At 45.8% G+C, this 57,671-nt stretch carries 53 protein-coding genes and 2 pseudogenes (1 of these 55 cut by a window edge); 19 read left to right on the top strand and 36 right to left on the bottom strand.

Going from position 1 to position 57,671, the window contains the following annotated elements:
* The 5 genes from ABH897_RS16055 to ABH897_RS16075 form a co-directional block, all read right to left on the bottom strand.
* On the bottom strand, positions 1 to 163 hold the 5' end (the start) of the coding sequence (locus tag ABH897_RS16055) for a beta-glucoside-specific PTS transporter subunit IIABC (protein WP_283654545.1). 1,694 nt of this gene lie to the left of the window's left edge; 163 of the gene's 1,857 nt are visible here — the first part of the coding sequence; it begins with the start codon at positions 161 to 163; its stop codon lies off the left edge, out of view.
* A 140-nt stretch (positions 164 to 303) separates the two neighbouring features.
* Entirely contained in the window at positions 304 to 1,263 is a 960-nt protein-coding gene (locus ABH897_RS16060) for a DUF7916 family protein (protein WP_283654544.1), read from the bottom strand.
* Between the two features lie 44 nt (positions 1,264 to 1,307).
* The gene (rpiB, locus tag ABH897_RS16065; protein ID WP_283654543.1) at positions 1,308 to 1,757 is read right to left on the bottom strand and encodes a ribose 5-phosphate isomerase B; all 450 of its coding nucleotides are present in this window, start codon (positions 1,755 to 1,757) and stop codon (positions 1,308 to 1,310) included.
* Between the two features lie 19 nt (positions 1,758 to 1,776).
* Positions 1,777 to 2,433, bottom strand: a complete 657-nt coding sequence (gene rpe / locus ABH897_RS16070; protein WP_404592383.1) for a ribulose-phosphate 3-epimerase — start codon at positions 2,431 to 2,433, stop codon at positions 1,777 to 1,779.
* A gap of 404 nt (positions 2,434 to 2,837) precedes the next feature.
* Positions 2,838 to 3,848, bottom strand: coding sequence for a LacI family DNA-binding transcriptional regulator (locus ABH897_RS16075; protein ID WP_283654541.1), 1,011 nt, complete (start codon positions 3,846 to 3,848; stop codon positions 2,838 to 2,840).
* 238 nt (positions 3,849 to 4,086) lie between these two features.
* Between ABH897_RS16075 and ABH897_RS16080 the strand changes: the two genes are divergently transcribed.
* The 4 genes and pseudogenes from ABH897_RS16080 to ABH897_RS16095 form a co-directional block, all read left to right on the top strand.
* Positions 4,087 to 5,748 carry a spore germination protein gene (locus tag ABH897_RS16080; RefSeq protein WP_404592384.1) on the top strand — a complete coding sequence of 554 codons (1,662 nt, stop codon included), beginning with the start codon at positions 4,087 to 4,089 and terminating at the stop codon, positions 5,746 to 5,748.
* 24 nt (positions 5,749 to 5,772) lie between these two features.
* Positions 5,773 to 6,876, top strand: a complete 1,104-nt coding sequence (locus ABH897_RS16085) for a GerAB/ArcD/ProY family transporter (RefSeq protein WP_283654539.1) — start codon at positions 5,773 to 5,775, stop codon at positions 6,874 to 6,876.
* Positions 6,869 to 8,062, top strand: coding sequence for a Ger(x)C family spore germination protein (locus ABH897_RS16090; RefSeq protein ID WP_283654538.1), 1,194 nt, complete (start codon positions 6,869 to 6,871; stop codon positions 8,060 to 8,062). The genes ABH897_RS16085 and ABH897_RS16090 overlap by 8 nt, the downstream gene beginning before the upstream one ends.
* 243 nt (positions 8,063 to 8,305) lie before the next feature.
* Positions 8,306 to 8,776 (top strand): annotated as a pseudogene (locus ABH897_RS16095) (cellulase family glycosylhydrolase); the annotation flags it as partial.
* A 55-nt stretch (positions 8,777 to 8,831) separates the two neighbouring features.
* Here the strand turns inward: ABH897_RS16095 and ABH897_RS16100 are convergent.
* From ABH897_RS16100 to ABH897_RS16125, 6 genes are all read right to left on the bottom strand, one after another.
* On the bottom strand, positions 8,832 to 9,602 hold the full coding sequence (locus ABH897_RS16100; RefSeq protein ID WP_404592385.1) for an alpha/beta fold hydrolase: 771 nt from the start codon (positions 9,600 to 9,602) through the stop codon (positions 8,832 to 8,834).
* 379 nt (positions 9,603 to 9,981) lie between these two features.
* The gene (locus tag ABH897_RS16105) at positions 9,982 to 12,336 is read right to left on the bottom strand and encodes a glycoside hydrolase family 2 TIM barrel-domain containing protein (protein WP_404519738.1); all 2,355 of its coding nucleotides are present in this window, start codon (positions 12,334 to 12,336) and stop codon (positions 9,982 to 9,984) included.
* An 82-nt stretch (positions 12,337 to 12,418) separates the two neighbouring features.
* Entirely contained in the window at positions 12,419 to 13,213 is a 795-nt protein-coding gene (locus ABH897_RS16110; protein ID WP_404592386.1) for a Nif3-like dinuclear metal center hexameric protein, read from the bottom strand.
* Positions 13,214 to 13,560: 347 nt separating this feature from the next.
* Positions 13,561 to 15,918, bottom strand: a complete 2,358-nt coding sequence (locus ABH897_RS16115) for a beta-galactosidase (RefSeq protein ID WP_404592387.1) — start codon at positions 15,916 to 15,918, stop codon at positions 13,561 to 13,563.
* 22 nt (positions 15,919 to 15,940) lie between these two features.
* Positions 15,941 to 17,227 carry a cellulase-like family protein gene (locus ABH897_RS16120; RefSeq protein WP_404592388.1) on the bottom strand — a complete coding sequence of 429 codons (1,287 nt, stop codon included), beginning with the start codon at positions 17,225 to 17,227 and terminating at the stop codon, positions 15,941 to 15,943.
* Positions 17,220 to 20,570 (bottom strand): DUF5107 domain-containing protein, encoded by a 3,351-nt coding sequence (locus tag ABH897_RS16125; protein WP_404592389.1) that lies wholly within the window; start codon positions 20,568 to 20,570, stop codon positions 17,220 to 17,222. Before ABH897_RS16125 ends, ABH897_RS16120 begins: the two co-directional genes overlap by 8 nt.
* A gap of 136 nt (positions 20,571 to 20,706) precedes the next feature.
* Here ABH897_RS16125 and ABH897_RS16130 point away from each other — a divergent pair, with 136 nt between their 5' ends.
* Both ABH897_RS16130 and ABH897_RS16135 read left to right on the top strand, forming a co-directional pair.
* The gene (locus ABH897_RS16130) at positions 20,707 to 21,588 is read left to right on the top strand and encodes an AraC family transcriptional regulator (RefSeq protein WP_283654528.1); all 882 of its coding nucleotides are present in this window, start codon (positions 20,707 to 20,709) and stop codon (positions 21,586 to 21,588) included.
* Positions 21,589 to 21,703: 115 nt separating this feature from the next.
* On the top strand, positions 21,704 to 22,678 hold the full coding sequence (locus tag ABH897_RS16135) for a bile acid:sodium symporter family protein (RefSeq protein WP_283654527.1): 975 nt from the start codon (positions 21,704 to 21,706) through the stop codon (positions 22,676 to 22,678).
* 190 nt (positions 22,679 to 22,868) lie between these two features.
* Here the strand turns inward: ABH897_RS16135 and ABH897_RS16140 are convergent, their stop codons facing one another.
* The 3 genes from ABH897_RS16140 to ABH897_RS16150 form a co-directional block, all read right to left on the bottom strand.
* Entirely contained in the window at positions 22,869 to 24,137 is a 1,269-nt protein-coding gene (locus ABH897_RS16140) for an acyl-CoA dehydrogenase family protein (protein ID WP_404592390.1), read from the bottom strand.
* A gap of 108 nt (positions 24,138 to 24,245) precedes the next feature.
* A complete protein-coding gene (locus tag ABH897_RS16145) occupies positions 24,246 to 24,683 on the bottom strand; it encodes a DUF1064 domain-containing protein (RefSeq protein ID WP_404592391.1) in 438 nt (145 codons plus the stop codon).
* An 18-nt stretch (positions 24,684 to 24,701) separates the two neighbouring features.
* Positions 24,702 to 26,099, bottom strand: coding sequence for a DHA2 family efflux MFS transporter permease subunit (locus ABH897_RS16150; protein ID WP_404592490.1), 1,398 nt, complete (start codon positions 26,097 to 26,099; stop codon positions 24,702 to 24,704).
* Between the two features lie 453 nt (positions 26,100 to 26,552).
* Between ABH897_RS16150 and ABH897_RS16155 the strand changes: the two genes are divergently transcribed.
* The 3 genes from ABH897_RS16155 (at position 26,553) to ABH897_RS16165 (ending at position 27,724) form a co-directional block, all read left to right on the top strand.
* Positions 26,553 to 26,690 carry a hypothetical protein gene (locus tag ABH897_RS16155; RefSeq protein ID WP_404592497.1) on the top strand — a complete coding sequence of 46 codons (138 nt, stop codon included), beginning with the start codon at positions 26,553 to 26,555 and terminating at the stop codon, positions 26,688 to 26,690.
* Positions 26,691 to 26,969: 279 nt separating this feature from the next.
* Complete coding sequence (locus ABH897_RS16160) at positions 26,970 to 27,431, top strand: SDR family NAD(P)-dependent oxidoreductase (RefSeq protein WP_404592392.1); 462 nt, start codon at positions 26,970 to 26,972, stop codon at positions 27,429 to 27,431.
* Positions 27,432 to 27,454: 23 nt separating this feature from the next.
* The gene (locus ABH897_RS16165; RefSeq protein ID WP_349361948.1) at positions 27,455 to 27,724 is read left to right on the top strand and encodes an SDR family oxidoreductase; all 270 of its coding nucleotides are present in this window, start codon (positions 27,455 to 27,457) and stop codon (positions 27,722 to 27,724) included.
* Positions 27,725 to 28,049: 325 nt separating this feature from the next.
* Here ABH897_RS16165 and ABH897_RS16170 read toward each other — a convergent pair.
* A pseudogene (locus ABH897_RS16170) lies at positions 28,050 to 28,238 on the bottom strand (TetR/AcrR family transcriptional regulator); the annotation flags it as partial.
* A 338-nt stretch (positions 28,239 to 28,576) separates the two neighbouring features.
* Between ABH897_RS16170 and ABH897_RS16175 the strand changes: the two are divergent.
* Positions 28,577 to 29,611: an IS630 family transposase gene (locus ABH897_RS16175; protein WP_404592393.1), complete on the top strand. Its 1,035-nt coding sequence runs from the start codon at positions 28,577 to 28,579 to the stop codon at positions 29,609 to 29,611.
* A gap of 135 nt (positions 29,612 to 29,746) precedes the next feature.
* Here ABH897_RS16175 and ABH897_RS16180 read toward each other — a convergent pair whose 3' ends face one another.
* A complete protein-coding gene (locus tag ABH897_RS16180) occupies positions 29,747 to 31,180 on the bottom strand; it encodes a glycoside hydrolase family 1 protein (protein WP_404592394.1) in 1,434 nt (477 codons plus the stop codon).
* Between the two features lie 89 nt (positions 31,181 to 31,269).
* Here ABH897_RS16180 and ABH897_RS16185 point away from each other — a divergent pair, with 89 nt between their 5' ends.
* Positions 31,270 to 32,193: a helix-turn-helix transcriptional regulator gene (locus tag ABH897_RS16185; RefSeq protein ID WP_404592395.1), complete on the top strand. Its 924-nt coding sequence runs from the start codon at positions 31,270 to 31,272 to the stop codon at positions 32,191 to 32,193.
* Positions 32,194 to 32,471: 278 nt separating this feature from the next.
* Here ABH897_RS16185 and ABH897_RS16190 read toward each other — a convergent pair whose 3' ends face one another.
* The 11 genes from ABH897_RS16190 to ABH897_RS16240 all read right to left on the bottom strand — a co-directional run bounded on the left by ABH897_RS16190 (position 32,472) and on the right by ABH897_RS16240 (position 41,661).
* Positions 32,472 to 33,512 (bottom strand): NADH:flavin oxidoreductase, encoded by a 1,041-nt coding sequence (locus tag ABH897_RS16190; RefSeq protein ID WP_283654520.1) that lies wholly within the window; start codon positions 33,510 to 33,512, stop codon positions 32,472 to 32,474.
* 210 nt (positions 33,513 to 33,722) lie between these two features.
* Complete coding sequence (locus ABH897_RS16195) at positions 33,723 to 34,298, bottom strand: TetR/AcrR family transcriptional regulator (RefSeq protein WP_283654519.1); 576 nt, start codon at positions 34,296 to 34,298, stop codon at positions 33,723 to 33,725.
* A gap of 892 nt (positions 34,299 to 35,190) precedes the next feature.
* A complete protein-coding gene (locus tag ABH897_RS16200) occupies positions 35,191 to 35,388 on the bottom strand; it encodes a preprotein translocase subunit TatA (RefSeq protein ID WP_404519757.1) in 198 nt (65 codons plus the stop codon).
* A 480-nt stretch (positions 35,389 to 35,868) separates the two neighbouring features.
* Positions 35,869 to 36,201 carry an Imm8 family immunity protein gene (locus tag ABH897_RS16205; RefSeq protein ID WP_283654517.1) on the bottom strand — a complete coding sequence of 111 codons (333 nt, stop codon included), beginning with the start codon at positions 36,199 to 36,201 and terminating at the stop codon, positions 35,869 to 35,871.
* Between the two features lie 58 nt (positions 36,202 to 36,259).
* A complete protein-coding gene (locus tag ABH897_RS16210) occupies positions 36,260 to 36,466 on the bottom strand; it encodes a hypothetical protein (protein ID WP_283654516.1) in 207 nt (68 codons plus the stop codon).
* Between the two features lie 23 nt (positions 36,467 to 36,489).
* Positions 36,490 to 36,849 (bottom strand): hypothetical protein, encoded by a 360-nt coding sequence (locus ABH897_RS16215; protein WP_283654515.1) that lies wholly within the window; start codon positions 36,847 to 36,849, stop codon positions 36,490 to 36,492.
* Positions 36,850 to 37,345: 496 nt separating this feature from the next.
* Positions 37,346 to 38,674, bottom strand: coding sequence for an ABC transporter permease (locus ABH897_RS16220; protein WP_283654514.1), 1,329 nt, complete (start codon positions 38,672 to 38,674; stop codon positions 37,346 to 37,348).
* Positions 38,667 to 39,569: an ABC transporter ATP-binding protein gene (locus ABH897_RS16225; RefSeq protein WP_283654513.1), complete on the bottom strand. Its 903-nt coding sequence runs from the start codon at positions 39,567 to 39,569 to the stop codon at positions 38,667 to 38,669. The genes ABH897_RS16220 and ABH897_RS16225 overlap by 8 nt, the downstream gene beginning before the upstream one ends.
* Positions 39,566 to 40,474: an ATP-binding cassette domain-containing protein gene (locus tag ABH897_RS16230; protein ID WP_283656182.1), complete on the bottom strand. Its 909-nt coding sequence runs from the start codon at positions 40,472 to 40,474 to the stop codon at positions 39,566 to 39,568. Before ABH897_RS16230 ends, ABH897_RS16225 begins: the two co-directional genes overlap by 4 nt.
* A 26-nt stretch (positions 40,475 to 40,500) precedes the next feature.
* Entirely contained in the window at positions 40,501 to 40,902 is a 402-nt protein-coding gene (locus tag ABH897_RS16235; protein ID WP_404581161.1) for a GntR family transcriptional regulator, read from the bottom strand.
* 39 nt (positions 40,903 to 40,941) lie between these two features.
* On the bottom strand, positions 40,942 to 41,661 hold the full coding sequence (locus ABH897_RS16240; protein ID WP_404592396.1) for a hypothetical protein: 720 nt from the start codon (positions 41,659 to 41,661) through the stop codon (positions 40,942 to 40,944).
* A gap of 324 nt (positions 41,662 to 41,985) precedes the next feature.
* On the opposite strand from ABH897_RS16240, the gene ABH897_RS16245 reads away from it, so the two are divergent.
* On the top strand, positions 41,986 to 43,245 hold the full coding sequence (locus tag ABH897_RS16245; RefSeq protein ID WP_044649382.1) for a DUF438 domain-containing protein: 1,260 nt from the start codon (positions 41,986 to 41,988) through the stop codon (positions 43,243 to 43,245).
* A gap of 116 nt (positions 43,246 to 43,361) precedes the next feature.
* On the opposite strand, the gene ABH897_RS16250 is transcribed toward ABH897_RS16245, so the two are convergent.
* Complete coding sequence (locus ABH897_RS16250; protein ID WP_404592491.1) at positions 43,362 to 43,871, bottom strand: GNAT family N-acetyltransferase; 510 nt, start codon at positions 43,869 to 43,871, stop codon at positions 43,362 to 43,364.
* Positions 43,872 to 44,016: 145 nt separating this feature from the next.
* Here ABH897_RS16250 and ABH897_RS16255 point away from each other — a divergent pair, with 145 nt between their 5' ends.
* On the top strand, positions 44,017 to 45,303 hold the full coding sequence (locus ABH897_RS16255; protein ID WP_404592397.1) for a hypothetical protein: 1,287 nt from the start codon (positions 44,017 to 44,019) through the stop codon (positions 45,301 to 45,303).
* 71 nt (positions 45,304 to 45,374) lie between these two features.
* Here the strand turns inward: ABH897_RS16255 and map are convergent, their stop codons facing one another.
* Together map and ABH897_RS16265 are read right to left on the bottom strand one after the other, a co-directional pair.
* Positions 45,375 to 46,127, bottom strand: coding sequence for a type I methionyl aminopeptidase (gene map / locus ABH897_RS16260; protein ID WP_283654507.1), 753 nt, complete (start codon positions 46,125 to 46,127; stop codon positions 45,375 to 45,377).
* A gap of 139 nt (positions 46,128 to 46,266) precedes the next feature.
* Positions 46,267 to 46,455 (bottom strand): hypothetical protein, encoded by a 189-nt coding sequence (locus ABH897_RS16265; RefSeq protein ID WP_007428354.1) that lies wholly within the window; start codon positions 46,453 to 46,455, stop codon positions 46,267 to 46,269.
* Between the two features lie 423 nt (positions 46,456 to 46,878).
* Here ABH897_RS16265 and ABH897_RS16270 point away from each other — a divergent pair, with 423 nt between their 5' ends.
* The 3 genes from ABH897_RS16270 (at position 46,879) to ABH897_RS16280 (ending at position 49,076) form a co-directional block, all read left to right on the top strand.
* The gene (locus ABH897_RS16270) at positions 46,879 to 48,048 is read left to right on the top strand and encodes an MGDG synthase family glycosyltransferase (protein WP_404592492.1); all 1,170 of its coding nucleotides are present in this window, start codon (positions 46,879 to 46,881) and stop codon (positions 48,046 to 48,048) included.
* 29 nt (positions 48,049 to 48,077) lie between these two features.
* Positions 48,078 to 48,359: a hypothetical protein gene (locus ABH897_RS16275; RefSeq protein ID WP_044649310.1), complete on the top strand. Its 282-nt coding sequence runs from the start codon at positions 48,078 to 48,080 to the stop codon at positions 48,357 to 48,359.
* 378 nt (positions 48,360 to 48,737) lie between these two features.
* Positions 48,738 to 49,076 carry a DUF4870 domain-containing protein gene (locus ABH897_RS16280; protein ID WP_283654505.1) on the top strand — a complete coding sequence of 113 codons (339 nt, stop codon included), beginning with the start codon at positions 48,738 to 48,740 and terminating at the stop codon, positions 49,074 to 49,076.
* A 92-nt stretch (positions 49,077 to 49,168) separates the two neighbouring features.
* On the opposite strand, the gene ABH897_RS16285 is transcribed toward ABH897_RS16280, so the two are convergent.
* Entirely contained in the window at positions 49,169 to 50,098 is a 930-nt protein-coding gene (locus tag ABH897_RS16285; RefSeq protein WP_404592398.1) for a sigma-70 family RNA polymerase sigma factor, read from the bottom strand.
* A 19-nt stretch (positions 50,099 to 50,117) separates the two neighbouring features.
* Positions 50,118 to 50,561, bottom strand: a complete 444-nt coding sequence (locus tag ABH897_RS16290; protein ID WP_283654503.1) for a carboxymuconolactone decarboxylase family protein — start codon at positions 50,559 to 50,561, stop codon at positions 50,118 to 50,120.
* Positions 50,562 to 50,712: 151 nt separating this feature from the next.
* On the opposite strand from ABH897_RS16290, the gene mscL reads away from it, so the two are divergent.
* Positions 50,713 to 51,207, top strand: a complete 495-nt coding sequence (mscL, locus tag ABH897_RS16295) for a large conductance mechanosensitive channel protein MscL (protein WP_404519765.1) — start codon at positions 50,713 to 50,715, stop codon at positions 51,205 to 51,207.
* 107 nt (positions 51,208 to 51,314) lie between these two features.
* Here the strand turns inward: mscL and ABH897_RS16300 are convergent, their stop codons facing one another.
* The gene (locus ABH897_RS16300) at positions 51,315 to 52,016 is read right to left on the bottom strand and encodes a histidine phosphatase family protein (protein WP_283654501.1); all 702 of its coding nucleotides are present in this window, start codon (positions 52,014 to 52,016) and stop codon (positions 51,315 to 51,317) included.
* Positions 52,017 to 52,064: 48 nt separating this feature from the next.
* Entirely contained in the window at positions 52,065 to 52,358 is a 294-nt protein-coding gene (locus ABH897_RS16305; RefSeq protein ID WP_014279590.1) for a hypothetical protein, read from the bottom strand.
* A gap of 174 nt (positions 52,359 to 52,532) precedes the next feature.
* On the opposite strand from ABH897_RS16305, the gene ABH897_RS16310 reads away from it, so the two are divergent.
* A complete protein-coding gene (locus ABH897_RS16310) occupies positions 52,533 to 53,165 on the top strand; it encodes an NUDIX hydrolase (RefSeq protein WP_404581159.1) in 633 nt (210 codons plus the stop codon).
* 8 nt (positions 53,166 to 53,173) lie between these two features.
* On the opposite strand, the gene ABH897_RS16315 is transcribed toward ABH897_RS16310, so the two are convergent.
* Both ABH897_RS16315 and ABH897_RS16320 read right to left on the bottom strand, forming a co-directional pair.
* Positions 53,174 to 53,962, bottom strand: coding sequence for a TrmB family transcriptional regulator (locus ABH897_RS16315; RefSeq protein WP_283656180.1), 789 nt, complete (start codon positions 53,960 to 53,962; stop codon positions 53,174 to 53,176).
* Between the two features lie 65 nt (positions 53,963 to 54,027).
* The gene (locus ABH897_RS16320; RefSeq protein WP_283654499.1) at positions 54,028 to 54,882 is read right to left on the bottom strand and encodes a zinc ribbon domain-containing protein; all 855 of its coding nucleotides are present in this window, start codon (positions 54,880 to 54,882) and stop codon (positions 54,028 to 54,030) included.
* A gap of 261 nt (positions 54,883 to 55,143) precedes the next feature.
* Between ABH897_RS16320 and ABH897_RS16325 the strand changes: the two genes are divergently transcribed.
* The gene (locus ABH897_RS16325) at positions 55,144 to 57,573 is read left to right on the top strand and encodes a UvrD-helicase domain-containing protein (RefSeq protein WP_404592493.1); all 2,430 of its coding nucleotides are present in this window, start codon (positions 55,144 to 55,146) and stop codon (positions 57,571 to 57,573) included.
* The last annotated feature ends 98 nt before the right edge of the window (positions 57,574 to 57,671 follow it).

Genomic DNA, 57,671 nt, shown 5'->3' on the forward strand with positions numbered 1-57,671 from the left:
CAACTGTAATAACTCCGGGAATATTTTGTGTCTGGTTCTTGTCGGCCTGATCCTTGTTTTTTAATTTAAATCTCAACCGAGTGGCACAATGCACCAAGCTAGAGACATTTCCTTCTCCGCCAACGGACGCTAAAATGTCTTTTGCCAGTTTTTCATTGGACATGCTGCTCGCTCCTTTAATCCTCATTTGGCATATTTCTATGAAAGTAAACGTTTACATAAATGGTAGTAATCCAAAGACTCTACGCGCACTCCAAGGAGTACAAAAAGAATATAGAGTCTTTAAATTACACGGGTCAATCGTTACCGGCTTCTCCCTACCATTCTCTTGATTGTATGTCTGCGTCCTTTAATGGATAGTGCAAGCTGGTATACGTTCTCAGGAAGAGGTGTTCCGGCATAACCACCATCTCCAATAGCATGGATATCCGCCCCCGTCTGCTTCATCATGAGTGCGATTAAGGCAATCGTTTGAACATCTGCCCCTTCAACCGAACTGTTCAGGAAAGAAAGAGCAAGAGTTCCGGGTTTATACGAATGGACAAACTCTACACACTGTCTGACATGCTCTACTGTAATGCCATGTCTGGAGCCAGGTGCAGGCAACGTAATAACATCAGCACCAGAATCGATCAAATCCTTGATAATATCATTGGAAGGTCGCTTGCTCAGCGGATCGCCCAGCACCTTCTCGATGGTGCCGTCTTCCCATTTTCCGGCGCAGATTAAGATTCTATCCCCTAGCGTTTCTTTTGCCAGCTTGGTAGCCTCAATGATTCGTTCAAAGGTTGTACCTGCAGAAGGGTTTCCTCCAAGTACGATAAAATCGGCTCCGATCTCCAAGGCACGCAGGAAGTTCTCTCTGGAAGCGACTCTGCCTTCTTTTGCCTCTACATATTGCTCTCCCGCAACCTGTGCATCAGGGCTTGGACACTCAAAATAAATACCAAGCGGAACTCCAGCCCATTCCTTGATTTGCTTCAGGCTGTACGGCTTCTCAGCCAGCTTACCATGCTTCATTTCACGCAATCCGATATTGGATTCTTCCTTGATCATATCAAAGCCGTTCAGCATAACCATATCTGCGCCGTAGGCAGCCTGGATTTCTGCATTAGTGACACCATCAACCAAACCGGTGTTTATCATTACAAGATGTTGTCCCATAATGACGCGTCCTTCTGAAGCCAGGATGGACTCTTTCAAATCTGCTGCATTAAATTTCATAATGTCACTCTTTGTGCTCGCGATTAATCTTTTAGCCATTGTAATCTCCTCCATATCATTTATGTTTTATAAGCAGTTGTTGATCAGCACAAATGCTGTTCCTCGATGTCGGATATCATCTTGATGCGGTCGCCATGGCGCCCTCCTTCAAACTCAGCCTCCAGCCATGATTTCACAATCATTTTCGCCAATTCGCTTCCGACGACACGCGCACCAAATGCAAGAACATTCGTATTGTTGTGCTGCTTGGACAACTGTGCCGAATAAGGCTCACTGCATACCACAGCCCGAATTCCCTTCACTTTGTTGGCCGAGATGGATATCCCCACACCTGTGCCACAAATCAGGATACCTGCGTCAGCCTGCTTTCCGACTACAGCCTCGGCAACAAGCTTCCCATACTTCGGATAGTCGGTTCTTTCCGAATTTTCCGGCCCGTAGTCAATGACCTCATGACCCAGTTCATTAACATAAGCCGAAATAATCGCTTTAAGCTCTACAGCCACATGGTCGCTCCCAATGGCAATTTTCATGGCTCTATTCCTCCCCAAATTAGATATTTTTTAATCTGTTAATGATGGTTTTGTAGGGTTCATCTTTGCCGAACAGAGTGGATGTCCCCAAAACAAATCCTTCAACGCCGTAGCTTGCCAGTTCGTTGATCTTCTCTTCGGAGATCGCACCGTCTACCACGATTGTATAATTCAGTCCTTTTTCAAGCTTGTATGCGTGTAGTGCTATGATCTTGTCGTTCACGAAGGATAAATATTTTTGACCCGCAAAGCCGGGATTTACGGTCATGACCAACACATAATCGATCATGCCAAGCAAAGGTTCAACCGCAGCAAGGGCGGTTCCCGGATTAAGAGCGATCCCTGCCTTTTTTCCCTTGCCAACTATTCGGTCAATTGTGCGTGTCGGGTGCATATCAGCCTCCGGATGAAAATAAATGATGTCCGCACCCTTATCAGCAAACAAATCAATATAGGCGGAAGGGTTGTCGATCATCAAATGTACATCTACTGTTTTTTGGGTTTGCTTACAGATATACTCCAAATCCTGAAGCCCCATTCCGAAATTAGGAACAAATCTACCATCCATAATATCAATGTGATAAATATCCACATTCGCTTCTTCCAGTGCGTTTACTTCATGCTCCAATGACCTGAAATTAGCGCACATCATGGAAGGACATAATAGCATACTCATTAATACTCACCCTTTTCAAGAAATTTGAGTAAACGATTACTCAAATCTCATAATATATTTTACAATTTCCACAAAACTCATTAGAATGTTTTTTTTGCCCTTTGGTAATGAGAAAAATAGTTGAGATAACGTTTACTCATTGAAAATAATAGCAACAGTTATGGATTGAAATCCATCACGCGTTGCTTTCTTTCACGTATTATTGATTTCTGTACTCGTTTGAGTAAACGATTACATTCGACGTAATTAAAGTATCATTTAATGATACTGTTGTCAAACATTTTTTTGTCGGATCTTGCACGGGAAAAGAATAACGTGGTAGAACCATCTTACACTATGTGAGATAGAACATACCTTACGTTACCTCTCCCGTGGCTAATCCAAGATGTTATCTGAACACGAAATCAGGTGGTACTGCGTTGTATCAAGCGTACCGGGACGGAATAATGCTGCTCCTGTTCCAGCCTTTCTCCACTCAGCATACGAAGCAGCGTATTGCAGGCTTGATCTGCAAGTGTTTCTTTATCCTGTTCAATTGTAGTCAACGGTGGATTGCAGTATTGGGAAATTGTATCATTATCAAAACCTACTATTTTGACTTCACCGGGAACCTGTACTCCGTGTTTCTGTAACGCCAGCAATCCGCCCAGAGCTAGCCAGTCATTGGTAGCAAAAATGCCGTCAAACCGGAGTTTTTTTTCCAAGACGCGCTCAATAGCAGCCTGTGCGGCTTCCAAAGTAGGCCCATCATTACGAACTGCAACCAAGCGGTCCTCAGATGGAGATAGTCCATGCTTTTGCAGAGCATCTTTGTAGCCGTGTAGACGCTCATTAACAGAGGAAAGATTGTTTTGCTTGGTCAGCAGTAAAATATCCTTGCAGCCTTTGTCAATCAGCTCCTCTGTCGCCAGAAATCCACCCTCATAATGATTGGACTCGATAAAAGCTACATTCGTATTAATCTTCGGTCGACGGTCAATGCATACAATGGGAATGGGCCGTTTAAGCAATTCTGCGGAAAGCTCCTCCTGTCCCGAAATACAGATCAGGCCATCTACCATTTTCCCATCCAAAGTTTTCAGATATTCTCGTTCCTTCTCCGCATCCTTGGCAGTATTACATATAATGGTAGAGTACCCTTGTTTGAAAAAGAAGCTCTCCGTTTTTTGTACAATGACCGAAAAAAATTCATTATTAATATCCGGCACTAAAACGCCAATCGTCTGCGATTTACTCATCCGCAGGCTTTTGGCGACACTATTGGTCTCATATTGATACTTTTGGATTACTTCATTAACCTTCTGTCGTGTTTCCTCAGAGAAGCGACCATTCTCGTTAATAACACGGGAAACCGTTGCTACAGAAACCCCGCTCAATCTGGCAATATCTTTTATTGACACCTGATTTTTTTTCATATTATTTCCCTCAAATAATTATTTTGAGTAATCGTTTTCCTGATTGGAGATTAACATAGTCTTACTATTCATGTCAACTGACGAAGTAGCGTAGAACGAGGTTTCCGCAAAGTATGAGGAGATAGCAAGTCATCAGACAGTTTAATGAGTAAATAAATCCTTTACAAGGAATACTTTATGGACAACCTGCTATTCTACGGGGAAATAAAATGAATTGAATCATTTGGGGGTTATCATCATGTGGTCTAAAATAGTACCTTATATTCCAAGCTGGGTTACATTATTTCAGGCCGGCCTCGCGTTGATTTTTCCATTATTGGTTTATTATATAAACACCTCGATATATTCACTTGTAGGCAGTAAGGGAGCGAATTCCAAACAACCTGCTGACCGTCCTAAGGATGACAAAGACCACGGTGATCAGCAGCAGGAACCAGGCTCCAAAATTACGGGGGATTATGATGCCGACTTGAAATCCATCCAAGAGGCGATAGGCGAGAATAGTGATGTGCATTTTCGTGAGTTTATGGTGAAGAAATTTCATGCACGGTCCGTGTTAATCTTTATAGAAGGTATGCAGGATGAGGAACTTATAAACAAGCAGGTATTGCAGGTATTGATGTTTGAGGGCCAACAGGAGCAGCCGGAACGTATAAGTAAATCTTTTATAAAAGAAAGCTTGATGCCACTTACGCAAATTAGTGAAGTTGCAGATATGGAGAATCTGCACGAATTAACCCTTTTAGGCCATACCGTATTAATAATTGAAGGAATGAAGGAAGCACTCCTGGTCGGGTCCCCTAACGGTTCTGTTCGATCAGTGAATGAACCGACCTCTGAAGCATTACTTCGGGGTCCCAGAATCGGCTTTACGGAAGTATTAAGTGAAAACACTTCGATGCTTAGACGCCAAGGCTTAAATAAAAGTCTGGAAATAAAGAAATTCCAGGTTGGAAGCAGAATCAAAAAAGATCTGGTTATCGCGTACATCAAGGATATTGTGAATCCGGAGCTCCTTCAAGAAGTGAACCACAGAATTTCAAAAATAGACATGGATTTTTTACCTGAATCCGGTTATGTGGAACAACTTATTGAAGACAATTATTTAAGTCCATTCCAGCAGGCTCACAACACTGAGCGCCCCGACCGTGTCATGAGTGCTTTGTTGGAAGGAAGAGTAGCTATTCTGCTTGATGGTACCCCCTTTGCGCTCATTGTTCCAGTAACCTTCAGTATGCTGCTTCAATCTCCGGAGGACTATTATGAGCGCTGGATTCCAGGGACACTTTTACGTGTGTTACGATTTTGCGGAGCCTTTATAGCGCTTATGGGTCCTGCTTTATATATCTCTTTTATATCTTTTCATCCCGGTTTGATTCCGACCAAGCTGGTCATTAGTATCATTGAAACCCGTCAAGGTGTCCCTTTTCCATCTGTCATAGAAGTTATGATTCTGGAAATCTCTATCGAAATCCTGCGGGAAGCCGGCATACGATTGCCTAAACCCATTGGCCCTGCGATGGGCATTGTGGGAGGCTTGGTCATCGGCGACGCTGCTGTAAATGCGGGCATTGTTAGCCCTTTTCTTGTGATTGTGGTTTCGGTCACTGCCATTTCTTCGTTTTCGATACCGTCATATAGTGCGGGTATTACCTTGCGTCTTTTGCGTTTCGCCGGAATGCTCTTTGCAGCCATTCTGGGCATGTTCGGTACGGTTTTATTCTTTCTGCTAATTTGTATCCATATGACGAAACTGAAGAGCTTTGGGGTACCGTATATTACTCCCTTCTCCCCTATTCGTCTAAACGACTGGAAGGATCTGTTTATTCGAGCTCCTTTGACTCTGATGAAGCGAAGACCCGTGATGATGAAAACTCAGCAAAACAAGCGCAGATCATAGTACCCGGAGGAAGGAGGAATTATAGTGTTTACACGCTCTGATGATAAGATCACAACCAAACAGGCGGCAGTATTCCTGACCAATACGGTATTGGGCGCAGGGATTTTGACACTACCGAGAGGTGTAACTGAAACAGTAAAGACTCCTGATGCATGGCTTTCTGTCCTGATCGGCGGATGTATTGTCATATTGGTGGTCTTGCTAATGGTGAAATTAAGCCAGCAGTTTCCCGGAAGCACCGTGTATCAATACTCCAGAAAAATCGTGGGTATCATTCCGGGAGGATTTTTAAGTCTGTTATTAATTATATATTATCTAATCATCGCCGGCTTTGAGATTCGCGTTTTAGCTGAAGTGACGATATATTTTCTGCTTGAAGGGACACCCATATGGGCGATTGTGATTCCATTCATCTGGGTGGGAAGTTATCTGGTTTTTGGAGGCATTAATGCCATCGCGCGATTATACCAGATTGTACTCCCGATCAGTCTCTTCTTTCTGCTCCTCTGTTTTGTCCTTAGCCTAAGGGTCTTTGAAATTGACCATCTGCGTCCCGTTTTAAGTGAAGGTATGCTTCCAGTAATTAAGGGGCTAAAGTCGACTGTCCTTGTTTTCACTGGTTGTGAGGTGATCATGACACTGGTCGCGTTCCTGCAGCACCCTGAAAAAGCAGTCAAGGCCATGGTAGTGGGAATCAGCATCCCTTGGGTTTTGTACTTTTTGACAGTCGTTATGGTGGTCGGCGGGTTATCTGTGGACTCTACTGTGACAAGTACCTGGCCCACCTTTAATTTAATGCGCAGTTTTGAAATCCCGGGATTTCTTTTTGAACGCCTTGAATTTCCGCTGCTGGTGATCTGGATGATGCAAATGTTTTGTAATTTTTGCAGTTTTTTCTTCAATGCATCCTTAGGTATCTCACAGGTGTTTGGCCTTAAATATCGTTATGCAATATTTGGCCTAATCCCGGTTATCTTTATCTCCACAATGACTCCTGTACGTATGACTGAAGTGTTTAGTCTCGGCGATGCAATCGGGTACATGGGAATCATTTTATTTTTTCTGGTTCCGGTACTTCTTTCAATCGTATTTATGATCAGGAAGAAGGGAATGAAGCAAAATGTATAGACGACATATCCTATCTTTGCTGCTTGCCTTCATTCTTCTGGTAACTCAAGTTGGTTGTTGGAGCAGCAAAGAAGTGGAGGAACTAAGCATATATACAGGACTGGCTCTGGACAAGGGTGAACTCAGTCCATTGGAACAAGATCTGGAGAAGGAAGGCAGCAGTTACTTCAAGAAAAATAAAATTACTGCCAGCGTGCAAATCGTCCCTAAAAAAACTTTTGGGGGCGCAGGTAAACAAGGCGGTGGACAAGGACCAAACTATATAAATATCGCTGGCACCGGGGATTCTGTACTTGAAATCTTCCGGCAATTCTCCCTCCGCCTGGATCGTCCGATTATTGGTCAACATCTAAAGGTCATCGTGGTTTCCACCGAACTGGCGAAACAACAGACGATCCAGCAATTGATGGATTTTGTGCTTCGTGATAATGATATTCGCCCAAGCTGCATGGTTTTCTTAAGTAAGGAACGAGCAGCTAACACATTAGTTACAAAATATAAGGAGGAGGTCCCGTCCTTTCATCTTTTGTATATGCTTCGTAACCATTTTAGAACCAGCAAGATGATGAGAGGAACTAATTTATCTGAACTGGATGGGTTGATGCATTCCAAAAAAAGCTATATTTTGCAAAACATTTTAGAATCCCAGGGAGAATTTGAATTTTCAGGTGCTGGCATTATTAAGGGAGACACTGGCCACTGGATCGGCAATTTGGGGCAACAAGACGTGGAAAGTATTGCATGGATTAAAGATGATGTTGAGGGTGGAGCTATCAAAATATACGATGAGCGGAATCAACCTATAACTTATGAGATCAAATCGGTAAATAGCAAAATAACAACTAAGGTGACCGAGGGAAACGACATCTCCTTTCATGTCAAGATTGAATCCAAAGGGCGTTTAATTGAAGACTGGGATGAGGAAATGGACCCGACTAAGACACAAAACATGAAAAAGGCTGAGAAAGAGTTTGAAAAGGAAGTAACAAGAAGGATTAAAACTCTTATGCACAAGCTACAATCGGAATATAAAGTGGATGTTGCGGGTTTTGGCGAGCGCTTATATATTGAGCAACCTCAAGCGTGGAAAAAAGTAAAGAATGATTGGGATTATAAATTCAGTCAAATACCAGTAACTTTCGATGTTAAGTTATCCATTACGGATTTAGGTTCATCTGCTGAATAAACCCTCCCTTGATTAAAACTGTTTACGCATCTCCATAATATTAGTCACACCAACCTTTATTCAAGGTGAGAATTAATGAATAAATCGCCTAAACAAACTAACAAATAAATAACAATGTTAGTATTATATCTAATAAACATTATAAAATCACTTAATTATACGCTTTAATTATATATAAATTGTAATAAATACATTAAAATCTCAATATTTATAAACTAACTAATAAAATATACTGAATAACAAAAGCAAGCCATTCCCAAGCTCAGAAACGCAGGAATCAAAAATACGCTAATCGTCGATTGTGCCGGATGGGGACAATATCCTCAGTCTATCACGGACTATGGTACATCTGTTTTTGCAGCTGATACATTGAAGAATACAGTATTCTCCATCCATATGTATGAGTTCGCTGGTAAAGATGCTCAAACTGTACGCACCAATATTGATAACGTTCTGAATAAAGGACTTCCACTGATTATTGGTGAATTTGGCGGTTACCATCAGGGAGCGGATGTCGATGAGACAGAAATCATGAGATACGGCCAATCCAAAGGTATAGGCTGGTTAGCCTGGTCCTGGTATGGTAACAATTCCGACCTTTCCTATCTTGATCTTGTAACAGGACCTAATGGCAGTCTGACTGATTGGGGTAAAACTGTAGTTAACGGAGCCAATGGGATCAAAGAAACATCGAAAAAAGCGGGTATCTTTTAAAAACACACAACCTAAAATGAAGACCTTATATCATAATAGCCGCTCCTGAAATTTTTCAGAAGCGGTTTACAAACTGGCTAATTAATCGGTTTAATGGTTTGGCTGCTTTCGTAGGAATTCGATGATCCATATCTTCGATAAAAATCAGCTCATTTTGGGGCAATCGTTCATGCAACAACCGGGCATATGGATAAAAGAGTTTGTCTTTCTCTCCGTAAATCAACAGGACGTGATGATTTATTTCCTGCAAATGTGCTGTACAGTTATAGTGCAGACTATAATTGTAATATTGCTCCGCGTTTTTGGCGTTTCCTTTTCTGGCATCGTTAAACAACGTCCAGAACAATGATAAATTTTTATGAGCTTGACTCCAAGCAGTGGAGAAAGCAATCGGACTGATCAATCCCAGCTTGGAGAACATATGTCCAAGTGATATTTTATTTTTTAATTCCCTACCGCCAACTTCCGACATGCCACCGATGATAATGCCGCCCAGGGATCGATCAGGATAGGCTAACAGAAAGTCAAGCACAATGGAGCCACCTATCGAATAACCGCATAAAAATGCCCTCTCTATCTTCAACTCGTCCATGAGCTGCCTCATATCCTCGGCAATTAACGGATAGGTAATCGCTTTCTTGGAAGGCTCACTTTGACCATGACCCCGAATATCAAAAGCGACTGTACGAAAACGATCAGACAATTCCTGAATTTGATATTGAAAATTCGAACTTGTCAACACTGGAGGATGAACGAACAGGATCGCCGTCCCTTTTCCACGATCCGTGTAATGCATACTATATCCGTTTATATTGGTTTTGGGCAATGCGAAACACATCCTCACTGCTTATATTTAGAAAAAAACAAAGCGTAAAAAAAACGCAAAGACCTTTCACAATGCGTTTTTCAAAAGCTCTTAACAAAAGCTGGCTCACCATAAAGGAGTTATCATAATTATTTCCGAAAATATTGTGAGTTACACAACATTTTCAATTTTAAACTCGACTGTTTTTCAAAGGACAAAGACGAGTGAAAAAACGCACACCGCTCCAAAATGAATCATCAGGCCTATCATGAACGCTCGATCACAAGCTCGGACGTTACCGTATCCGTAAGGCTACGCCGAACTGGCGGCACTGCTGCCGTACCAATACGGCTACATCCGCTTCACGTGTCAGATCGACCGCTTCCTCAACCTTGAATTGTCATTTGTATTCATGCTCCATATTTAGTCTGGTTTCTCCCTGCAACCCTCCATCTGCTGAAGCTTGAAGCAGCAGCTCACCTGCCAGATACCCGGATTGTACAATAACGAGACACCTGCCTCTGTGTGTTCGTATCTGGTTTCCCTGGAAGGGTTCATCACTGGTGAGATCGCCGTTGTCTATTCCAAGGATACGACCATCACCATGTAGTTTAAAGGTTAAATCAAATTCCTGATTAGGTACAATGATTCCATCTTGATCTGAGACAGTTACCTCCACATGAGATATTTCATGACCATTGGCAGGTAGAACCGTCCGATCAACCTCCAACTTTAGAGCATAAGGAAGCCCGGCAGTGGTTAATTTATGCTCATAGACCTTCTGATTTCCATTACTGCCAATAGCCCGGATTTTGCCCGGTGAATAGGGGAGTTCCCATTTGATTAAATGATCAGGATAATCGGCAAGCTTTCTCTCACCGTAAGATTCATCGTTCACAATCAATTCCACGCTCTCACAATTGGTGAAGGTAACTAACCGTATCAATTTTCCGCCGTATTCAGGAAATGTCCAATGATCTTCCATACCCGGAGATTTCCAGTGCATCGTCCACGATGGATTGTGTTCCGGCTTCATACGTTCGTGAAGTACAGCAATGTGCACAATAGGCTCATCTGACCATAAACTTTGTTGAAGATAGGATACAGGTCTGCGGAACCCGCAAGTATCAATCAGGCCCGAGGACCACCCTTTGGAGGGATAGCTTGTTTCTCCCAGATAGTCAATCCCGCTCCAAACAAATTGACCCATCACATAATCATGATTAACGACATCAAACCAAGGATTGTGGGGCAAATAACCTTTAACCCGGTTATCTTTACCACGATAGTATGGGAAAGTCTCCGTTCCAATGATTAGCGTATCCGGCATGGCCCTTCTGTAGTGCTCATACCACTGCTCCTGATAGTTTAACCCCAGAACGTCCACTCGTTGTGCCAGCAGCCTGGTATGCTCTACCTTGGCTTCAATCGAACCATCACGCAAGCTGATCGGTGTATTATGCGGCTCAAGCGCACATGTAACAGGCCGGGTAGGATCTTTTTCATGGCAAAAGGCGACGAGTTGCTCCAACATTTTGAGCATGGACGGTTGGCCCTGGTTCTCTACTTCATTCCCAACACTCCACATGAAAACGCTGGGATGGTTTCTGTCTCTTACGAGCATCGCCTCCAGGTCCTTTTCCCACCATTCATCATATAAATGCTCATAGGAAAGAGATTTCCATTTGTCAAAAGCTTCGTCAATTACCAGGAACCCCATCTGATCACAAAGATCCAACAATTCAGGTGCCATCGGATTATGGGCAAAACGAATCGAGTTACAGCCCATTTCCTTCAGCTTCTGTAGTCTTCTTTTCATGGCTGTATCATGGTAAGCAGCTCCCAGACAGCCCAAATCATGGTGAATGCAAACTCCCTTTAACTTCAAGCTGCTTCCATTCAGAAATAAACCCTTTTGAGCGTCCAGTTTCACTTCTCTTATGCCAAAAGGGGTTCGATAACAATCTACCTCTTTATTGTCGCAATAAATGATTGTTTGAGCTTCATAGAGCACTGGGTTCTCCGGTGACCATAATTCTGGCTCTAAAACCCGCGTTTTTTGCTCCATTTCGCCCGCTTCAAAGCCCGAAAGAGTCACTCGGTTTTCAATTTTTCCTTTTACTTGTCCCTGTGAGTCCAGAATTTCAGTCACAATATTGCACTCTACGGCATGCTCATGATGATTAGTAACCTGGATTCTGGCACTCACCTTGGCTTCATCTGGCGAAATTTCAGGTGTGGTGATGTAAGTCCCCCATTCGGTTACATGAATATAATCCGTACAAATCAGCCACACATTACGATAAATACCGGACCCCGAATACCATCTGTCAGGCGGAAGAGTCGTATTGTCCACTTTGACAGCAATCACGTTATCCTCATCCCACCGAATATATGGGGTCAAATCATATTGAAAACTAACATATCCATAAGGCCGCTTGCCCACAAAATGCCCATTGATCCAAACCTCACTGTTATTGTGAATACCATCAAATTGTATGTATACGCGCTGTTTTGGAGAAGAGGGCTTCACATTAAAATGCTTTCGGTACCATCCGACAGACCATCTGGGCAAATAAGCTTGATTCCCGCCATACAGCATATGTGGATCAAAGGATTGTTCTATACTCCAGTCATGAGGGACTTGAAGGAGCCGCCATTGCTCATCGTTATAATCCATCTTCTCGGCACCCGTGTAATTACCCTCCATAAATTTCCAGTCTGTGTTGAATGGCGTAATCACTCTGCTTCCCATCATTTTGCCTCCATTTCATAAAAATTGATGAACGGATATAACAACAGTACAGGCTTTATCATCACAATAGACGGGTTCTTAATTACAATATTTGAAACACCGGACGATCTTCAACAAAGTGTATGGGAATCATTGGAAATTGGGCGGAAAGTACATCAGCAAGATATTTCATACCAGGCGCTTCGCTTTCAGCATGTCCCAGCATAATAAGGGCTTTATTTCTGCCCTGATAGACAGCATCTTTCACATATTCTGGCGTTTCCCATTCGGGTCCTTCACCAGCAATGATTAAATCCACATTTTCATTTAGAAATAATGGAATGGCTAGTTCACCACCTCCCCTGTATCCTACTAAGATTCCCACTCGTTCACATGGCATGGAAAGCTCGCCAGCTACCCGTACATAACGAATATGAAGCTTGGCTTTGATATATTCAGCGACCTCCTTAACTTCCATAGCTGGAATAGTCAAAATGTCAGCCGTCGGCTGCTGTTTCACAACGTAGGTGTGCCAATCAAGTGCCTGGAGAAGTCCAATCATCACTCCATCCGGCTGATAACGGTGTATGGTGTCATGAAAACGATAAATACCTAGACCCGAGTCGGCAATCAGACGGGATTTTTGCGAAAAAACGGGGTCATGTCGTAAACATTCCTGCATCCTCTGATGACTATAAAAAATGCCTTCATGTGTAATGATAAAATTTGCGCCTAGAGAAATAGCTTGTTCTATCACATACTGCGACGTCGAGAAAGCGGTTACAATTCCTTGCACCTCAGTATCCACATGCCCTGGATTAAGCAGATCTACGGTCGTGTTAGGTGTGCTTATTCCCTTGGTCAGATGGTTCATAATCTGCCCCATAGTCATGGTCATACATGTATCCCTCCTCATGGAGAATGCACATCAATTGTACCATTTTATTTCAGTCATAGGTGCTATTCCTTTTAGTAAAACAGCCAGCTCCAAGGGAGCCGGCTGTAGTATAAATTTATTTATTATATATTTAATTCATGACAATCCGAATAGTCCGTTGGTCAAGCAGGACTTGGTGAAGATTGCGGAAGATCTCCTCGCCTCCCATTGATTCAGCAAATTCCATCATAACCGTTACTCACAACAGCTTCTGTTAGTAACGGTTATAGCTCTCCCCTTTTCTCACTCAGGCACTACATTATGAGGACCATCATCGATCTGTAGATCAACATCGAAAACTGCCCAGGTTACATGGTGATTTTGATCTCATACACAGGTACAATGCTGACCGAGCCGATGTCCACGATTCGTTCCTCCGTCGTCTCTTTCCAGCCAGCCATGGTCGTATTGCTGTTGAGAACCTTGCCTTTTCGAATGGGGGAAACATATACATACATTCCTTGCTCCATGAGCCGATGTTCAAATGGTTTCAAACCCATTTCCCAGGTCGTATGGTTGCAGAAGTTATCGTGAATCAGTTCGCCATCAATAAAAGCATAACCAATATCTCCAGTATAATCGATACGCAGTAGAGCCTCCTTGATTCCGTCAAAGGCATTTATTTCGAAATCAAGAGTAAGTTTATCGTCATTAACCCTTTTCAAATAGAACTGGATTTCTTTCTTAGGAGCCCTTAAACGATACGTTTTAAATAATTCACTTTCTGTTATTTCAAGCAGCTCTCCACCAGAAATCGATGTGATTGGGGCATCAAAACCCGGGAATACACTCAGTGTTACAATCTCCTGGTCCGTTAATTCCAGCTTTATCTCAGTTCCAGATACAAGTACATTGGCACTTGTCACAATGACTCTGTCCCGGCCTTGCAGGTTTACCTTCCAAAAATTAAGACTTTGTTCATCAGTCATCGTGTAGATGGAGACTTTTTTGCCACTTTCAGATACCAGGTGGATGAGACTATCTTCCTCTTCAGCAACCTTAATGATCGTGTTCCCATCCATTTGCTCTATCGAACCTTTGTCGATGGTGGCACTGATCATATCTTTTGACTCCATTGCATAAGTTCCTGTCATGCCCTCTGGTACAAAGAAAAAATAATATACTTCTCCAGCCTCTTCTATCCTTGTTATCAGCTGTGCCGTTGCATATTTGAGCTTCATTCCATCCAGATCGAGATTAAATGGCAATATGGCGAAACTTTCACGTCCTAACGTCAGCTCCCCTTGACTAGGTATGACAATCGTTTCCTCTGGCAGCTCAATGCTTACCTTAAAATCGCACAGGTCGTCATTTTCGACATGATCTTGGAAATTATTTAGAAACAGGTAACCCGATCCGGCACTGGAGCGCACTGCATATCGCAAGGTATCCACATCGTAAGGATCCATCTGGGACGTATCCCCTGGCAGAATGGTCTTCGTTAGGGAGAATTGCTTTTGGAAGGTTGAAAAAAAATAATGCTGTAGCTTTGTTCTTTGGTATGATTCCCTTACTTGGCCGAATTCGCCGATCATGGCATTAAAATCATAGGATATTTTAGGTGTAGCCAGATCATTTGTGAACGGGTTAACCTTACCCCGAGGATTCGAACCCCCATGATACATGTAGTATCCGATCAGGTTACAGCCTTCTGCACCCTTCATGACAGTCATCGCTGGAACACTACGATAGGGAAATGCAAACCGATATTTATAAAACTGAACCATGCCGCCACCCATCTCGCAGCAAGCGTACGGATAATCTTCGGGGGCGTATAGGGGCTCGAAATTGTAGCTCTTCGGTATCTCGTTATTATGCTTGTCTCGGAAAATGTATTCCGGTGTCGCAGGATGCTCGTCCATCCCCTCCAGACGTCCCTCTTCGTAGTAGATCCATGGCCAGTAGGCATATCCGCCCCATAGGGGCAGCATATCAGGTACAGGCGTTGTTGCTCCTCCCCATCCTGTGCACGTATAGATCGGAGTATCAATTCCTGCATCCAGAGCTATTTCTTTAAGTTTTAACATATGCGAATTACCGTCACTTCCACTGTTTAACCACATATCATTAATTCCTACAGTCAATCCCCACTGGGCGGACGAATGATTATGCTCGTTTTCGATTTGGGTGCCGATGATCGGCCCCCCCTCCTTATATAACAATCCTTTAACCTGGGCACCGATTTGGTTGTACATTCTTCTTGTATAAAACAGATACCCCTCATCATTAGAACGAACCTCAAAGGGCCGACCGAATAACCAATCCGGCATACCGCCGTTTCGGATTTCCCCATGATTGAAGGGTCCGATTCGAATCATAACGTATAGCTGATGTTTACCGCACAACTCGATGAAACGGCGAAGATTTTTGTTCCCACTCCAATTAAAAACGCCTTCAACTTCTTCATGCAGGTTCCAAAAAATATAGGTTGCGATGATGTTTACGCCGCCCATTTTTATTTTAATCATTTCATCTTCCCAATAGCGTTCATCATAACGGGCATAATGGAATTCACCACAAATGCCGAAAAAGGGCTCTCCATCCTTCTCCATAAAATAGTTAGTGAATCCGATCTCCTCTCCTTTTGGGTTGGTGCCGCCAAGTTGGATATGACCTTTAACAATATGTTTGTGATCGTCTTTGACCGTAATTCGATAGTTTCTCATGAAGTTCACTCCCCTCATTCGTTCATATTGAATTCAGAATAAATTGATTCCACTTACGTTGCCAGGCTACATCACTCCAGAACGGATGATGCGGAGCACAGTTGGAGCAGAGGGTCATTCCCCAGAATCCAAGTGCCATTCCTTTTCGCAGCACATATTCAGCGATAAATTTACCGACCGGGCCTTCTTCAAATTGGGCGTACAGCGGCGTGTAGCCTACATAGCCTTCTCCTATGACAATGGGAATGCCGGAATGACGGGTCCATTCATGAATTTCTTCCAATCGGGTGTCCACCTTCTGCAACATAGCCATTTTATGATCTCCATACCGATCGTACAAAAATAAATCCCATTGATCGGGATCCACCCAATCGTGCAAATAAATAAGCCTCATGCCAACCGGATTGCCTTCCATCCGCCAATTTTGCTCCAGAGGCAGGGTCCACTCTGCAAATGGAGGAGCGTCTTCTCTTAATAGGGATTGTACAAAGGGATTGGGGAATGGCGACAGCTCATCATCAAGCCCTGCCGCTTCCATAAGCTCATTGAGCATCCCTTTAATATAAAGATGAAAATGGGCAACCTGCATATTACGTGCGACGTAAGCTTTAGGGTAGGCTTCATTTAACGTATAGCTGGCCGTCATCATAATATCGGGATGACATTGGCGTAGATATCCAACAGCTTCCTCTACATAGGGCTGCATGGCTTCAATAATAGCTGATACATTCGTTTCGGCTATGCCTTCAGACGTTCCGACGGCGTTTAACTGTCCAAACTCCACTTCGTTATGCAACTCTGTATAGATAATCTGGTTCCTATAGCCTTCCGCTGTAACGAAACGAATCAACTGATCCATCGACCTTGCGATGGTCATAAATCTTTCCTTAGGAGGAATTGCAGCTAATTCATCTCTAAGCTCACAATGAGCCAGGAAGCTGGGACTCTGCTGATATTCCCAAGAGGATAACATAATGTAACAGCTATGAGCCTTTGCTTGTCTAAACAGCTCAAGCAAATGAGCATGCCCATCCAGCACTGCGCCGCCGCGACAGTTATACCAGCGCGTACGCTGGCCTACTTCCCCAAGGTTCGCAAACTCCAAGGGTCCGGGGCGTTTGCCATCCGCCGTAAACAACATGAATGGCATAGCACATATTCGGATCGTATTGTAGCCTCTTTCGACCGCTTCTTTAAAACGAGCTTCAAGATCGCAATAGGGCTCACCTTCCTGTGTCATTGTATACCAAGAGAAATCCCACATCGTGATCGTCAATTTGCGCGGTACCTTTTTCAAGAGATTACTCAATTGAGATCCCCTCCCAGTTCATATGATTCAATGCTCCTTGGTGGTTAGCTTCCAGATTAAGCACCGATTCAAAATGCAGGATAGCTTCGTCCTGTCGCCCTAATCCAAGCAAGCCAAGTGCTTTCATATAAGTACAATGGATCTGATTACGAATATTCAAATCATCTTCAAAAATGAGAAAGTCGGGTAACGAAACCGCGAAGTAATCCATTTTCACGGGTTCGAACAAGTGTCTTTCTGCGTAATCAATTAGCTTGTTGAATCGGCGATTGCCTTCCTTTACATGACCAAGTTTCTTCCAGGCCAATCCTTGGTAAAATATCATATCCGGCTGTTGATCGTTGTAATACATGGCGTTGATGGGTTCCTCCAGTCCTTGAGAGGCCGTGGAAAAGGCCAGCGTTGCCTCATCTGTTAATTTCAATAGGTCATACGCGCAGCCCAAATAATAGTAGATATCATTATCCTGGGAACCCTTTAGCTTGCCTTCCCCAAGATTCTCCGGATAAACTAAAGCCTCCCGCAGCCCTTTTACAGCCTGTTCAATCCGTCCAGACCTCAGGTCGGACTTGGCAAGCTCTATTTTAGCAAGCCTATACTGTCCGGTTACCTTACCCTCTCCGCCTTCCCATGGATGAAATGTTCTCCCTGCCAGTAAGGACAACGCTATCTTATGCTGCTTCATCGTATTGTGAACGGTTACATATTCCAAAAACAGATCATCGCGAAGCTTTACGATCCCCGGATAACTCTCCAGCAGGTTCAATCTGTCATCAGGCTTGATATTCAGCTTCTTATAAAGCTGGTCAAGCTCATAAAGAACACGCGCGTCTGATGTATTGCCTGCAAAGGCCTGCTCTAACGAACGGCGAGCCTGCTCTATTTGGCCTTGCTTGTTAAAATATCCAAGAGCAAGATTACGGTGAACAATGGGGTAGGTATCATCAATGGAACGTGATGTTTCCCAGCAAACAATGGCATCCAAATGCCGTTTCTTATCATAGAATAAATTGCCTAAGTAATAATGTGCCTTTCCATCCCCCGGTTTCGTTCGAACTGCAAATAGTAACACGTCCAACTCAAACAGACTGTTGGGAAAGCAGTAATCGGGTACTGCATCTGCTGCCTGAGCGAGAGCCCTGTTCGCCTGCTCGTGCTTGCCGATTTTAGCATAGCAGAAGGCCTGAATGTAATGCAGCATAGGGTAGGTTTGCGCCTGCTCTGGAGCTCCTTCCAGTACGAATGCCGCATCCTCATAGAGTCCTGCCGCCGCATAGTCCGAGGCTATGGCTATATAGTTGTGTACATCTCCACGCATCCATTTTTTCAATTCTTCGAAGACCGTTATAGCATCAGATCGTAACCCAAGAGCCTCTAATGATAATGCTTGCTCACGGTAAGCTCCAAAATCGGCGATATCGAGCGTAATCGTTTCCTTGGAAAAAGCTATTGCCGCTTCGTAGTTGCCAAGCTTACGAAAAATGGCCGACTTAAGGTTGCGTGCTTTGTAGTTGCGAGCATTTCGGATGATCGAACGCTCCACAAGCTCCAGTGCTTCTTCATAGTTCCCTTTTTCTGTCGCAATCTGCGCAAGTGAGTAATACCCGCTGTCTTGCCATGCCGCATTCCATACTGATTTATAAAATGCAGAGAACGCCTCATCCATTCGCCCTTGGTGCTTTAGTGACAAACCAAGCTGATAATAGGCCTCACCGTCATAGGGGTTAGCGTTACGCCAGGTTACCCGCGAAATGGCTTTACGGAAGCACGCTTCGCTTGCTGAATACAACCCTCTACGGAGAAGCAACGTACCATACGCTACATTTATACGGCTGTCTTTCTCATCTCTTTTCAGACCCTCAAGATAGTACGCCTCGGGTTCAAAGGTGGCATGACGGTATTGCTCCAAGTGTTGTCCTGCTAGATACAATTCTTCGTTAGTTCTTAATTCCTCCGGTTCTGGCAGGGGAGCTGCCGCAGCTGGCATCTGTTCAACTTCCTTTTTCTTCGGTTGGTAGCTAATCAGCTCCCTCCCTGCTGCGTCTTTGACGGTTAAGCATAGCTCATTATCCTCATCCTCAGCCATGAGATCAATCTTCTGTACAAAGGCCATACTAGGTTCCAGATCTACAGATTCCTTAATATAGATTCTCCGCTGGCTGCTTAATTCCACGACGGCTTTACGGAATGACGAAGTCACATAGACTCCAATCTGTGCTGTCCCTTCACCGCGATCAATGTCCAAACTTACGGCTGCATCAATTGAAGCATTTTTGACCATACCAATATGTTTATAAGGCATAAAATACTGCGAGAACGATTTTTCTTCATACGGCTGAAGCCAAGTAAAATCCGGTTGGTTATCGGTATATACACCCGTCATCAACTCGATGTAAGGACCGTCTTCGTCAGTCAGATTCCGGTCCCATGCCTGGCCGAATTCGCCATTGCCCCATGTCCATTGCTTTTTTCCGGGAGAGATGTGATGGTTGGCCACATGCAAAAGTCCGGCTTGTTTCATATGGTCGTAACCACCTATGAAATTGTAGCCCGATTTATAGGCCATATACGAAGTGGGGACAGGAATATTTTTATATCGGGAAATATCTACGCCTTCAGAATAATCCATTTTATAATAAGTGCCTGTAGCGATCGGGAAACGGGATACATCTCGCTTTCCGTGATCGAACACAGCCGATACGTCCGGAGGAAAAACAGATTGAGTGTGATCATGTACCGCTACGGCTGGATTTGCCCACCACAGAAACGTTTGAGGCTCGGCAGTCCGATTGTATAGCTGGACCCCAATTTTAAGGTATGCTTTATCCGGTTGAAGTGTAAAACCAGCTGTTACTTTAGTGCCGAACATACGATCCATTTCGCTCACCCATACTGTCGCACTTCCGTCCTCACGTTCTTCCAGCTTGTATTCGACGGGTCCGTAAGTGTTGGGACGGTGATGCTGTGGCCAGTTAAACTCAATGCCTCCCGATATCCATGGCCCCAATAAGCCAACAAGCGCTGGTTTGATGACCCTGTTATAATAAACAAAATCGTAACCGTTGGTCTTGTCGACCGCACGATAAATGCGACCTCCAAGCTCTGGCATGATCTCAATACGCAAATATTTATTCTCCAGAAAAACTAATTGATAATTTTCGAGTTTCTTATCATCCTCAATTTTATCAATTACCGGATGCGGATACACTCGACCGGAACTTCCTTGGTAGACACGTTTCTCCAGAAACATTGGATTTTTGTCGGGTTTGCCAATGCCGTACGTAGGGATCTGCACGGTTTCCTCCCACACGCGTGCCTTAGCCTCGAAGTTTCTCAAATCCATCACTCCTTTGTAGTCGCTCTTATATTCAGAGCTTACAAGTAAGCGACATTACAGACAATTGACAATCCACTGTTTATGATGGACTATATACGTATTTCATCATTAAAGACGCATCCGGCTGGGGGATGAATAAATTATGAATAAGAAAGCTGATGGATTTGAAGGTGAAAAGTTATATGTCCTTCCACCCTATATGTTGGATAAATTAAAATTGAATCCGCTTACACGCAATCTATATATTACGGATATAGGCTGCTTTAGCCATGCCCGCCATCATTTTCGCGAAAGAACGCATGGCTGTGACTCTCATATATTCATTTATTGTGCCAGCGGAAAAGGTTGGGTACGAACGGAGGATAACATAACCATTTGCATGACGGAGCGAAGCTTTGCTTACATTCCCAGGGACATGCCGCATGCTTATGGGGCTAACGATGAAGATCCTTGGACGATTTACTGGTTTCATCTCCAAGGGGACCAAATGGACGATTTCATGGTATTGTTTGACCCTTTTAAAACGTATGTTACGATGGCAGCCAGTGATGAAGTCAAACTACTGGAGCTATTTCATCAGTGTTACGACCTTTTATTGAACAAACCATACTCCATTATACATTTAGTTCAAGTGTCGCAAACTGTTCGTTATCTGCTGAGTTTTGTTTTATCTGTTGCATTTCGCAAGGAAGACAGTACGTACCAGAGCCATGTTGATAAGGCAACACGTTATATGAGCGAACAATTGGAATCCACCGTTTCGTTGGAGGGGCTTAGTCGACATGTTCAGGTATCCAAGCAGCATTTGAACTTGATATTCAAGCAATCAACCGGCTACTCTCCTGTCGATTACTATTTAAGAATGAAGATACAGAGGGCCAGTCAGCTTTTGGACTTAACGAATGCTTCTATTAAAGAGATTAGCATACAACTCGGTTTTAGGGACCCGTACTACTTCTCCAGACTGTTCAAAAAAATAATGGGCTGCTCTCCTTTGGAATACCGAAATAATTTGAAGGGTTGATCTATATTCATCAGGAGCGTTCAAATTTGCTTCTATCAGGCTACCGCAAGGTCACAGATCATTTACGAATCGGGGGTGCAAGGTCTATACTTAAGGTTAAAAAAGGAAGTTTTGTATGCTCCGAACGTTGAATCGAAGACTAAATACAGCTATGCCGCTAATCACGCCTACCAGCATACTAATTGGCGTCCTGATCGGTACGTCGTTGTCGGAATACACCGAACTCTCTCCCTGGCTGTTTGCGTTCATGACCTTCGCGGGCAGCATCAGCATGGGTTTCAAGGATTTTGTCCATGTGATAAAGCATCCCGGTCCGCTGATCGCCTGTCTGTTTATTCTTCACCTGGCCATGCCACTTCTCGCCATGATGCTTGGGCATCTGGCTTTCGGCGACGATCCTTATACGATTACTGGGCTTATTCTTGGCGCGGCTATCCCTACGGGCATTTCCAGCTTCGTGTGGGTCAACATCTACAAAGGCAATACGGCGCTGACATTGGCTATTATTCTGATCGATACGATTTTGGCTCCATTCGCCGTACCTGGCATTATGTCCCTGCTGGTCGGAGCGGATGTACAGCTTGACACCTGGGCGATGATGCAAAGCCTGTTTTGGATGATTGTCGTTCCTTCGCTAATCGGCATGGTTTTGAACGAATGGACCAAAGGGAAGATCAAGCAGGTGTGGGGACCTCGGCTGGGTCCGTTCTCCAAGCTGGCCATGGCTCTTGTCGTGATGATTAACGGATCTGTAATCGCGCCTTATCTGGTCGATTTTAATCTTAAGCTTGTCGGAGTATGCCTATCCATAATCATCCTTGCTTCCACCGGATATGCGATCGGTTATCTGATCTCAGGGCTGATGCGGTGGAATAATGCAGATCGTACGGCGCTTGTCTTTAACGGCGGCATGCGCAATATCAGTGCGGGAGCCGTGCTTGCCATCACCTACTTCCCGGCCCCGGTAGCGCTGCCTGTTGTACTCGGAATGATTTTCCAGCAATCTACGGCGTCTCTGGTTGGATTTCTGCTAAGTCGTCGCGACCGTGGCAAGACCAAGGAGAAGCACAGCACAGCCTCTGCTTCTTAAGTTTTACTCCAACCAGACCATGGGCAAATACGATATGTGTTATCACCTCAAAAACGGCAGCCAATAAATTGGCTGCCGTTAATATTTGATTCTCGTACTAATTGGAATTGATATAATTGCTAGTACGATTGTTGATGACACCATTATCTCGGGAATTTCCAATTGGACTACCGGATATTATTGTTATTTTTTAGTATGCTTGCTCCTGCTGAACAGATTGATTTCTTACTAAATGCGCACTGCTTATTGTTACAATATGCTGTGGCGGTAATCCCAAAAGTACTCTCCCGTATAGCTCCAGACAGGTAGAAGCTGTGGTAAACGCATGGTTAGCTCCGCCTCTAATGTCACGGAATATTTGCGATAATCGGTTCGAATCCAGAATTGCGCTACCGCCGCTTTCTACCATTAGCATTTCAACTGCTTCCGAACACAACATAGCAGCATACCCAATATCCGTTTGGATTTGTACAAAATCTTCCTGACTTAATAGTTCCCCACGTTGTACATAATCCTCTAGAATGTCGATGGATCGATTGATATGAAGATGTGCGGATTCAACCTTCATAGCTGCCAGCCCTACTTTGTACTGAATATGTCCAACTTCTGCCTGCGATCTGTGAATGGTCATGGCTATTCCCTTGTTAGGTGCCCTTTCAATAAAGTGCTCCACTGCCCCTCTTGCAAGCCCAAGAATAGTGCTTATACCTGTTGTAATGCTGGTAATCAGAAATAAATAATGCTTATATCGATCTTCCCCCTGTAAATGCTGTAACCTAGTCTCATCCACTTCCTCGAAATTTTCGTCAGCAACATATTCATTGGGAATAAAGACATAATTCATTTCTAAGCTATTACTTGCCGACCCTTTTAAACTCATCGTATGCCAATCATCGACAATTTTAATTTCATCCATTGGAACAACGGCCAGCTTCATTTTAGGATCTTGTTGCATCGCACTAGCATCTTTTAGATTTAACAATGCATGGGTTGCATGCTTTGACCCAGAACCAAATGCCCAACGACCATACTCAACCAAATAGCCTCCATCCACCTTCTTCACAACAGCTTTAATGGCTTGTAGTACCGAACAAAATTTCACCTCTTTTTCTTGTTTAAAAATCTTATCAACAACTTCTGAGGGCAGTAGCTGCGATGAACTATAGTTATTTCCATTTATATTTTGAACCACCCAACCCACGGAGCCATTTCCTCTTGCCACTTCTGAAACAATTTCAATCATGGCTTGAATACTCACTTCATATCCACCGTATTTTTTCGGTGTTCTAAGCTTGAAGAGTCCTGCACTTGAAACTTTTTCAATAATCCCTTCGGGTATATGCATGTCTTTATCAATTTTTGTTCCATATTCCATTAGCAATGGAACTAATTCCGTCGCATTCTGGAGAAGTTTTTGCTCTTCAGCGGTAAGTTGAACTACTTTACTTAAGGTTGACAATAGAAACACTCTCCTCATTACACGTATTAGGTTTTGATATGGATTCAGAGATAAAATGACTCATAAACTACTCTATAATGCTCCGATCAAGATGGGGCCATTTCCACTCTATATCTCATCATCGTGCACCTCAACAAACTTCCAGTTATTTGGAAGACAGTAGTTTAAAATAAAAAGCTGACGCCGAAGAGGATAATCTCGTTGCAGTTTTTTGATGATACGGCCTTTAACCTCAACGACTTCAACGGAGCCATCTTTGAGTTCCATGTAGAAGTCCGGTGTATACACACGTTTTTTATATTTCTTGCCGCAATGCTCGACAGCCTCCACAATCTCAAAGGTTTTATGCAGTTCCAGCTTATGGAGGAAACCTGCAATAATCAAAGGAACAATTCTTTTATTATAGAAGCGCTCCTCCGCTTCGCTATCAAATGTGGGGCGTTGAGTAGGCAATGGCTCCCGAGGTTTTACCAACCGTTGATCTTGTTCTCGAATTTTCACATGAGGATTCGATGTAAGGAGCTCCATGAGATCGGCTTCAGACATATGCATAGGCTCACCTCATTATGACCAGTCTGATTTGGCGACTTTCACTCGTCTAACGAACACTCCAAGAACAAGCCCAGCAACGGCAATCAACATAGCGAACAAAAGTGCGTTCTGCATGCCTGCAGTCAATGCCAGTATTGCATTAGCCGGGTCTGAAGGGTTAGGTACATCCTTCATAAAGTTTGCTACTCCGCTTGTCATAACGCTAACCGCTACTGCTAATCCGAGAGCCCCAGCAATCTGCTGTAGCGTAGTCATTATTGCCGTTCCATCCGGGTACATTTCGGCAGGAAGCTGGTTAAGCCCATTCGATTGAGAAGGCATCCATACCATTACAATTCCAATCATTAGGCAGGAATGCAGTATCACAATCAAAGTAATCGTGGATGCCGTCGTGATACTAGAAAAGAACCACAGTGAGGCCACGGCTAAGAGCAAACCGGGAACAACCAGAAATTTGGTTCCAAATTTATCAAAGAGCGTCCCAATGACGGGGGAAAGAACAGCAGAAAGGATACTGCCCGGAAGAAGAATGAGACCCACCTTCAGAGCGCTTATTTCAAGAACGCGAATCATAAACATCGGAAGAATGAACATGGCCGACATTTCAGACATCATGCAAACGAACACCAGCAATGTACCGATAACAAACATCGGATTTTTAAGCGTTCTTAAGTTCATAAGCGGTTCCTTCATGTTCAGTTGCCGGAATACAAATAGTATCAAGGCTACAATGCCCATGATTAGGGATACAATGACCTTGGAGTCGCTCCAGCCATGATCGCTTTCTCCAACTGTACTAACAGCGTACACGACACCCCCAAAACCCAAGGTTGACAAGATCAAAGAGTAAAGGTCGATACGTGGTTTAGTTATTGGTGATACATTCTTTATATACGTGGCGCCAACAAGCAAAGCAATCAGGAGGGTCATTAAAGACAACCAAAATATCCAATGCCAACTCAGCTTATCGAGCAATAGACCCGAGATGGTTGGACCAATAGCAGGTCCCACCGTGAAAACAAGCGTAACCAGGCCCATCGCTGATCCGCGTTTCTCAGCCGGAAATATGATTAGAGCTGTATTGAACATCAATGGGAACAGGAGACTCGCTCCTACGGCTTGTAATATACGTCCTACCAACAGGATTTCAAAACTTCCGGCCATGCCTCCAATAGCTGAACCTACGATTGAGATAATGAGTGAGGCTAAGAAAAGTTGCCTCGTGGTAAACCACTGGATCAACAATCCTGAAAGCGGAACTAAAATTCCCAGTGTGAGTAAATAACCACTACTTAGCCACTGGACTGTGGATTCGGTAATAGCAAAACGGTTAATCAAATCGCTAAGAGCTATATTAATTGCAGTTTCATTAAACGTACCTATTATACCGGCCAGCATTAACGAAAACATGATAGGTAAAACTTTAACATTTGGAACCGATTGCTGTTCTGAAACAGTACCTGATTGCAAAACCTTCACTCCTCTATTTCTTACTAATTTTCACTGCATTACTATCCGCAGCACGGGATATTTTTATATTAGTAAGCGCGTTCACCAGAACCACGGTAACAGGCAGCGCATTGAGTTATTTTCATATCTGCACCTCCTCTTGTATATTTATCTCATTCTCTCTCTAAAACCCATGGAAAAGTAAACTCGGAAGCGAACAGTATAGCCACCGCTTCGATTTCAGCCACATTTGATAAAAATGTTGGACCTGTTGAGTAGAGGAGAACTTTTAGCTTTTTGATCATATCACACGCGTGTCAAGTACCCCCCCGTAAACTCAAAAAAAGTCAACCCCCTTTTTTTTCGACCTACAAATGAAAGGCTGCTCAATCGCCTTATCAAACTCGGAAATGGATGCCACTTTTTTTATGCTCTGTCGCCTTTGGTGTAGTTTCATGGTCTGGAGCATTTCGTATCCATGGACAGAATCATGGGCTTGTCGCTCTGTCCATTCAAAACGAAGTGGGTTCCAGCGCATCGACCACGGCGTGAATTTTCGCGCTTAATCCTCCTCGGGATCGCCCAATTGCTTGCTTGTCTTACCCCTTCTCTTTAAGAGCTAGACAGATAGCCTGATATTTTACCAACAGCAGCAATAAAAAAAACACCATTTTTAACAGCCGAAAATCTATGGAGTTCCAACCTTCTTCTTGATGTGAATAGATATCTGTGCCTGACAATGGATATATTGAAAAAAACTCAAGAGGACCACGTTGAAACGTCTCTTTGAGAATGAGATTAACTGAGCTGCTATGAATGGAGGAAAAATGTATGGAAACGAAGAAAGTCGCTTTTGTTACTGGAGGATCGCGTGGAATCGGGGCTGCTATCGTAAAACGACTTGCTGCAGAAGGTGCGTCAGTAGGTTTTACTTACTCAAGTTCACAAGAACGAGCTGAACAATTAGTCAAGGTAGTCGAAGCAGAAGGAGGGCGTGCCCTGGCTTTGAAGGCGGATAGTAGCAAATTTGAAGATATTCGTGCTGCAATTACTGAAACGATAAATGCATTTGGAAATATCAATATCCTTGTCAATAATGCCGCAGTTTCCATCCGTAAACCATACGAACAGATTGCCCCAGATGAATTTGATCATGTGATTTCCGTCAATGTTCGGTCAATCTTCCTGTCAGTACAGACGGTTGCACCGCAGATGGGTCACGGTGGACGAATCATTAATATTGGCAGTCTTAATTCGCAAAACAATCCCTTTCCAACCATACTCTTTATGTAACTTCAAAAGCGGCTTTAGCTGGTCTGACTCGTGCGTTGGCGCGTGATCTGGGTCCCCAGGGAATAACGATTAACAATATTCAGCCAGGGGCCACTGATACAGACATGAATCCCGCTGACTCCCCAGCTGCACTGGAATATGCACGCTCTATTGCGCTTGGTCGGTATGGAACTCCTGAAGAAGTTGCAAGTATGGTAGCTTTCATAGCTAGCGAAGAAGCTAGCTATATTACCGGAGCCACAATAAATGTGGACGGGGAACTGCAATCTAGAATTCATAATCTGCTCAGATGAGATGCTGAGCTTTTTTCTGATGAGATAAGTATTGCTTCCAGCAGGAAGAGCGACTGTAATGGCCTTGGCACTTTGCGAGTCCAAAGCGGGCAATAACGAAAACGAAGTTAAATTAAGCAGCCTAGGTCCGGTATTCAACCGGACCTTATGGTTTAGACCAAATTGAATACGTTCTTGGTTAATCCCAGCTCCACGCCCGAATTAACGATGAAACACCCTTGACGTTCTCCTTCTTTCCTCATTGTTGACTCTAAAAATTGTCGAATTAATCCCTTTACCGGTTCTTGCTTTTCAACCAGGAATTTCATTTTTTATTTTGAATAGCCTCATATCGTTGGAGTGCCTTCATAAATAAGGCATGCTTATCACCAAAAGTATCATAGATACTTCTTCTGTGAATTCCCATAAAGTCAACTAATTCTTGCATTGAAGTTTTCTCGTAATCTTGCACTCAAAACAGGTGTATCGCTTTATCTAATACTTCATTAATTTCAAATTCTTTGGATCTTGCCATTGTAATCACCTCATGCATTCATTTTACATTGAAGTGAACGATCGGCAAACTAGAGAGTAAAACGTGAATAAAATCAAGCGTGGCGCTTGATTTTATTCTTTGTGAGCATTACAGGTATGAGACCTATTTAAATGCTTAACGAAGGATTCTTCGTTTGTCTGCTTGTAACCAATCGGGCGTCCATCCTTTTTCCATCGCATCCAGGGTTACTCCTGCTTTCTCCGTATTGTTCCCCCAAAAACCAAATGTACCTGTACCTATATAAAAAGTACTAAAGAAGTTAACGATCCTTCAATTGGGTAATTAAAAGTAAGACCAAATGTAAGGTGGGGAAGCACATGAGTTCATCTGAAATGGATCAAATAAACGAAGCCATGAAGCATACCCATGACAAACGGCTATATGAACGCTATTTGGCTGTCCGCCTTCACCTCGAAGGACAGTCGTTTACTGAAATTGCACATACGTTAGGTCTGGTTCGCCAGACCATTAGCAAGTGTTGGGATTTGTACCAAACCTATGGATTGGAAGGCCTTCCTATGAAGCATTCACCAGGAAAGCCACCAAAGCTGAGCGAGGAACAACACGAACAACTTGCCGAAATGCTGGTGAGCAAGCGGCCCGCCGATGTCGGTTTTGAAGCCAGGTACACCTGGACACTGGCCTTAATCGCCGCCTGGATTCAGCGTGAGTTTGGACAGGAATACAGCGTTCGCGGTGTTCGCAAAGTGTTGGGACGACTGGGATTTAGCTTCACCAAAGCAACGTATACCCTGGCCAAAGCAGATCCACAGGAGCAGACCGTTTTTCGGGATGTCACGTTCCCGCAGTTGAAACGCAAGCTGGAGGATGGAGACATCGACCATCTGTTATTTGAAGATGAGTCCACAATCCGGGCGTATCAGGCGCTACAATATAACGGGTTTCCGAAAGGAAAACAGCAACAGATTCAAACCCATGGCAAGCATGAAGGAACCAAGTTGTTTGGTGCGATCCACTACGAGACGGGGCAAGTCCATCACTATGAAGTCGAACAAGCGAATGTGGCCGCCTGGATTCGTTTTCTGACGATGCTGCTGGAAGCTTACCCAACCGGAAAAATAGTCCTTATTTTGGATAATAGTCGCATCCATCATGCCCGGGCGCTTCAACCCTTTTTACAAAAACACCGTCGTTTGGAGCTTGTATTCTTGCCGCCCTACAGCCCCGATCTCAACCTCATGGAGGGCGTCTGGAAGTGGCTCAAAAGTGATGTCATTAACAACGTATTTTTCAAAAAATTTTACCAGATTCGTCTCCACGTCACGAAATTTATGAATCGACTGAACAAGCACCCGAAAGAAACCATTGATCGCTTGCTTGTTAGGTTATAATCTTTAGTGCGCTTTATTTGCAGCTAGCCATAAAATTTGCTGTCTGAACAACCCCTATAGAGAAAACAAAAAAAACCGCAATTATCACGGTTTCTTAAGCATGCTATTCTTGTGCTTGGGCAAAAACAAATTTGGCTACAGTTCTTCGCCATTGGATTCAATGACTTTTTTGTACCAGTAGAAGCTCTTCTTCGGCGTTCTGCTCAGATCACCATTGCCATCGTTGTCTTTGTTGACATGGATGAAGCCGTAGCGTTTTTTCATTTCGCCTGTTGAAGCACTAACCAGGTCGATACAACCCCACATCGTATAAGCAATGAGCTCCACGCCGTCTGCTACCGCTTCCTTCATTTGTTCAATGTGACCTCTCAAATATTGAATGCGATAATCATCCTGAATTGAACCATCTTCCTGCACCACATCTACAGCACCCAGGCCGTTCTCTACCACCATCAGTGGAATCTGGTAACGGTCATACAGGTGATTCAGCGTGTAACGCAAACCTTTTGGATCGATCTGCCATCCCCAGTCGGACGACTCCAGATATGGATTTTTGATGCCGCCCAGCAGATTACCGCCTGTTTTCTCCAGCGAATCATCCGCACTTTCGACCATGGACATGTAATAGCTGAAGGAGTAGAAATCCACGCACCCTTCCCGCAATGTCTGTTCATCTTCCGGTTGCATCTCGATACGGATTCCCTGCTCGGCAAAGAAACGTTTGGCAAACCCGGGATACGCCCCTCTGACCTGCACATCACCACAGATCATATTCGAAATTTGGTCCTTTTGCTGTGCAAGCAAAATATCGTCCGGATTGCATGTGTTCGGGTACGTTGTCATGAAAGCGACCATACAGCCGATTTGGAAATCGGTGTTGATCTCATGCCCTAGCTTGACCGCCTTCGCACTTGCCACAAATTGATGGTGCAGCGCCTGGAAGCGGGTCTGCGGATCATCGACCCCATCTGTCAGCGTCTCTTTGCCTTCGAACAGAATACCTGCGGCCATATAAGCCCCCATAGGCATCGTCAGACAGTTGATCTCGTTGAAGGTCAGCCAGTATTTAACCTGATCCTTGTATCTGTTGAAGAGGGTTGTACAATATCGGATGTAACAATCGATAACTTCCCGTGATGCCCAGCCGTTATACTTCTCGGTCAGACCGAATGGCGTTTCATAATGGGAAATGGTCACCAGCGGCTCAATGTTGTACTTTTTCAACTCGGCAAAAACGTTATCGTAGAACTGCAATCCCTCTTCGTTCGGCTCCAGATCGTAACCGTTCGGATAGATTCTTGACCAGTTGATCGACATGCGGAACATTTTGAATCCCATTTGGGCCATCAAGGCAATATCCTCTTTGTAATGTCCATAAAAATCAACCGCTTCATGGCTCGGATAATACGTTCCCTCTTCAAGTACAGGCGTGATCCGCCGCGGTGTCGTGTGGGTTCCGCCTGTCATCATATCGGAAGTGCTCGGGCCTTTGTCGCCCTTGTTCCATCCACCTTCAAATTGATTGGCAGCCGTTGCTCCACCCCAGAAAAATCCATCTTTCATTGTCATAACCAGTTCCTCCTCCAATGTCTCATCAAGACTTCAAAACTAGTGTAACATCCATACCCTGACACCTTCTGTCATGGTATAATCATGGCATGGAAAATAACCGATTATTCAGAATGATGCTGCTGTTATTGGAGAAAAAGAAAGCGACCGCCCCGGAACTGGCCCGTTTGTTCGAAATATCCGTGCGTACGGTGTACCGTGATATCGACAGGCTGAGTGCAGCAGGCATTCCTGTGTACACCACAACCGGAAAACATGGCGGCATTCATCTTATGGACAACTTTGTCATGGACAAGTCTCTCTTGTCCGAAGACGATCAAAATGAAATTTTGCTTGGACTATACAGCGTCAGTGCCATCCCTCATCTCAACAGTGCCCATATGCTGAAACGGTTGACCGCGATGTTTGATCACAAGCTGGAATGGATCGAATTCGATTTCTCCCCCTGGCGCAGCATTTCACTGCAGGAGAGAGAACTGTTCAATCAGGTGAAGCAGGCCATACTCACGAAACAGCTTATGACGTTTCATTATATCGACTCCAATGGTGAACCAAGTTTAGAGACCGTCGAACCTGTCAAATTAATATTCAAAAATAACACCTGGTACTTCAAAGGTAAAGGTCAGAGCACGCCGAGCCTTACAGAAGCACAGACTTTCAAGATGAAAAGGGTCTCTGAGCTCAAACTGCTGTCAAAGCCCCTCGATCAGAGCATGACAGCGGGATTAAGGGTCTCCGAAAAACACGTTACCAGTCCTCCAGTTTCCATGAAACTGATATTCTCTAGTACCATTGCGTACAGAGTGCATGATTTTTTTGAACCCTCCCGGATTGAAAAGCAACCTGATGGCAGGCTGCACGTCTCTCTGGAAGTACATGAGGGGGAACAATTGTATTCGTTCCTGATGTCATTTGGAGCGGAGTTGACCGTGGTTAAACCTCCCCATATTCGGCAGGAACTGCTCAGACGACATATCGATGCGGTAGAACATTTGCAAATGATCACCTTTTGATTTCATATTTAACATTTGGATTAACCTTGTACTTAAATCGTCGCTTCCTAGTGTAATTAGGTGATCATCAAAACAGGTATGATACCAAAGTTCTCGTCCTCCGACATAGGTAGCGATGTTTCTTACAAACTAACTCTCTTAGAGCAGACTAATTCATAAATCATGATGCCAAAAATAAACTGAAGAGCCTCCGTTGCTGTTTTGGAGCGTTTAACCCCTCCTGCAAGCTCGGCGTTGACTTTGTCGCCAAAACGATCCATAGAGATATGGTGTATTACTTAAGTAAGTACTTTAGTCGCTTCTGAAGTAAAAGGAATCAGTTCGTCTATACGTCCTTCACGAATTTTCTTAGCCCATGCAGGATCGACCATTAGCGAGCGTCCAACTGCCACCAAGTCAAATTCTTCATTCTCAAGTCGTTGAACCAGTCCATCGATGCCGACGTTATTGGCTCCTTTTCCTTCGGTGAAAAGACTTGTGAATTCACCGTCAAGGCCAACAGATCCAACCGTAATTGTTGGTTTGCCAGTCAACTTTTTGGTCCATCCGGCAAAGTTCAGATCAGAGCCCTCGAATTCCGGCTCCCAGAAACGTCGTGTGGAACAGTGGAAAATATCGACGCCCGCATTAACAAGTGGCGCCAAGAATTGCTCCAGCAATTCCGGAGTTTCTGCCAATTTAGCTTGGAAGTCATCAGTCTTCCATTGCGATAAACGCAGAACAATCGGGAATTCCGGTCCAACTACCTCACGGCAAGCCTCAATGACTTCAACTGCAAAGCGTGTGCGTGCAAGCATATCCCCACCATAACGATCTGTACGCGGATTGGTTTTCTCATAGAAGAATTGATCAATCAGATAGCTGTGCGCACCGTGTAACTCAATACCATCGAACCCAAGACGCTTCGCCTCAGAAGCTGCCTGTGCAAATGCCTGGACGATTTCAGTAATTTCAGCTTCCGAATAATCGCCAACATGACCTTTAGCTCCCATATGCCAGATCTGTGGAATGATCCGTCCACCAGCCTCATGTACCTCTGACACTACGTTCGCCCAGCCATTTAGTGCAGCTCCGCCATAAAAGTGCGGCACGTTAACTTGATTGGATGCATCCGGATGATTAATTACCGTTCCTTCTGTCACAATAAGACCCACACCGTTCTCCGCTCTGCGGCGGTAATAGGAAGCGACATTTGCACCTGGTATACCGTCCGGAGAAAATTGACGAGTCATCGGTGCCATCACAATCCGATTGGATAATTTCAAGTTTCCTAATTCTATAGGTTGGAACAGCGGTTCTACTGATTGAGAATAATTCATAATAGCCTCCAAAAATTTAGTTTTTTTATAAAATGCTTAGATCGCTTCACCGGCCATGACCCATGTTAATATCAGCTTGACTTACAGATGAATCGTTCAAAGAACTTTATCGAAAAGCCCCACCTCCTCAAATTTCATCGTTAAACCGTCCTTCACTACAACAATGCATCAGTTCTTGACTACAAAGTCAAGAATGAGACAAAAAAAAGATCAAGGCAACATCATGGCAAAAGACGTACGTAAGACCGCCTCGATCTGTTCACGCGATGAACCGGATTTCTCCATAATTTTTACACCCAGTATGGTGTTATTTAGATAAGCTGCAAGCTCTTTGCTAGAAAAACGGTTCGAAATTAACTGCTGTTCCTGACCGTTACGGATGATCTTCTCTAAAATCTGTTGAACCTCTTCTAACATTAGCTCATTTTCTAGCGTGACCTGCTCGTCATCTGTTCCGAATTCCAGTGAGGAATTCACCATTAGACATCCTTGGCAGCCGGATTCGTCGTCTAAAAGTGAATGGCGCAAAGAATCCAGTTTATCAAGCGGAGATGAGGCTTGTGCTTCGATCTTCTTCAATTTCCCTACGCTCTGTTCGCGATAGAGTGCCAGCGCTTTGAGGAACAATGAGCGTTTGTCATTAAATACACAATACAAACTTTGCTTCTTGACCCCTGTCGTACGAGTAAGATCCTCATAAGAGGTTGACTTGAATCCTTGATTCCAGAACACTTCCATAGACTGCTGCAATGCACGATCGACATCAAATTCTCTTGGTCTGCTCATAGGGTAAAACTATCACTTCCTGACCATGTAGTCAACAATAAAATATCTCTTCATCTATTTGGTGATCATTCTCAATAAACCCATAAAAGTTGAAGCCTGATAAGGTGTGAGTAATTCTTATAAATGAGACTAAAAAAGCATAAAATAGGCTGTTTTTATGCTTACAAATGAGATTAATTATATCGTAACTTGAGACTTTTTGTATTTTATATAATTATGGTTGAGACTTTACGTTTTCTATGACTAGCGGTAGATCAAAATATAAAAAAATCAGCTTCTACTAAACTCTGAGTAGGCCGATAATACTAAATTCGCCGAATTGTATAGACGTAAGGTCAGCTATGAGTGTAGATAATCGATTTGCAGGCCTGTTAACTGTATATTTATTTAGATAGTTTTTAAATAGATAGTTATGAGTAAAAAAAATCGCTTCCTCGCTGTAGTGAATGCCTACTGTCTGTTGTCTAATAGAGCAAAAAAGGTTTGATGTTCTTTGGTATCATTATTTTGTGTTAAATATTTGAACAGCTCATTAATATATTTAACTTTCTCGTCCACCAGACTTTCTCCCCTTCTATTGTTGTTAGTGTTACTTAATTTAACTTTTTGCACGACTTTATATCAAATTACTGGCAATAAAAACAATTTCACCATATAAAACCTTGTTCCATTGTACTACATGCCACTCAATATCTTTGGATTTTACTTATAAATAATTCACATTACACCATTATTTCCATATTCATATCGTATTTATACATAATTCCACCCTGCGTAATTCTGCCATCCGAACCTTTAGCATTTCCCCATACTTCTTCAACTACCATGTACTCATTAGCAAGCTTGACGATTTTGAATCAGATAGAACCTCTTGCTGTACTCTCCACTTTCGTCATAACAGATATTTCTGTTGTGCTTCCTGTTCATCGTAGCCGTTATGTATCATGACGTTCAGGATGGCGCGGGAGATGGAATTGGTGTAACCGTACAAGCAACTACGAAACCTTTCCCATGAGATGTCATACAGGACAACAAACGCCCGATGAGTTAGCCCTAACTTCTGAATACATTCCTTAACAGGATGATTCATGAACGTATTCTCCTTTCGAGATGTTTTCCCTTATAGGTTAGACACTCTACAGGCAGGAATCACACCCAGACATACAGAAGCATTAGGAAGACTCTTGTATTTGTCACATCAGAATTACTCATTAATAACAAGACAGCCTAGTTAATAACGGTAAGCCCCGAATAGATTCGATTAGATTTCCGCATCTCGTCACACTATTTGGATGCTACTCCGATCGGTTCATTATCAGCAAGGGTAAGAATAATCGAATTTTGCTTGGCTTCGCTATCTGCTGCCCGCTTAATTGACGGTGCATGGTGCGCATGGGTTGTGGCGGTACAGCAGATGAAAAAACAGATCAACCATGGTAGTATTTGACCATAATCAACCTGTTCAATGTAACGCTATTACGTTATTTAGGGTATAAAATTAAGGTATTAATGTGCGTACAAACATAATGGGGAAATCTTTTTACGGGTATTACATGGGTTATATGTGTTACTACTCATCCATCTCCCAACGAAAGTATTTGGAGAGATTATTGTATGCTTTATTAATATCATCATCTGTGCATTTATTAATAATACGATTCAAAGTTGCTTCAAGTATCTTTTCATTAAAGTCACTTGTAATAAAATGACCATGTCCGATTATGACATCACCTGGACCTACCATCCGTTCTAACCCTTTAGGACTAATTAATTCGAATGAAAACAAGTCTGATGCTCCATTTATGTCCTTAGGACCGATATCTATATGATAAGTAATATAAAAATCGTCTATATCATCACCCCAGTCCTCATATATCTTTGTTAGAGCCTTTATAATAAGCATTTAATCTACTCTCCTAATCCAAAATATCGATATGAACATTTCTAATTTGCTTTGGTGCTCATGTCTTATTATAGTTATTATAATTACGTTCTGTCCTAATCATGATATTTTCTTGGAAATTTGCTCTTACCATATTTTCTCCTGGCTTAAATTGAATTCTAAAAGCCCTCATTCCATCTGCACTTGAAAAACCAATAATTTCACCTGTCGTTTTATCAATAATATCTTTAGCACCCTCACCTACCCATGCTTTACCAGCATTCATTGCCTCTGTACGAGTAGAACTGCCTAGAAACTCATCAAAGCTCTGTCACTATATCGGAAATGGTTGCCTGTCTGCCGTTGATGTTCCATTAATGAGACTATATCTGTGAAGGGGTCCTGCTTATTATAATAAGCATCCAGCGCCTTTTCAAATTCTTGATCCACGTTTCTTTGATACCATCGTTCTCGTATATCAGAAGGAATATCGCTATAGGCTTGTACGGAAGCTTGATTGACTCCCTTTACATAGTTGATAAAGTCATGTATGGATTGTACTTCTCCATACCCCCTGGCACTCGTCCACACCTTGCCGAGAAAATCCATCATCGCATGCCGTTCGCGCGCCCTCTGTTCCTCCGCATTTACACAGGCTGTACGTATCAAGTAGCTGGTTATCTTAAACCGAAATCTAATATAAATGATATGTGAAATCATAATTTTTAAGGGTATATTTAACAATAAATCATCCTTATGTATGTATCGGACAGATGTTTACAGAAAGAACCATAGCTGTGTTCAATGAAAAAAAGGTAGGTTCGCAATTGAACCCACCCATTCGAAGAAATTATTTTCTTTTACCGAACGACCACAGTCCCACGTAAGGCTTCCAAGCCCATCATTCCTCCCTGAACGGCTTCTTTAGCATTGAACCTGTTGTACTCATGGCCATCCCAAACACAATCAGTAGTACCGTACTCAACAACATCAGCGTATTTTAATTTTTTTCTTTTGTCATTTTAAAGCCGTCCCCTCAAATAGTCCATTTCTCTGACACCTTCTTCTACTCAGACACCATACAACAACTTCACTAATGTATATCAATTCATAAATATTCATTTCTCAATAATTATGACACCACACACACAAATCAAATTCAATCCTATATCTTATACGCCTTCATCGCCTTACGCAGCTCCTTGAACGAAGGACGCTTGCCGTACATTAAGACGCCAGTACGGTAGATTTTGGCGGCTAGCCAGCCGAAGAACAGAATGGATGCGACCAGAATGGCAAGTGACAGCCAGATTTCCAGCAGGCTCGCCCGCTCCAGACCAATCCGCAGCAGCATGACGGTCGGCGAAAAAAACGGAATATACCCGGCGACCTTGACGAACATCGTATCAGGTGCGGCGATATTGAAGATACCGATATAAAAGGCTGCCAGTGACAACATGGTAATCGGCATGACCGCCTGCCCCAATTCTTCGGTACGGCTGACAATGGAGCCGACAGCAGCGAACAATACCGCGTACAGGAAGTAACCGAGGATGTAGAAAACCAGGCCATATCCAAGCACTGTGGTATTCAACTGCGACAGATCCAGCCCAGCCGAGCTGAGGATAACGCTGTTATGCGGCAGCATAAGGTTGGCGCACACCACAGCGGCAAAAACAGCAATTTGCATCAAGCCCACCAGAAAGATACCAATGATTTTCCCAAACATCTGGGTCAAAGGCGATACGCTCGTGATGAGAATTTCCATGATGCGTGAGCTTTTTTCCGAAGTCACTTCTGAGGCAATCATATTGCCTGTCATCATCGACGAGGTGAAGAACAAAATCATGAGTACATAGACCAAGCCATAGTTAATCATGGAAGCTTCTTTGTCCTCTGTTCCGGCAGCACGACCTGTCTCAGAGGGACTGTTCACTTCTCGACTGTGCACGGTAACAGGCGTACTAATTTCACGGACTTGCTCACTGGTCAAGGTATTCACACCGATCATAGCCTTGACCTTTGCCTCCTGAAGTCCAGTTTGCAGCAATGTGATTACAGCCGGGGACGGCTCTTTTTCAACCGATACGTACTCTACCTTGGGAAAAGTTTCTCCCGTTGCGGTAGGCCGTGTAAACTCCACATAGCCTTGCAGCCCCCCGTCTTTCAAAGCTTGCTGCATTGCGGGAGCTTGTGCGTTGTCATAACGCACCCAGGTAGCTGCCGGATTGGACTGAGCCTTCGTAAATTGCTCCAGTTGATCCGCGATCTCAGTCCGGCTTCCAGCGATCAGTCCCAGACGATGATGCTCAGCAGCGGATTTACCGGAACCCCCTGCACCACCCATTCCTTCTCCCTTAAACAAAGAAATCAGATACGGCAGATTCATGCCAATGGTAATGAGCAATGCCAGCACCAGCGTTGTAATGACAAAAGATTTGGTTCTCGCCTTCTGGCGAAACGTAAAACTGATAACCGTACCCAGTCTATTCATGAGAATCACCCACCTCTCGTATGAAAATTTCATTCAGCGTAGGCTCTTTAATTTCAAAATGCTCTACATCCGTTTGCTCCAACGCCGTTTGTAAAATCAACTTGGCCGCATCCGGCTGTTCAATATGCAGCATCCAGCCCTGGTCCATTCGCTCTACAAGGCGCACGCCGGGCAGTTGTTCCAGTCCGTTCACTTCGCCAGTCGTGATGAGACGAACTTTTTCACGCGGGTAGCGACCTTTAATCTCCTGCACATTTCCCTGCACAACTGTATTCGAACGATGCAAAATCGTAATATGGCGACACAGCTCCTCTACATGCTCCATCCGGTGAGTCGAAAATAAAATTGCAGCCCCGTCGTCCCGTAGCTCCTTCACCGTATCCTTAAGCAGCTCGACGTTCACAGGATCAAGCCCGCTGAATGCCTCATCCAAAATGAGCAACGTCGGGCGATGCACAACGGCTGCAATAAAGCCCATTTTCTGCTGATTACCCTTGGATAACTCTTCAATCCGCTTATTGTAATATTCAGGCACGCCGAAGCGTTCCAGCCAATAGCGCAGACTTTTGTCCGCATCCTTGGACGACATTCCGCGTAGCCTGCCTAAATAGTTAATTTGCTCGCTCACCTTTACCTTGGGATACAACCCTCGTTCCTCAGGCAAATAACCCATCGTCCGTTGAAGCTCCTTGCTATATGGCTTGCCCTCATATTGAATGCTTCCGCCATCAGGGTAAATTAGGCCAAGTACCATGCGCATCGTTGTCGTTTTGCCTGCTCCATTGCCTCCCAGCAGTCCGTAAATCTCTCCGCCGTTCACATTCAGCGAAATGCCGTTAACCGCCGTGTGGTTGCCATATTGCTTCACAACCTGCTCCAATTGCAGCATACTCATGAATCTCCAGCCCCCTTTTTCTCCCCTAAAATCTCTGTACCTCCCGGGATTTGTCCCGCAGACCAATGCCATAAAATATCATCCAGCTCCAGACTCCGTATACGAATCGGGCGAATGCCCGCCTGCTCCAATATCGCGCTAGCTTCTCCGGCTGCCAACGTTACAATTCGCTGCAATCCGCCTTCGCTCTCTGTCTCTATAACTCCCGGCAGCTCCGATGCTTCCTCCGGCGTCCCCTCAAACCACATTTCCTTGCTATTTTCGAGCAGGTGGTCCTTTTCCAGCTTACCGAGCAGCCTTCCTTCATGCATCAGGACAATATAGTCCGCCAGGCGCTTGATCTCTTCCATGATATGAGTGGCAATAATAACCGTCGTTTTGCCGTTTTCCATACAATCCCGCAGTTCCTCCAGCATAATCTTCCATGCAAAAGGGTCCAATCCAGACGAAGGTTCATCAAGCAGCAGCAAACGGGGATGAGGTGCCAAGGCAGCAGCCAGTTCAAACTTGCGGCGCTCACCCTTGGACATACGCGATAATCTCGTGTGCTGCGGGACCTGAAAGCGTTCCAGCAACCGCTTGAAACGCGTTTCGTCCCAGCCCGGATACCATAATGCCCGAAAAGCCGCTGCTGCTTCTGCTGTAAGTCGGTCTTCCTCACGGGTCGGCTGCTCCGGCACATATCCAACCCACTGCCGCGTATCTACGGACATACCATTTGGATACGCCTGACCGAACCAGTGAATTACACCGGAATCCGGGTGGATAAGCTGGGTTAGCAGATGCAGCAATGTGCTTTTCCCTGATCCGTTATGTCCGGCCAAAGCAATCACATATCCCGGTTCAATCGTCAAATTAATCGGTCCGATCTCCCGGTTTCCCCGCTTTTTATAGACTTGGCTCATCTCAATGATTGGTGTTTCCACGGGCTTCACTCCTTCGCTTGGACTTCATACTTTCTCTTCACCATGTCTGCGAAAAGCTCCAACAATTCCTGTTCCGTCATCTGTACCGCCACGCCTGTAGCAATCGCCGTCTCCAGTGCCTCGGTCACCGCTTTAAGGCGGTAGCCTGAGCGCATATCTTCCTCGACCATAGCTACGAAGGTTCCCGTTCCCTGCCGGGTACGAAGCAAACCTTCGTTTTCCAAATCCTGATAAACCCGCCGGACGGTAATCACGCTACAACGGAGTGTCCCCGCAAACTCCCGGATGGAGGGAAGCAGCGTTCCTGCTGCAATCTGCCCGGTCACGATGAGTGAACGAAGCTGCTTTTCAATCTGCGCATACAGCGGTTCCGCGCTATTCTCATCAATTTGCACCGGTATGTTCACCTGCTTCTCCCCCCTTATTGATCTTTATATACACGCCCCCTAAGCCAGATCGCGCTTCACGAGCCTGCGCAGTGTCATCCGATAGGACACGAACATGCCGATAGCTCCTGCTGCCAGCGCTCCCCACATCAGCGGAGATAATAGCTGCCACTCCTTGCTGAAATATGCCGTCGTCGATACCAGGTTCACCCCGTATATTCGAACTGCAATCGCGATTATTCCGCAAACCAGCATGATCACAAGCGATAGCCAGAAATAGCCCTTTCCATTTTTAAGAAACTCCAAATAAATATAAATGGCTTGAATCAGCATCCCGTAACCGATCCAGGTGAGCGCAAACGATACAAAAAAGCCTGTGCCAGCATATACCCGAAGTGTACCTGAAATTGTAAACAGAAGGATAAAAAATAGCACGCTATTCACGATAAACGCCAAAGCCGCCTGTTGAATTCGGCTCATAATCACCGCACTCACTGGTATAGGCAATATGCGGAGAAAAGCCAGCATGCGCGTATAGGAATCTTCCTGCAAATATTTGAATGTACGTCGGTTATAAATGAATCCGAGAAACGGAATCAGCACCAGCATGACAAAATCGGCTGCCGGATTCAAGGCTCCACTCTCACCCAACTGCATACTTACAACAAAGCTCATGGTAAACCCTAGGTACATAATAAACAGTAACGTCCACAGCATTACATAAGGATTATTGCGAAAATCCTGACGAGTGATCATCCATGCCTGCTTCATGATTGTCATTTTCTTATCCTGATCCCTTCTGCACTGTCCGTAACGACGCCCTCTGCCTCACATGACTTCTGAGCTACCGTCACAGTATTAAGTGTTATTACTGTATATATCTTTATACACAGTATATAAACTAAGAATCACACCTGTCAACACTAAGACCGTACATTTCTCCAAATAAGTTGGCCCAAAGGCGCCCTTTATCGCTCGTACAGTCCACTCCGCCAAATTGTGCGTACAATCACAAAAGCCCGCCAATACCTATGCTACCCTATAACTGATAAACATTCTCATTCAAGGCGATAAACGCATTCAAACATAAAGGAGCGAACCATCATGAGCGAGCTGATTAACAACCGCGAACACACAGCAAAGGAACTCACAGAACGCCAGCAAATATTAAAGGAAATTATGAAGGAACTACATGACGGGAAAAGCGTGGATGAAGTCAAAGCGCGCTTTGCAGTGGCAGTTGGCGGGGTAAGTGTGGCAGAAATTTCGGCCATGGAGCATGCCCTGATGACCGAGGAAGGAATCCCCGTGTCGGAGGTGCAGCGTCTCTGTTCCGTCCACACGTCGATATTCAAGGGCTCGATTGAGGATATCCACCGTCCTTCCGGACCGGAGGAACAGCCGGGACATCCCGTTCATACCTTCAAGCTGGAAAATCGGGAGATTGAACGACTGGTCAACTTCCAGCTCGCACTGCACGCAGATCAATTCCAAAAGGATGATAGCCCCAAAATCATTTACAAGCTGCTGGAGGATTTAAGTCTGCTGCTGGATCTTGATAAGCACTATAGCCGTAAAGAAAATTTGGTCTTTCCTTATTTGGAGCGCTATGGAATCTTCGGCCCAACCAAGGTAATGTGGGGAGTGGACGACAGTATTCGTAACGCCATCAAGGAAGCGAAGAATCTGCTCACCCAATATAATGGGAACAAAGAACTTATTGGGCAGACGCTCACCCATATCATGACCGAAGTGAACGAAATGATATTCAAGGAAGAGAATATTCTGCTGCCGATGGCGCTGGGTAAGCTAACAGAGGATGAGTGGCTGAAAATAGCCCGTGAAAGTGCAGAAATCGGGTTCTGCCTGACCGCTCCCGAGCGGGAATGGATACCTGAGCGGGCAGAGGAGCCTGTGGAAATGGATGAGCAACAGGAAGGAACATCAGGAACTCCCCAAGGCTTTGTGCGATTCGAGACGGGGATTGTGTCTGTGCAACAATTGGAGCTGCTGTTGAATCATCTGCCCGTCGATCTGACATTTATAGACGAGCACGATGTCGTTCGTTATTTCTCCCATGGTAAAGAACGGGTCTTCGCCCGTACGAAGGCTGTCATTGGACGTACCGTGCAGAATTGCCACCCGCCGCAAAGCGTGCATGTCGTCGAGAAGCTGCTGGAGGATTTTAAGGCTGGCCGCAAGGATGCTGAAGATTTTTGGATTCCGATCAAGGATAAATTTGTCTATATCCGCTATTTTGCCATCCGTGATGCAGAAGACCGCTATCTGGGAACGCTGGAATTCACGCAAAACATCGCACCTATTCGTGCCTTGGAAGGGCAGAAACGGATTTTATCCGAGTAATCATCATCTGCTTCAAAAAGATTGCTCGCCGTATTCCTGTCGCCTCCAGTTAACATCAAAGGAGTCTTCCTCCACATTACATGTAGAGAAAGACTTCTTTCCATTTGCACAGTCCGCTATTTATTTTCCCACCCGTAAGCCACCATGTTCAGGTTTTTGTCACCCATTTTTATAAGATGCTGCTCTACTACAAGCTTGGCTCCCAGTTGTTCATAAAAATACCGAGCCGGATTATCTGCTAACACCCAGACGATGGCAGAGTGAATGTTCATACTGCTTAAATGTTGAAGAAAACGCATGAATAATTGCTTTCCCAATCCTAAACTATGGTATTCTTTTAACACATAAATAGCAGTTACCTCTCCCTCATATGGGGGATATTCACCTGACTTTTCCGGCCCTCCACTCACAAATCCGATGATTTCCCCCTTCTCATTTTCAAACACATATACCTGATGATCGTCTTCACTGGATATATTTGATTTCCACAGCTCTGTTCTTTGCTCATAGGAAAGTTGTTCCAGAACCTCGGCGGGTATGATATTTTTGTAGGTGGTTCTCCAGCAATCCACATGTACCTTGGCGATACCTGCCGTATCTGATATCGTCGCTTCTCTGATCATCATTTTGGCTCCACTTCCATTTCCAATATTATGCTCTCTATTATACCGACGAGCCCATTCTTGATCTATAATAAGAATTACCATTGTTTACGGAAGTTCGATGCAACGGCAATCCCTTTACTCATCATTCATTACTGGAGGATTTGACTTGAATAAAATCATTTCATTCTACGTTCCGCTTGGCATCTCATCATTGATTGCCGCGCTGACCCATGTCATCGTCAATGCTGTGCTCGCGCGCTCGGAGCATCCTTCGTTCACATTGAGCAGCTATGCGGTGGCAGTTAGCCTGTGCCTGCTGCTGGAAACCCCGTTAACCGCCGTACGACAGATGACCACGAAATTCGGATATGACCGCCAATCCGTTCGCTCCATCGGTATTTTATGTGCGTGTGTAGCGGCGGCTGTACTGGTCATCGGCTGGAGTATTGGTCTTACACCTGCTGGTAATCTGATCTTTCAATATGTATTTGGCGTATCTCCGGCCTTGATCGAACCCACCAAGAGTGTGTTTCAGGTGCTTACTCTACTATACATATTAGTAGCCGTCCGCAACATCTATCAGGGTCTTATTATTAACAAGCACCGTACGGCCTGGATGACGTTCAGCTCGTCCATTCGTATTGTCGTGATGCTAATCGCATCCTGGTTTCTAATTCGGGCAGGCTGGACAAATGACGGGCGAATTGGTGCTGCCATCTTTATTGCAGGTATCTTTATTGAACTGGTCGTTACCTTTTTGGAAGGCCGCATTTTAAAAAGAAAGCTGCCGCCCAACAACGGCGAGCAAACCATCCACCGTGCAAGCCATCTGCTTCCTTTTTATCTCCCCTTGCTGTATTCGGCGCTGGTGCTGGTTGTTCTAAATCCGTCCATACAGGCTGCGCTGAACAATACAACCGATCCATTATTGGCCGTAGCCTCCTTCTCCGTGGCTCTGCAAATCCTGAATCTGTTCGTTTGGTTTTGCAGTTCCCTGCATCAGATCGTCATTCAATTCTATACGAGCAAGCGTCGGGAGGTTCTGATATTTTTGAGCGTTCTGTCCACCCTGTCGCCGTTATTATTGCTGCTGTTGTCCTTTGAATTTGCAGGTGACCCTATTTTACGGGATGTGTTGGGACTGGAAGGGGAACTGCTGGTGGAGACGAGAGGATTGCTTCGCATACTTTCAATCTATGTAGCATTTTATCCATGGGTAGAATATTTCATAGGACGGTCGATATTGATCGGCAATACCAAACCTGTTTTCATCGGCAGATTGTTCTCCGTTTCCTTTGCGATTCTCGCGCTCATTCTATGCATCTCCTTTTTCCCGGGGCTGGACGGACAGGTGGCAGGAATCGTTATGGCCGTTTCCTCACCCGTCGAGTTAGGTATCTATCTGTGGCTTTACCGGAAAATCTCTCTGAACACGATGAACGTGTCATCCTGAAATAAAAAACCTGCCAAGAGAGCCCATGCACTTGCCAGGTCAAATGGGGCTCCCTATGGCTGTACCGATCTTTATGCGGTCAAAATGTACGGGCCGTTCTTCGTGATCGCAATCGTGTGCTCATATTGTGCGCCCCAACTGCCGTCCGCCGAGGTGATGGTCCAGCCATCATCCTCCCACAATACAGCCCCCTCCGTTCCGAGGGTAAATACCGGCTCGATGGTAATCACCATCCCTTCGCGCAGCGGTACCCCCGTTCCGGCACGACCATAGTGCAAAACATCTGGCGGCTCGTGCATCTGACGACCAATACCGTGCCCGATCAAGGGCTTAACGATGCCGTACCGCCGCCATCCCGTGGCTTTTTCCACTGCGTGCCCAATGTCCCCCAGCGTCCTGCCTGGACGAGCGACTTCAATTCCGCGCACCAGTGCCTTATGCGTTTGCCGTAGCAGCCTCGCTACCGGGCGACTGACGTTACCTACTGCATAGGTCCAGCCCCGGTCAGCCAGCCAGCCGTCCTTATTGACGACGATGTCGATGGTCACAATATCCCCGTCATGAAGCACCCGCTCCGAGGGAAATCCGTGGCATACCACCTCGTTGACCGAAGCACAGGTGGCATAAGGAAAGCCCTTATAGCCTTTTTGCTCAGGCGTGGCTCCGCGCTTGCTCAAAAATTGCTCTACCCACGCATCAATTTCCAGCGTGGTCATTCCCGGAAGGATACGACTCTCCAACGCACGATGGCAATCGGCCAAAATACGTCCGGCCTCCCTCATATAGCCGATTTCCTCTGGTGTCCGTATGGCTATCTCCTCCATTGGAATCCGCCTCCTTTAGGCATACAAATTCACTAAACCTATCCCATTGTATGCAGGGCGGACACAAAAAAACCGTCTCCTCTGTGGATAGACGGTTTATAAAAGTCGGATTTCTATGTTTTGCGGGTCATCGAACCCTTTAAGATACTGAAGAATTTATGCGACCGAGTTCGTTTTCCACCACCATGGTCAACTCTTCCTCATACCCTCCTGTAATCCGGTATTTTCGCACATATTCCTTTACAAATTTTTTGGGATCCTTAGGCCGGAAAATTCGAGTCATTTCCCGCAGACTTTCCTTAACTTCATTGTGACCTTTCGTTGCCATGTTACTCCCTCCCAAAACGTTGAAAATAAGTGCTCCGTTGAAGAGAATGCCGAAAAGTATTGATGTCCTTATGCAGTGAAGTAGTATGTCTTAATGCAGCTCAGGTCGGGAATGCCTTATGCAAGGCATGTACCTGACACTATTATTAACCGAATTTCTATTGGCTGAATCACTTCCCCATTATAACATATTCAGGTACAGCTTTCAGCTTTCCAGAAATTTTACATCTAATTTACCCAAATTTTACGCTACACGTCATATTCGGGTTGCCATCTGTGGCTGTTACAGGAGGGTATACCCTATTTATCGGCTTTTGCGGCGTATGTGTTTGGGGTAAAATAAATAAACATACAAGGAGAATGGATGCGAACGTTCCTGAAAATGAGCTACATGTGCTTATTGAATAATAGGGGGCTAGACATGATGGAAGCCGCAGCACCAAAAATTTTAATATTGTATGCCAGCTACGGAGAAGGTCATGTGCAAGCCGCACGAGCTATTATGGACAGTTTGCGGAGGCTCGGACGCTGCGAGGTTCAGTTACTCGACCTGATGGCTGAATCCCATCCCTGGTTGAACGATTTAACGAAATTTGTCTATATGCAAAGCTTCAAAACCATTCCCGGGCTTTACGGTTGGGTCTATAACATAACCCGTGAAATGCAGGCAAAATCAGCCTTTGGCAGTGTGCTGCATTCCTTTGGGATGCGCCAGCTTGCGCTCACTCTGGAAAAGGAGAAGCCTGACCTTGTCATACATACGTTCCCTCAGCTCGCTCTCCCGGCGTTACGCCGCAAATTGGGGATGAAGCTGCCCATTGTGAACGTGGTTACGGATTTTGATCTGCACGGACGCTGGCTGCATCCCGATATCGACCGCTACTATGTGGCAACCGAGGATATACAGCAGGAAGCCGCACAGCGAGGAATCTCTCTCGAACGGATTGTCGCCACAGGGATTCCGATTCATGCTTCGTTTTATAAAAGATTTGCCGAAGATACTAATCCAGAAGATGCTGATGTGGTTGAGGATTACTCAATCCCTCCGTCAGATCCGGGAACTACAACACTGCTTATCATGGCAGGTGCCTATGGCGTGATGTCCGGTATATTGGACATCTGTCGGCAATTGAGCCGTCTCCCGCAGCTGCGACTGCTGATCGTTTGCGGACGTAATCCGCAGCTAAAAGCTGAGTTGGATGCGCTGTATGCAGATCATCCCGGTATCCGCATCTTTGGATTCATCGACTATGTTCCCGCACTCATGCGTGCAAGCGATATGGTCATTACCAAGCCCGGCGGCATCACACTCTCGGAAAGCATCGCCTCTGGATTACCCATCCTTGTGTTCAAGCCTGTACCCGGTCAGGAGCTGAATAACGCCCTGTATCTGGAGCAAAAAGGAGCTGCTCGCATTGCCCGTAATACGCAAGAGCTAATTCAACTTTGCGTCGACCTGATCTCCAATCCCTCTCTCGCTCTAGGAATGAAACAGTCGATTGAGCAACTGCGCAAACCTCATCCCGCAGACCGGATTGCCGAGGATATTTTGCACCAGCTTGTGGATAAAACCCCTTCCATACGGACAAATTAACGAAGAATAAGCCAGACGGAGGGGATACCATGGAACGCAAAGGAAAGGATTTGCTCCCGCTTACGGGTGAGAAGGTAGAAGTAGACGGTATTTATGTCGATGAGGACGGACATGAGCAGCATTTACATCGGGGACAGCATTTTCCCTCTGATGTTGTTTTAGGCGATTCCGAGTGGAAAATGACCGAATACGCCTTTGACAATCATCATGACGGACGTACCGATGAACGACTTGTCCCCAAAGAGGATGACGAGGATAAAAAGGGTAAAATTACACATCCACGCCGTCGTTTACAACGCGGAGATCGTTAACATGGGTAAGAAAGTATCTGAATGAAATATCCACAGATAAGTATATCTTGTTGATATATTGTGCACAAACTGTGCATAAAGCGTGGGTATGTCCTATGTTGTCTACAACTTGTGCACAAATTGTGTATAACAACTGTTTGTTTTGTGGATAAATATTATGAATCAGTGGATAAATTGCGTACAACATGTGCAAAAATTGTGGATAACGTTGAAAATGGCTGAGCGAAACCTATTCGTTCGGCCTTTTTCGTGTTTTTATACACATGCTCGGCTTGAACTTTTTCTGCCGCAGGTTGGCATAACCTTAATTCCTGTCCTCATACCCTGTATAGTACGGAGCTTGCGCATGAATAACTTATAAAGGGGGATTGGCCTTACATGTCAGTCTACAAGTCTTCCACAGGAATGGATGAAAATATAGCGGCTGTCCTGTGCTACCTGTTCGCATTCCTTGGTGCACTGGCCTTCGTGTTGCTGGAAAAGAAAAGTCGGTTCGTCCTGTTTCACGCGCTGCAATCCATTTTTCTGTTCGTAGCCCTTATGATCGGGCATGTGCTCGCAGGACTCATTCCGCTACTCGGCCCGCTACTCGCTTCCCTGCTGACACTGGCAGGCATCGTCTTATGGGTCGTCCTGATCATTCATGCTGGACAAGGCAAGTGGCTCAAGCTTCCTTGGGTGGGTGATCTGGCCCTCCATCAAGCCCGGCAGTTGTGAGAGCATGTGTATATTTAACCAAGATTTAAAAACAGCAAAAACCTTGATCCTGAGAAGGAATCAAGGTTTTGTAGCTTGTCGCCTTTTTCAGCTCATACACGAATATGCCCCAGCTTGTCCGGATTGATCATCAAGTAAAAATCCTGAATATGCTCCCCGTCTGGTGCCAGACTGATGCATAAGACCTCCCTCACTGCACCTTCTTTCAAGAATACGAGCTGTACCTCACCATTGATGACGGTGCGGACCAGCTGTCTCTCCCGTAATACGGTTAATACACGACGAGAGGTTAACAGAGCGAGAACGCCTTTGCGTACAACCATCGGTCGCATCACCGTATGCACGTTGCCTCCGCCATCTGCCACAAATACGGGCTGTTCAGCCAGTAGCTCCAGCATAGCGCTAACATCGTAGGCGAGAAAGGCGGCTGTAAAACGTTCCAGCACCTTTATTCTGGAAGGATTCATCGTACTGCTGCTAACCGAATCGGCAAGGGCAGACTCCTCGGAAGAAAGAATACGGCGGGAGCGACTGAACAGTTGACGACAATTACTCTCTTTTTTTCCCAGTAATTCCGCGATCTCTTTATAGTCATATTGAAAAGCTTCCCTGAGCACAAAAACAGCCCGTTCCATCGGCTTGAGCTGCTCCAGCAAAACCAGAAAAGCGTAAGATATCATATCTTTACGCTCCAACCAATCCGCTGGAAGATCTGCGCTCTCACCAAGCGGCTCCGGCAGCCACTGTCCAACATACGTCTCCCTTTGCTTACGGGCAGAGTTCAGAAGATTCAGACACCGATTCATCGTCATTTTCGCTACATAGGCTTTGGGATTCTGTAAGTCATCCAGGGGCTTTTTCTTCAACTCGACAAAGCAGTCTTGAACTACATCCTCGGCATCCGTCACTGTCCCAAGCATTCGATAAGCAATGGCAAAAGAATATTTACGATATCTTTGATATAGCTCCTCCAGACTTAAATCCGCCGATTCTTGTTCAATTCCGTGTTCCTTGCCAGTCAAAGTATGGCCCCCTGTTCGATTAAAGACTACCCGGATACATTCCCGTTGCAATAGCAATCCGGTTCCAACTGTTAATGACGTTAACAGCCATGATTACGTCCACATATTCTTCCTCGGTAAAATGTTCTCTGACCCGATTATACAAATCCGTAGGTACCCCTTGTTCAGAAATGCGGGCAACCGCTTCAGCTAATTCAAGCATAGCACGTTCTTTTTCCGTGAACAAAGGAACTTCCCGCCATAGGGCCAACTGCAAAATGTGATCACCATAGTCCCCCAGTTTCAGTAGATCCTTGGCATGCATGTCCAAACAATAAGAACACCCGTTAATCTGGGATACTCTGATTTTCAGCAGCTCGTACAGCACCTTGTCTATAAAACGTCCGGAAATATATTTTTCCATCTCCATCATTACCTTAAACGTACTTGGACTTACTGCTCTGTGATTGAATCTTAAACTCACGATACATCGCCTCCATCATTGGTTTACACTTAGAAGACAAATGAACCTGTGGATTTGTGACAAAGTGAAATTAAAAAATCTGGAATTGCCCTCAGCTAACATAGCATGTATTATAAATAAATGATTTTATGTAAAGAAGGTGAGCACTCACATGAGCGGAAAAGGTTTTATTAAGGAGTTTAAGGAATTTGCTGTACGGGGAAACGTGATTGATCTCGCGGTTGGTGTTATCATCGGTGGAGCTTTTGGCAAAATTGTCACTTCTGTAGTAAATGATATTATTATGCCTCCGATTGGTAAGCTTCTGGGCGGCATGAATTTTCCAGACCTATATGTTGCTTTAAGAACTGCCGAGCCTTTGAATGCTGATGGAACACGCATGACTCTGGCACAGGCCAAAGATGCAGGGATCGCCGTTCTTGCCTACGGTCAGTTTATTAACGTTCTGCTTGACTTTATGATCGTGGCCTTCTGCGTGTTCCTGCTGGTCAAAGGGATCAACATGCTGAAGCGTAAAGAGGAAGAAAAACCTCCTCAAGAAAAAACGACCAAGGAGTGCCCACACTGCCTGTCGGAAATTCCCAAGGCTGCAACCCGCTGCGCACATTGCACCTCCAAGCTGGAAGGTTACGTAGAAGCACACTAACTGGTTTCAGCCGGGAGACGTCGGTCAAGAACCACTCATATAACTACAAAAAGCGGCTTAGACGATGAAACGTCTAAGCCGCTTTGATTATAGTATCGAAGGCTTGATCAGCTAAAATTGGTGATAATGCCACGGGGCCTGACGGGCAAGCCCTCTGCGTATAGATGGGAGACATCACCGAAGCCGATGCAACGCGGAGTCGCCCACTCCTTGGAACGCTCATCAAACAAGATCGTGGTTACGGAGCTAGGCGGCATCCAGAAACCGGACCAGACCAGGGCCAGTGGCAGCTCCAGCAGATGGGCAAGCCAGGTCAGCCCGAAGCCGCCATGGCAAAATACGGCCACCCGGTCTTCGGTATGCTTCAGAATTCGATATTTCCCCCCAACCCGCTCAAAGCCTTGGCGCTTCAAGAATTCATCGGAATGAAGCTTTAGCTGCTCGAACGTTTCAGGACTTTGCGTTCCCTGATAATAGGAAATCTCCTTCCAGGAGTCATGAGTCGGCAGAGGCACCTCAGAGCGGATCACTTCACCGGGTAAATCCCAATGAGAGAGACGACCATAAGGAGTTTCCTCCAGCTTCAAGCCCAACTCCTGCGTCCAGTGCTCCACTTCATGAGTCATACCGAGAGAATCGGCGGTGTATCGCATCGTATCCAGCGCACGCCCCATAGGAGAAGCATAAATACGGTCCAGTCCGTGACTGGAAAGCCGTTTGGCCAGTGCCTGAGCCTCCAAATGCCCTTCCGGAGTTATGGTATTGTTCGGATAATCAGGATCTGCGTGCCGAATGATATACAATCTCATATTTCTTTTCTCCGTTCCTATGAAATGACAACAGGATAGCTTGATCCCTTAACGCTTATTCAGCAAGGTTTCCAGGATCGCACGTAAATCCCGGTCTTCCTGATAGACTTCCTCACCCGTATCCAGCTCAATAACCCGGATATATGTATAATTCGCTCTGGCATCGACTGGCTTGAAAATCAGTTCCTCCGGGTTGTCCGGACGGACATCATAACCCATATTTTTGAACATATCCGTGATTTGTTCGATACCCGGCTTGCCTCCGCTTTCCAGCATAATCAGTCCGCGCAGCTCCTTAGGTTCTTCCGGATGCATGACCCGAAAATGTACGATACATTCCATGTAAAATCGCTCCTTTCGATCGTATACCTATTTTATGGCGTAAATCTCCATGTTCCCAGCATACCCCAAACCCCACTCCACATTCCATAGCCGCCTTCATATCGTCAGGACGAAAAACACGTTATACTGTAAAATAGACCTTTTACATCTGCTTATACTTTAGGAGGAACCACGATGACTAGCGAGCTTCTGGACATCTATGACGATGAAGATAAGCCCCTTGGCACAGCTTCCCGCCAAGACGCACACGCCAAGGGGTACTGGCACCATACCTTTCACTGCTGGCTGGCACGAGACACCTCAACAGGCCGCCGCTTGCTCTTTCAACAGCGCCAGGATACGAAGGACACCTTCCCCGGCTACTACGATATTACGGCAGCAGGCCATTTAACGGCAGGTGAAGATGTATCTCAGGCAGTGCGTGAGCTGGAGGAAGAACTCGGCATTCACGTTCCTTTTACCTCATTGACACCGCTGATGACCGTTCGATATGAGAGCAAAGGAACGGCACAGGGCATATCTTTTTGGGACCGCGAGATCAGCTCGGTGTTTGGATTGCTGTCGAACCAGCCATTGGAGGACTATCGACTCCAGCAAGAAGAAGTGGCCGGGCTGTACGAAGCAGACCTCGAACAAGCACTGGCCCTCTTTGAAGGACGTATTCCTTTTCTCGAAGCCAATGGCATATCCTCGGGGCCGAACCCCGAACAGCATCGCCGCCTGATTACATCGGATCAATTCGTTCCTCATAAGGCCGGATACATTACATCTATATGCCAGGCTCTGATGAAACTTCCTGTTCTATAAAACTTATTTTATTCTCCGGCCGACATATATTTACCGATAATGCCCTCATACCGCCAGCCATACCGGGTTGACAGCTCGCTGCCCATGTCATGCTCCAGCTCATACAGAATCAGATCCTGGGCAAAATGATTCAGCAGCAGCCCTGTCATCACCGGGTGCTCGGTAATGAGCGCCTGTGTCGGGCAATTCTCTCCCCGCATGCCCAGCAGGCACCAGCGCCGATCAATGACAAAAGAAAATTTGCGTCCCGACGGCTCCTGTCCGTTTTTGCCAGACGCCCGCGGCAGCCACGGTCCAAGCACACTTTCACCGTTATCGCAGGACCATAGCAGCCGTACACCCCGTTTTTCGGCTTTTTCCAGCTCTGTCCGCAGCAGTTCAGCTTCCTCACGCCACAAATCCAGCACAATCTCATGCTCCGCCCGTTCCAGCTCACGGGTCAGGCTTTCCAGTACATTCCGGTCGCCTTCCACGTTATAAAAGGTTGGCTTGTCTGGCTCTGCTCTCGGCATTTCCTTCTCGACTGCACGCAGGGACTCCTGCAACTGTCCTTCAATCATCCGAGTCAGCTCACCCGATGGCAGCATGCTGTAACGCACAGGTTCTCCCGCACTCGCCCTGAGATACCCTTGCCCGGCCAGACGCTGCAAAGCCGCGTATACGTTGGAGCGTGATGCACCCAGACGCTTGGCGACTTCATAGCCGGAGGCCGCATTTTGCCTCGATAGCTCGACCATAACCTTGGCTTCCATTTCCGTAAATCCCAGATTACGCAGATGATGCAGCAAACGCTCCATATGTTCTGTTCCCCCTATGCTGCCCGGCGTTCTGTTCATATCCTGCAGCAGCCTGTTCGGCTGCGTCAAATCTGTTCAGCTCCGCAACGCGGGCACCACTTGGAGCCTTTGGGCAGCTCGGCTGTGCAAATTTGGCATTTCACATTCTCGCGTACCTGTGCAGCCGGAGTTGCCGGCTTCTCTGCCTCGGAGTTGTTGGCCTTCCAGTATCGAATACGCTCGTCCAGCTCCTCCTGGCGCTCCCGTTCACGTTCCAGCTCCTCCAGACGGCGATGCTCTTGCTCCAGCTCTTCCTGACGACGACGCTCCCACTCTTCATCGAAGGCCGCTTTTTCTTCCGGTGTAAAATCGGACACCGTATAGTTGCGCTCCAAGCTGGATGGTTCGTGCATTTCATGCAGCTTATGCTGCTCCGGTTCATGCCGATCATACGGCTCATGTTCCTCGTAATTATTGTGGGCAGGCTCAGCACCCTTGGCTGGTTCCTCATGCTTGCGCAGATCAAACGAATATACGCCCGTTGGCGCCTCTTCACGCACAGCAGCCACTTGCTTGGAAGCAGCCTGTCCCTCATTCAGCTTGCGCCCACATTTCGGACAAAAGTTCGCATCCAGCGGCACAACAGCTCCACAGGTGCATAAATGAGCGTTTTTCAGCTCTGCAATTCTGCCGCGCAGCTCGTCAATTTCATCCTGTAGCTCATCACAAGCGGTAGATAGCTGTGTCATTTCCTTTTCTGCCACCGACATATCGGATGCCCGGTAGCCTTCATAAAAAATTTGACCCATTCGCAAAAAATGAACATCCATTTCCTGCTGAATCGCTGTAATTTGTGAATTTATTTTACTAATCTCGACAGCATGCTGTGCCTTTTCTGTAGCGCGATTCGCGCCTTCCTTTATACGTTGAATCAGCTTCATATTGATTTCCTCCCTATATCCAGCCGGATTTCCCCGTACCGTGCATATATCCCAAGTTTTTTTCTGTTGGCAAACCTCGAACTCCTGTATAATGGAATGCGGTCATATCGCCTTTTGAAAGGATGCAAGCATTTCAGCATATATTTCAGTCCATCGTCTTGTTCTCAAGAGCAGCTTATGCTGACTAGAACTCTATCATACCAAAAACTACCCCCATTTGTGAAAATGGAAGATTTTATAATCGAAAGGGGTTTCAGGATCATGGACCCAAATCCTGCTTTTTACCCCCGTCCTATCGGGGTTCCTTATTCAGTGTCAAGCCCGCAGGCCCGCCGTGCTTCTATGGATACCAGCACAACGCTAGTATCTGACAGTGACCGCGACTCGGCTTATTTTCGCGCTTTGGAGAACGCGGGTATTCACTTGAATCGCCCGCAAATCCAGGCCGTCCGTCATGGTAAAGGCCCCTTGCTGACACTAGCCGGGGCAGGCTGCGGCAAAACCACAGTACTGGCCGCCCGCGCAGGCTACCTGATGGCGCTGCGGGATGTTCCTGCATCGTCCATCCTGCTGGTGACCTTCACCAGCAAGGCGGCTGCCGAAATGAAGCTGCGCATCGCAGGATTGCCCGGTGTGCGCCCGGCTGCCGCACGTGCCGTCCAAGCGCGTACCTTCCACTCGTTCGCTTTGGCGATGCTGCGGCATCGCGGTGTGCAGGATGAAGTATTCGGCGAAACGCAGGCGCAGCACACCGTCATGAAAATGATGCTGCGCCAGCTCGGGCTTAGCGAGGCCTTCCAGCCTGAAAGCCTGCTGTCCGCCCTTTCCGCCTGGAAGGCGGAAGGCCACAGCGCGGACGAGCTGCCGGAAACTGTACGCGAGGAATCGGATGCCAAGCGTGCCATGCTCGCTTATGAAGCGTGGAAACAGGAGCGTAATAAAATGGATTTTGACGATATTCTGCTGCGTGCCTCCGTTCTGCTGCGTGACCCGGATGTGCTTCAGCCGCTTCAGCGGCGTTTTTCCCACATCATGGTCGATGAGTTTCAGGATACGAATGCCCTGCAATATGAAATGGTGCAGCGATTGGCTGCCCGTCACCGCAATCTGATGGTCGTCGGTGATGATGACCAGACGATCTACACCTTTAACGGGGCACGTCAGGAATCCATTCTGGAGTTCGACAAGGTCTACAAGGATGCGAAGGTCATTACCCTTGATATTAATTACCGCAGCGATGCACGGATTTTGGGGCTGGGCTCCAACATTGTCGCCAAAAACGTCCACCGACGCTCCAAACGCCTGTCGGCTGCCGGACGTGAGGGCCTGCCCCCACAGTTTGCCACGCCATCCGGGCCGGAGGAAGAAGCGGCGCATATTGTTACACATCTGCTCGGACAGGTAGAGGAAGGTCGGCTTCGCTACCGGGATATCGCGATTTTGCACCGGACAGCCAGCGGAAGCCGTTCTATTTTTGAGCAATTAATCATGCGGGATGTACCGTTTATTCAGTATGGGGCCGGGGCGGTATTTTATGACCAATCCCTGATTCGTCCCTTGATGGATCACCTTCGTCTGTCGCTGAACCCCCGGCGGATGGAATCCATTCCAAGTACCCTTGGGCCGCTGTATGTTTCCCGTGAAGCGGGGATGGAATGGATTATGCGCGAGGAAAAGCAGCAGGCTAAAAAATATCCGTTAATCCATCTCAGCCGCTGGGATCGGCTGCGCGACTTTCAGCGTGAACAGGTGAAGGAGCGTATTCGGCTGATTCGCAGCCTCACCACGATGAAGCCGACCTATGCCATTCAGGAAATGCGGCGCGTTTTCTACGATAAATATTTGGAAAGCGGCGATACGGGCGCGTGGACTCATTATAAGGAAACGATGCAGGAAAGTCTGGAGGAGCTGGAAACGGCGGCGAAGCGTTTTGACACGGTGGAGACGTTCGTCAGCTTTGCGGACGAGCTTTCTGAGCGCCACCGTCAGATGGAATCGCTGCGCAGAGAGGAAGACAGCGATGCTGTCCGCCTTATGACGATCCACCGGGCCAAGGGACTGGAGTTCCCTTGCGTCTACTGGATCGGCGCCAGCGAAGGCATCCTGCCGCACAGCTCCGCGTTGCACAGCGAGCTGCCAGAGGATCGGCGGGCAGGCGCAGCCCCCGCAGCGGCCGTAGATAACGACGCGGCGCTGGAGGAAGAGCGCCGCCTCGCCTACGTGGCCGTCACCCGGGCGAAGGAGCTGCTGTACATCACCTCCCCCGCCTCCAACCACGGCAAGCCTGCCGCCGTGTCGCGCTTCCTGTTGGAAGCCTACGGGGTCACACCCCCTGAGGCTTCCAAGCCGGAAACGCGGCGCACCAGCTTCGGCCAGCCGAAGGGGACTTCCGGGCAAGGTGGCCGCGCCAGCAGCGGAGCTCACGCGTCCGGCACGGCTACCCGCGTGAGCAGCAGGCCCGGACCGGGCAGCGGGTCAGCGCGGACGGCCTCGTCGGTGGCAAGTACACGGGAGGAGCCACGCATCAGCGTGCCCGTGTGGAAATGCACCGACGACGCCTGCAAGGCGTGGATGCGGCGCGATACGTCAGGCGCCCGCCGAACGGCTTCGGCTGGAGCAGGCACGCCGCCGGTATGCCCGCTCTGCTCATCCCCGATGACAGAGGAGACACGCAGCATCCCGGCCAGATAGGCATAAACTAAATCATTCTTTCCCTGAAAAAGTATAAAAGCACCATCAAAACCACTAGTTACATGGTTATGATGGTGCTTATTGTTCATTATATATCT

Source organism: Paenibacillus sp. RC73, assembly GCF_044908085.1.
Classification (GTDB): Bacteria; Bacillota; Bacilli; order Paenibacillales; family Paenibacillaceae; genus Paenibacillus; species Paenibacillus terrae_A.

Bases quoted from the DNA above. Each gene is read 5' to 3' on its own strand.
- ABH897_RS16060 (WP_283654544.1), bottom strand. From the start codon at position 1,263: ATGGCTAAAAGATTAATCGCGAGCACAAAGAGTGACATTATGAAATTT.
- rpiB (WP_283654543.1), bottom strand. From the start codon at position 1,757: ATGAAAATTGCCATTGGGAGCGACCATGTGGCTGTAGAGCTTAAAGCG.
- rpe (WP_404592383.1), bottom strand. From the start codon at position 2,433: ATGAGTATGCTATTATGTCCTTCCATGATGTGCGCTAATTTCAGGTCA.
- ABH897_RS16075 (WP_283654541.1), bottom strand. From the start codon at position 3,848: ATGAAAAAAAATCAGGTGTCAATAAAAGATATTGCCAGATTGAGCGGG.
- ABH897_RS16080 (WP_404592384.1), top strand. From the start codon at position 4,087: ATGTGGTCTAAAATAGTACCTTATATTCCAAGCTGGGTTACATTATTT.
- ABH897_RS16090 (WP_283654538.1), top strand. From the start codon at position 6,869: ATGTATAGACGACATATCCTATCTTTGCTGCTTGCCTTCATTCTTCTG.
- ABH897_RS16105 (WP_404519738.1), bottom strand. From the start codon at position 12,336: ATGGGAAGCAGAGTGATTACGCCATTCAACACAGACTGGAAATTTATG.
- ABH897_RS16110 (WP_404592386.1), bottom strand. From the start codon at position 13,213: ATGACCATGACTATGGGGCAGATTATGAACCATCTGACCAAGGGAATA.
- ABH897_RS16115 (WP_404592387.1), bottom strand. From the start codon at position 15,918: ATGAGAAACTATCGAATTACGGTCAAAGACGATCACAAACATATTGTT.
- ABH897_RS16125 (WP_404592389.1), bottom strand. From the start codon at position 20,570: ATGGATTTGAGAAACTTCGAGGCTAAGGCACGCGTGTGGGAGGAAACC.
- ABH897_RS16130 (WP_283654528.1), top strand. From the start codon at position 20,707: ATGAATAAGAAAGCTGATGGATTTGAAGGTGAAAAGTTATATGTCCTT.
- ABH897_RS16135 (WP_283654527.1), top strand. From the start codon at position 21,704: ATGCTCCGAACGTTGAATCGAAGACTAAATACAGCTATGCCGCTAATC.
- ABH897_RS16145 (WP_404592391.1), bottom strand. From the start codon at position 24,683: ATGTCTGAAGCCGATCTCATGGAGCTCCTTACATCGAATCCTCATGTG.
- ABH897_RS16150 (WP_404592490.1), bottom strand. From the start codon at position 26,099: ATGTTTTCGTTAATGCTGGCCGGTATAATAGGTACGTTTAATGAAACT.
- ABH897_RS16155 (WP_404592497.1), top strand. From the start codon at position 26,553: ATGCCACTTTTTTTATGCTCTGTCGCCTTTGGTGTAGTTTCATGGTCT.
- ABH897_RS16160 (WP_404592392.1), top strand. From the start codon at position 26,970: ATGGAAACGAAGAAAGTCGCTTTTGTTACTGGAGGATCGCGTGGAATC.
- ABH897_RS16175 (WP_404592393.1), top strand. From the start codon at position 28,577: ATGAGTTCATCTGAAATGGATCAAATAAACGAAGCCATGAAGCATACC.
- ABH897_RS16180 (WP_404592394.1), bottom strand. From the start codon at position 31,180: ATGACAATGAAAGATGGATTTTTCTGGGGTGGAGCAACGGCTGCCAAT.
- ABH897_RS16185 (WP_404592395.1), top strand. From the start codon at position 31,270: ATGGAAAATAACCGATTATTCAGAATGATGCTGCTGTTATTGGAGAAA.
- ABH897_RS16190 (WP_283654520.1), bottom strand. From the start codon at position 33,512: ATGAATTATTCTCAATCAGTAGAACCGCTGTTCCAACCTATAGAATTA.
- ABH897_RS16195 (WP_283654519.1), bottom strand. From the start codon at position 34,298: ATGAGCAGACCAAGAGAATTTGATGTCGATCGTGCATTGCAGCAGTCT.
- ABH897_RS16200 (WP_404519757.1), bottom strand. From the start codon at position 35,388: ATGAATCATCCTGTTAAGGAATGTATTCAGAAGTTAGGGCTAACTCAT.
- ABH897_RS16205 (WP_283654517.1), bottom strand. From the start codon at position 36,201: ATGCTTATTATAAAGGCTCTAACAAAGATATATGAGGACTGGGGTGAT.
- ABH897_RS16210 (WP_283654516.1), bottom strand. From the start codon at position 36,466: ATGAATGCTGGTAAAGCATGGGTAGGTGAGGGTGCTAAAGATATTATT.
- ABH897_RS16220 (WP_283654514.1), bottom strand. From the start codon at position 38,674: ATGAATAGACTGGGTACGGTTATCAGTTTTACGTTTCGCCAGAAGGCG.
- ABH897_RS16225 (WP_283654513.1), bottom strand. From the start codon at position 39,569: ATGAGTATGCTGCAATTGGAGCAGGTTGTGAAGCAATATGGCAACCAC.
- ABH897_RS16230 (WP_283656182.1), bottom strand. From the start codon at position 40,474: ATGAGCCAAGTCTATAAAAAGCGGGGAAACCGGGAGATCGGACCGATT.
- ABH897_RS16240 (WP_404592396.1), bottom strand. From the start codon at position 41,661: ATGACAATCATGAAGCAGGCATGGATGATCACTCGTCAGGATTTTCGC.
- ABH897_RS16245 (WP_044649382.1), top strand. From the start codon at position 41,986: ATGAGCGAGCTGATTAACAACCGCGAACACACAGCAAAGGAACTCACA.
- ABH897_RS16250 (WP_404592491.1), bottom strand. From the start codon at position 43,871: ATGATGATCAGAGAAGCGACGATATCAGATACGGCAGGTATCGCCAAG.
- map (WP_283654507.1), bottom strand. From the start codon at position 46,127: ATGGAGGAGATAGCCATACGGACACCAGAGGAAATCGGCTATATGAGG.
- ABH897_RS16265 (WP_007428354.1), bottom strand. From the start codon at position 46,455: ATGGCAACGAAAGGTCACAATGAAGTTAAGGAAAGTCTGCGGGAAATG.
- ABH897_RS16270 (WP_404592492.1), top strand. From the start codon at position 46,879: ATGGAAGCCGCAGCACCAAAAATTTTAATATTGTATGCCAGCTACGGA.
- ABH897_RS16275 (WP_044649310.1), top strand. From the start codon at position 48,078: ATGGAACGCAAAGGAAAGGATTTGCTCCCGCTTACGGGTGAGAAGGTA.
- ABH897_RS16280 (WP_283654505.1), top strand. From the start codon at position 48,738: ATGTCAGTCTACAAGTCTTCCACAGGAATGGATGAAAATATAGCGGCT.
- mscL (WP_404519765.1), top strand. From the start codon at position 50,713: ATGAGCGGAAAAGGTTTTATTAAGGAGTTTAAGGAATTTGCTGTACGG.
- ABH897_RS16300 (WP_283654501.1), bottom strand. From the start codon at position 52,016: ATGAGATTGTATATCATTCGGCACGCAGATCCTGATTATCCGAACAAT.
- ABH897_RS16305 (WP_014279590.1), bottom strand. From the start codon at position 52,358: ATGGAATGTATCGTACATTTTCGGGTCATGCATCCGGAAGAACCTAAG.
- ABH897_RS16310 (WP_404581159.1), top strand. From the start codon at position 52,533: ATGACTAGCGAGCTTCTGGACATCTATGACGATGAAGATAAGCCCCTT.
- ABH897_RS16315 (WP_283656180.1), bottom strand. From the start codon at position 53,962: ATGGAGCGTTTGCTGCATCATCTGCGTAATCTGGGATTTACGGAAATG.
- ABH897_RS16320 (WP_283654499.1), bottom strand. From the start codon at position 54,882: ATGAAGCTGATTCAACGTATAAAGGAAGGCGCGAATCGCGCTACAGAA.
- ABH897_RS16325 (WP_404592493.1), top strand. From the start codon at position 55,144: ATGGACCCAAATCCTGCTTTTTACCCCCGTCCTATCGGGGTTCCTTAT.